Below are 57,552 nucleotides of genomic sequence, written 5' to 3'. Positions count from 1 at the left end.
AGAACAATCAGATCCCCGTATACAAGCTTTATTAGAGGTTTTTGTTAAGGTGGATAAACAAATCCGTATGATTGCACCTGAAGCCCTGATTCCTGCTCATGGAGATGCTCATGCCGGGAACCTGCTGCCAAGCCCTGAAGGCTGGCTCTGGACCGATTTTGAGGATGTATCATTAATGCCGGTCTGCTGGGATCTGGCTTCATTTGTTGGCAACCTTGTCTTATTCAACGGTATTCAAGAGCCAACCTATAAGTACATGCTGAATAATGCGGAGATTATTGCCGATAAAAAAGCATTTGAGCTTGCGCTTAGCGCACGAACACTCATGTCTACCTTATCCAATCTCGATTTAGCACTCGCAGGCCATGGAAATTTGGCATTCGCAACTCGGCAATTGGAGCTTGCCGGACCGTTTCTATATCATCTTAATCCGAACAGATGAAAACAGGGCTGCCCTTACCGGTCATATCGACCTTCAAGAGCAGCCCCGTTATGGATTAATTATTGCCGTTCAGAAACGTCTTATTCGGTAAATAGTGCAGGGCGCGGACGAAACGAATCGTTTTGGTCTTAGCCCGCATGACGATCGAATGCGTCTCGGCTCTTTGGTCCGGGAAATACTGCACGCCGCCCAAAAACTCGCCTGGCGTAACGCCCGTTGCCGCGAAATAAACGTCGCCCGTTCCGATCATATCCTCCATCGTAAGCACCCGGTACGGATCCTCGATTCCCATCTGAACGCAGCGGTTATATTCGTTGCTGTCAGCCGGCATCAAGCGCGCCTGCAATTCTCCGCCCATACATTTCAGCGCTGCCGCTGCTATTACACCCTCCGGCGCTCCGCCCGAGCCTACATATAAGTCGATCCCCGCTTCCGGGAACGCTGGCGCCATCGCACCGGCTACATCGCCATCTGATAAAAACTTGATGCGGACGCCAACCTTGCGCAGCACCTTAACGATCGATTCATGACGCGTCCGGTCCAAAATCATAACCGTTAAATCCGATACCTTCTTATTCAATGCGTTCGCCGCTTTGGTAAGCGTCACATCCATCGGGTCTGTAATGCTTAGCTTGCCAACTAGCGCGGGACCGAAGGCCAGCTTCTCCATATACATATCCGGCGCATGCAGCAGCTGCCCTTTGCCTGCGACTGCGAGTACGGACATCGCGTTATTTAATCCTTTCGCCACGATTTCCGTTCCTTCAAGCGGATCAACCGCAACGTCAACTTCCGGACCGTTGAGGCTGCCTACTTCCTCTCCGATATAGAGCATTGGCGCTTCATCCATTTCCCCTTCGCCAATAACGACTGTCCCGCGAATCGATACGGAATCAAACATCGCGCGCATCGCCGACGTTGCTGCGCCGTCAGCGCTATTCTTATCGCCTCTCCCCATCCAAGGCGCGGATGCGAGTGCCGCTAATTCCGTTACACGTACTAGTTCTAATGCCAATTCTCTCTCCATAATCCAGTCTCCCTCTGATCTCTTATTACGGAATAGATAATTAGCGTGCATGTTGAGATCATTTCCGTTATTTAATATGTATCATATATTCATTTATGTCGCAATATATATTTTAAAATCTTCATAAAATCATCATTATTTCAACACTTCATTTATTCATGCCAACCGTATCCGCTTAATACAGCAGCAAAAGAGCGTGCCCACACAGGAAACTACCTGTAAAGACACGCTCTGATGGCGATTTTTATAAACAAGATAAAATACGCTCATACCTAACTTCCGCTGATGCTATGGCGTCACTGCGGAATATTGATAGACGCCATCTGCAAGAATAGACGCAATCCGGGCTTTACGCTCCAAATAAACCAAATGCGCAAGAGTCTCCGACATCGCGAATCTCATTTGATGGGCATTGCCGTTCAAACGGCTGCCGAATAGAGCCTCACACATGCCATAGGCGGTGCGGGGTTCTTCAGCGAGCATCGCAGCCATTTTGTCGAGCCTATGTTCGTGATGCTGCTGCAGCTCCGCAATCCGGCCTTGAAAATCGGTAAAAGGATCGCGATGTCCGGGAAAAGCAAGCTTGACCTCGTATTGACTCAGCTCATGCAAGCTGATTAGAAAGGCTTCCAGAGGATTGCCCTCCTCACCCGGCACGAAGCTAACATTCGGCGAAATATCAGGAAGCACCTGATCGCCGCATATCATCCACTGCCTCTCTTTCTGATAGAAGCAGAGCTGGCCGTTCGCGTGACCGGGCGCATCGATTAAGAGCCAGCTTAGCCCGCCGAGCATCATATGGCTGCCTGCCTCGAAGTAAGTTACATCCGGCTGCGGCGATACCATGCTCACAAACGTTTCAAGATTTTCCGCAATAGCTGCCCTTAACGTTGCCGGCATTCCATGCTCCGCGTAGAGAGATTGCAGCTGCTGAGAAAATACGCTGCCTTCCCCCCACAAACTTACGGCATAGGCATGGGCCCCGCGGGTCATAAACACTGGCGCCCCGCTTTTTTCCTGCACATAACCTGCCAGCCCGTAATGGTCGGGATGCTGATGCGTCAGAACGATCCGCGTTATATCCTTCCATAGCAAGCCATGCTGCTGCAGAACAGCAGCCCACACGTTGATTGCTTCATCCGTTCGCAGGCCGGGATCAATGAGCGTATAGCCCTGCTGCTCGGGAATCAAATAACTGTTCACCCATTTCAGTGAAAAAGGTACAGGCACCTTTACCTGCAGCCAGCCCTCCTGCCAAGATGCCGAATGAACGGCTGCTTCCTCTGCATTTTGCTTGTTCATTGTCATCTCGCCTTTCCTGCCATGATCATACGGGGGGAGAGTGCCGGATCATATTTCGAGCCGTCATAATTACCGTAAAGCTGATCCAAAGCCAGCCCGCAAGCTGCCAGGTGACGATCAAACCAATCCAGCTTGTACAGCCTTACCCGTTCCAGATACTGCCTTGGTTCCTCCTGTGTCTGCGGATCGGAAACCGTAATCTTCTTCTGCACCCAGCCATCCTTAATCGACCGGACCTCTTGAATAAGCAAGCCCGTTCCCTCATCCATGCGTTCCGATCTTGGCACTAAGTTTTGCTCCACATAATCGGGATTAAGAAAATCGATGAGAAACGAACCGCCCTCGCGCAGCACTCTTCGAATTTGGCGCAGCACGTTAACATTATCCTCTTCATTCGAGAAATAACCGAAGGAGGTAAATAAATTGACCGTCGCATCGAAGGAGCCTCCCTCGAACGGCAGCTCGCGCATATCGCCCTGCACCCAGTTCACGAGTAAGTCCTCATCATGACGATGCGCTTCTTCGAGCAAAATATCCGATAAATCAATGCCTGTTACCTTATAGCCAAAGCTGGCCAGCGCTATGGCATGCCTTCCCATTCCACATCCGATATCCAGCACCTGAGCGTCTTTAGGCAGCTTCAGCCACGCGATCATTTTGCAAACCTCTTTATTTGCGTTATCCCAATTGCGATGTTTATAGACTAGCATATAGTCTGAGCCGAAGCTCTGTTCGTACCATGGTTTCATTGTATTGCTCTCCTTCATTATAAGCCAGCGCGCAGCAAATCGTTATGATTGCTTAATTGTACTTGAATTCCTTCATCCTCGCAAAACAGTTTCAACCAGGCATGATTTTTGGTTTTTGGTGCAAACTATGGAAGCTTATCCAGTTATACCGCTAAACATTAGCAGCTGAACGAGGGGGAACCGGCATGAATGAACGTATTCGCTTATTGTTTGCCGAAGCGGTCGATATCAAATTATCAACGTTGCAAAATAGCGAAATGACGATTGAAATCGCCTTTATTGCCCCATTATGCGAAGTAAATAAAATAAACGATTTCATCATCGTCCCATTCTCTAAAGCGGAAAATTCTTTTCAAAATCAATTGGACACAAATCCTGATTACAAGATAATCGAGGATGTCGCCAAATGGCAGGAACTGCTGCTGCGCGGCAACGTGCTGATCGAAGCCGATGAAATCATTTACTCGTTCAACGTTTCCCGTATCATCAGCATTGAAAATCCGCAAACGCAGGTTGAAAGCGCCATTCAAGGCCCGCAGCTCGCGCTTAGCGAAGACGTATTCATATCACTCAATCTGATCCGCAGCATGTATCCGTCTCCGGATCTGTCTGTTGAGGAGCATTCGATCGGTTCATTGTCCAAAACGCCTGTTTTCGCCTTATTCGATCAACGCCGGGTCGATCCGACTGTGCTGGATAACGTTCGTACGAAATTAACGACTATTAATGTAGAAATGCTGCATGCTGCAGGCGAGCTGGAGAAGCTGCTGATCGGCAGACGTAAGCATTTGTTTCCTACTGTCCTCATTACGGAGCGTCCCGACCGTATAACCAAAGCGCTTTCCAGAGGAAAAATTATTATTCTCTTAAAAGGGAATATGTTCGCTATTATTTTGCCTGCGATCTTTTTCGATTTCATGCATGCGGTGGAGGATGATTATGATGCTTATTGGATGACCCGATTCCTCATATTCCTGAGGTACGCATCCATTATTTTGACGATCACCCTGCCTGCACTTTATATCTCGGTCGTCTCCTACAATCCGGAGCTGTTCCGCGTGCAGCTTGCCTTCTCGATTGCGGGCAGCCGCTCCGCCGTCCCCTATCCGTCGTTCGTCGAAGTGTTTATAATGCTCTTCATGATCGAGACGCTTATTGAAGCCAGCATACGCTTGCCGCGCTACATCGGATCTACGGCCACGACCGTCGGAGGGCTTATCCTTGGACAAGCCGCGCAGCAGGCAGGACTCGTCAGCAGCATCATGATCATCGTTACCTCAGTCGTTGCGATCTCGAATTTCGTTATTCCTGTTAATACGCTTTCATTCGCCGTCCGCTTTTTGAAGTATCCGCTTATCGGCATCTCCATATTTTTTGGCATCACCGGCGTTGCTGTAGGCATGTTCATTTATATCACCTATCTATGCAACCTTAGAAGCTTCGGGAAACCGTATATGCGCATTTTCGGAAAATTACGGCCGTTAGAAGGCGATGTCGGGCAGGTGAACACCGAGTGAACCGCTATTTCTTTTACAACTTCATACTCGTCAGCTTCATCAATTTGATGCTGTATGTACCGCATATATTAATTCAATTTCGGTATAGCGGAGCTGTTTCTTCCATGCTGCTTGGTATTGTAATAGGCTCGATACTCGTCTATATGTATTCGAGCGCATTGGCCCGCTATCCGGAGAAAGGGTTGCCTGAAATATTAAAGCTGCATTGTCCGAAGTGGCTCGTATCGATCTCGATGGTATTTTTTGCGGCAATGTGGTGGTTTGCAACGACGATTGTAGTCGTCGCCGGCGCCATACTCATCAACCGTTTTTTCAATCCCGACGCGAACGTGACACTGCTGCTCGCAATGCTTGTCCTAGCTTGCGGTTATGCGGCCACACGTTCTACACTCTCCGTAATGTTCATCGTCGAGATCGGTCTGATCGTCAATGCGCCGATCATTATGTTTGTCATGTTCAAAGCGGTGCGAAGCCCGCAGTTGAACTGGGATGCGATTCGCGTCGTTGCTAATTACGTAACCAAGATGCCAACCTTGACTTCAGTTGCGGCTGCGACCTTTATTTTTACCGGGTATATCAATCTATCGATCTTTAACCGGCTCCTCCCGCCGAATTTCCGCTTTAAATTCCGTTGGATATACCCGCTCTTCGGCATCATGATTTTGTTTATTACTTTTTTTGTGCCGATCGGCTTTCACGGAACGGAAGGCGTTAACCAATACATCTACATTTGGAGCCTTACCGCCGACTCGATGCTCATGCAATACGGGTTTATTGAACGCATCCTATTTCTTTTTCTCATCGTTTATTTGAATTTAACGCTCGTCTACACAATGTCAGGCTGGCACCAAGCGATGGAATTAATCAAAAGCTGCTTCCGGAACAGCAAGCCGGAAATCGACAGCCCCAAAACATTGATATCCAACTACGTTATCGTTGGTATTTTCGCATCGCTCACCATCCTTTATCACATGCTTACGAACGAGAAGATCAACATGTACATTACATCCTTTTGGCTCGTTTTCCGAATGTTCGTTGAAATTTTGACCGTCATTTGGGTATTCGTGCTAAGTCGAAGGAGGTCTACAGCTGCTTGAGGCTAACAAACAGAATCCTGCTGGCGATCATCGTCCTTGGCATGCTCAGCAGCTGCGGCTTTAAAGACATCGACAAACGCTTCTTCGTCGTCGCGCTCGGGCTCGACATGTCCGACAACGAAAAAAAACCATATCGCATCACGCTTCAGCTGGCTGTACCGTCACCGAAAATCGAGCCTGGCGCATCCAAGACGCAAATCGAAACGATTGAAGCCGAAAGCATTTCAGAAGGCGTTCGCATGCTAAAGGCTTATGTCGACAAGGAGCTCGATTTCGGGCATTGCAAAGTGTTTATCATCGGCGAGAAGCTGGCGCGCAAGGACTATCGGGATCTTCTTCAATGGATGATGAGACGAAGAGATATTCAAAGCGTAGCCGATATCGCGATTGGCAAGCCGGATGCCGAGAGCCTGCTTAAGGTAAGGCCGGTCTCGGAGCGTTATCCGGGCAACACGCTGTTTCTCAGCTTTGGCGCAGACGGCACGGAATCCTCTTATACCTACGTCGAATCTTTGTCGGACTTTTCCCGGCGCGCTACGGAGGAGGGGCTTGATCCTCTCATGCCCGTTATCGTCAAGGATAACAAGCAAAGCTTTATTATCAATCGTACGGCGCTGCTGAATAAGAAGAAGGTTAAGCTCGTTCTATCGCCGCCTGAATCACAGCTGTATAACCAGCTTGCCATGGATTTCACCAAGTCCTCCATGCATGGCATGTTTGAAGGAATTAATCTTGTCGTCGCCCTCACTGAAATTCATTCTAAATATCATATTGGCAAGCAGAATGGTGAAGAGACGATTACGATGGATATCAAAATGAAGGTCGTATTCGAGGAAGCGCCAAAGGGACTCTATGAGAGGGATTGGGCGTCAATCGAGCGGCAGCTGAACAAAATATATGCCAAATCCTGCGTTGCCCTTCTGCGAAAAATCCAAAAGGCGGGTGTAGATCCGGTTGGGTTTGGACTGCGGTACCGCGCGACTCATCCCGGGTCGGGCGCTTGGAAGCAATGGGAGTCCATTTATCCAACGGTCAAATTCGTCGTCCGCGCGAATATCAAAATTGAAGGCACCGGGCTTATCAAATAAAAGCCGCGCAGGTCTCCTCCCGCTGCAAAATAAGGGGTGCCCCAGCAGACTTATCGTTTGCTGAAGCACCCCTGTTTGCGTTGCTTATACTTATTTGCGCAGCAGCCTGTTCGTTTGACGGAGCTCGTTAATCGTACCCGCACCTATACCAAACATCGCTGTACGCAGTTCAAATTCGATACGTTCGAATTGCTGCAGCAGTTGCTCCTGCGAAACCTGATTGCTGCCGCTCGCCGCTTGCGGCAGCAGCACCCGTCCAAAGCCCGCCATATTCGCTCCCAGCGCGATGGCTTTCGCTGCGTCAACGCCGGTACGCAATCCTCCGCTTGCAATAATATTCGCATCCGGAAGCCGCTCGCGAATCTCCACAACGCTTTCAGCTGTCGGTATTCCCCAATCTGCGAACGACTCGGCTGCCTGCCTCCGCAGCTCGTCATTCGAGCGGAATTTCTCGACCTGGCTCCAAGAAGTGCCTCCCGCTCCCGCTGCATCAATAAACGATACGCCGGCCCCGGCAAGCGCCGCGGCCGTATCTGCATCGATTCCCCAGCCGACCTCCTTGACACCGACTGGTACTTCCAATGACTTACAAACCCGTTCAATCGATGAGAGCAGATTGCTGAAATCCGTATCCCCCTCTGGCTGGAATACCTCCTGCATGCTGTTGAGATGCAGGACGAGCGCATCCGCTTCGGCAATGTCTACCGCTCTGCGGCAGGACTCCGCTCCAAAACCATAATTAAGCTGTACCGCGCCTATGTTAGCAATAACAGGCACAGTAGGCGCATCCTTGCGGATGGAGAACGAAGCCGCAAGCTGCTCATTTTCAATTGCGGCGCGCATGGAGCCTAAGCCGATCGCCCAGCCTCTTGCTTCCGCCACCACGGCCAAACGGCGATTAATGGCGCCCGCTTCATCCGTTCCACCCGTCATGGAGCTGACGAGCAGCGGGGCACCGAGCTTTTTGCCAAACCAGTCTGTATCCAGACTCACCTCGCGGAAGGATAGCTCGGGCAGCGCATTATGTTTAAAACGATACCGCTCCAAACCTGTTTCTATACCAACGCTGTTTACTTGCTCCTGCAAGCAAATGCGAATATGCTCCCCTTTACGTTTCGCGGTTGCCGCTTGCTGATCTACCATCATGCTTGTTCCTCCCGAGCGTACACGGCTTACGCCTGTTATAGCGGCGCAGCTCACGTTTCGCTTCTCTAATAATTACCTACTAGCATAGCATAATTTTCTGATTCCCGCTTCCAGCTCCATCACTTTGACACACGATGTTAACTGATTGAACTTTTATGCTAATGATGCTGATACATTAAGCCGGTTATCATTTTTATGATTTTTATGATTTTTAAAATCATTAATTTGATCTTTACAATCATTTTATATTGTTAATCCGTCGAAACTCATATAGAATATAAGTAACGAATCCGTCGAGGAGGCACATAAATGGAAATGATAATATTTGATACACAGCAGGAATTGGACGCTTACGCAGCGGAGCTATTCATAAACATCGTAAACGAGAAGCCAAACGCGGTGCTCGGCCTGGCAACGGGATCGACACCTATCGGAATTTATGACAAAATAGTAGAGTCTTACAAGGAGAACAAAGTAAGCTTCAAGGAAGTAACGACGTTCAACCTGGACGAGTACGTCGGGTTAAAGCCTGAAAACGACCAAAGCTACGCTTATTATATGAACAAGCATTTATTTTCACACATCGATATCCCATCGGAGAAAACGCATTTGCCGAACGGCATGGCACAGGACATCGAAGAGGAATCCGCCCGTTACGACGCTATGCTTGATGCTCAGCCTGTTGATGTCCAGCTGCTTGGACTCGGCCATAACGGTCATATCGGATTTAACGAGCCTGATATCAATCTGTCTGGCGGTACGCATGCCGTGAAGCTGAAGGCGGAAACTCTTGAAGCGAACGCCCGCTTCTTCGATTCAATGGATGAGGTGCCCAAATATGCGATCACGATGGGCGTAGGCTCGATTTTGAAAGCGAACACGATCGTTTTGGCCGTCCGCGGGGCGGACAAAGCAAACATTGTAAAGGAAGCTTTGACGGGGCCGATCACAACCAGCGTACCGGCTTCATTGCTGCAAACACATGCACGCGTAATCGTTCTGCTCGATCGCGAGGCAGGAAGGATGTTGGGTTAAATGACTGAAAGCTCTGCTAACTGGCTCATTCATCATGTGAATATCGTGCTGGAGGACCGAGTCGTTACCGGAAGTGTCATCGTTCATAAGGGTGAAATAACACAGATTATTGCTGAAGATGGCGAGGATGCAGCAAGCGCTGCGAAAGAACAATATTACTCCGTAGATGGGCGGGGAGGCTGGCTGCTGCCCGGCTTTATCGACGTTCACGTGCATGGCGGCTTTGGCGCTGATTTTATGGATGCAAGCAGCGGCAGCTTCGATACCATTACTAAATTTCACGCCTCACAAGGCACAACAGCAATGCTCGCTACGACGATGACCGCTTCGAAAGATGGCATAGAAGCCGTACTGTGCGCAGTATCGGATTACCGAAAAGCCGCAATGCCTTATGCTGCTCTGTTAGGCGTCCATTTAGAAGGCCCCTTCATTAGCGAGAAATGGCCCGGCGCACAAAACCCTGCCCACATCATGGCCCCGCAGCTTGAATGGATCAAGAAATGGTATGCCGACTGGCCCGGTCTCATTCGTCAGCTTACGCTGGCTCCGGAAAAGGCAGGCGCGATCGAAACGATCGTTTGGCTCGCCGAGCAAGGCATCATTACGGCATGCGGGCATACCGATGCCGTCTATGATGAAATAATAGCCGCGGCAAATGCCGGCCTAACGCAGGCTGTCCATTCGTACAATGCTATGCGCGGTCTGCATCACCGCGAGCCGGGAACGCTCGGCGCCGTTCTAACCGATGACCGCATCGCTGCTGAACTGATCGCCGACGGCATCCATGTGCATCCGGCGGCGATCAAGCTGCTGCTGGCCGCGAAGCCTGCAGGCAAAGTTATCCTGATAACGGATGCAATGGCAGCAGCCGGCATGCCGGACGGCGAATACAGCCTAGGCGGTTTAGCCGTTATCGTGAAGGGTGGCGAAGCGCGTCTGCAGGGAGGCAATGCCCTTGCAGGCAGCTGCTTGACGATGATTGGCGCAGTCCGCTATATGCTGGAGCATACGAATTTGACGATTACCGAGGTCAGCCGCTTAGCGAGCGGCAACGCAGCGAAGCAGCTCGGTATGAGTGACCGCACCGGCTCCATTGCAATCGGCAAGCAAGCCGACCTGGTCTTGACCGATGCGAAGCTGAACGTTCAACAGACCTGGGTGCAGGGCCGCTCTGTTTACGAGCATACGCTAGGCTAGATAGACATGTGTAAACGACTCATATTTGCAAAAAAAGACGGTATCCTTATGAAAGGATACCGTTTTTTTCGCAAATAAGCAGATCAGTTTGATACTTTGAACGTTCACATTTCATCGCGAAACGGCTTCATCTTTATAATAAGAAGGCGAAGCCGTACCTGACTAATGAGTGCTAGCCCGTCACGTGCACGGAAATGCCATGCTGCTTCACTTCAGCCGCAAGCTCCGCTGTCAGCGGAACATCCGTAATGACGCCGCGCAGCTCGGTTAAGGACGCAATGGAGAAGAGCGAAGTGCGATCTGTCTTCGTATGATCGAATACGGCATACGCTGCTTGCGAGCGCTTAATGAGCGCTTTGGCGATTTGCGCCTCCTGCTCCGAGTAGGTCGTAATGCCGCCGGCGGCAGAAATGCCGTCGACGCCGATGAACATTTTACCGATATTCAAATGGGCGACCATGCCCTCGCCAAGAGGTCCGCAAAGCTCGAAGCTGTTGTGGCGCATAATGCCTCCGGTCACGACGACCTGAATGTCGCTGCCCGCCAGTTCCATCGCGATATTGACCGCATTGGTCACTACCGTTATGCCTTTACGGGACTTCAGCATCTTCGCGATCAGGAAGTTGGTCGTGCCGCCGGAAAGTCCAATGACATCGCCTTCGATGATTAAAGAGGCAGCTAGCCCGGCGATACGCTCCTTCTCCAGAATCGACAAGCCTTCCTTCTCGGCGAAAGGCAGATCCCGAACGGCGTTCATCCCATCGTACATCGCGCCGCCGATCGTCCGAATGACCGGATATTCAGCTTCCATCTGCTCCAGGTCACGACGTGCCGTCGCTTCAGAGCAGCCGAAGCGCTCGACCATTTCCGGAATCGTCACACGTCCCTGCTGCTTCAGCAGCTGCAGTACCGCCTCCCGGCGACGCTGTCCCTTGGACCCGCTCACATCAGCCATTGTCAGCGCTCCACCCATGCTTTGGCAGACAACCTCTGCTCGACGGCGCTCCACTCCGGCAATGCTTCCCAATCGCCGCGCATTTGCACGACTAGCGATCCGTTAATGCTGGCAAGACGCACCGCTTCCACCGGAGAATATCCTTTCATTATTCCTGCCAAAAAGCCGGCGCAGAAGCCGTCACCTGCTCCTACTGTATCCACAACCTGCTCAGCCGGATAAAACGGCAAGCTTTCCTCTTGGCCTTTGTTCAATACGACCGTCGTATCGCCTCTGCCCTTAATAATAGTGACAGCCTTCAGCTTCGTAAGCTGCTCTTTGACATGCTCATAATTATCCGTATCATACAATAGCTTAAGCTCATCCCAGCCCGGCAAAAAATAATCCGCATCCGCAGCAAGCGGCAGCAGCGTCTCGCGCGCTTCTTCAATCGACCACAGCTTAAGCCGCAGGTTCGGATCGAAGCTGACGAGCACGCCCGCTTCCTTCGCGATATCGACAGCCCGGCGAAGCGTTTTGCGGCAATTCTCGCTGAGTGCAGCGGTGATACCGGTTACATGAAGCAGCTTTGCACCGCGTATGTAATTCTCGTCAAGCTGTTCAGGCTGCATCCGGCTGGCTGCCGAATGCTTTCTGAAATAATGGACGGCCATTCTGCCCGCTACATGCTCGCGAAACATCATACCCGTCGGCGCCTCCGTGCTAAGCTGAACGCGCGACACATCCACGCCTTCGCCGCGCAGCGTTTTCAAAATAATTTTGCCAAACGGATCGTCGCCCAGCGCCCCAAACCAGCCTACGGATGAACCGAGACGCGCAAGTCCTATTGCGACATTGCTCTCCGCCCCGCCGAAACCTTGTTCAAGCGTGGCAGCGCGTTCGATCGACTTTTGCCCCTCCGGCATAAATAGAGCCATTGATTCTCCAAACGTTACAATTTGCGGTGATGCTCCATGCACGTTGCAATCCCCCTACAGCGTTATATAATCTGCATTTGAATACTTTGCTTAAAATGAAAATTTCATGAAGTAAATGATCGCGATATACAGCACCAGCACGATGATGCTCATTACACGTGCTTTGTTAATATGTGCGGTTGCGCTCTTGCCTTCTTGAATGGATGCGACTACAAGCTTAAGCGGCTTGGAAATAATTCCGCCCAGTGCAGCTATACCAAGGAAAAGCACGATAATAATAACCATCCATGCTACGCTGTAGTCATTCTGAGACATTAAATAACCACCCGTTAGAAGCTGAAGAACCAGAAAGTACTGCGCAACCCGATTTGCCGAAAGCAAACCGTCAGCCAAACCGCCTTGTCCAACGCCTGCCAGCTTGGATGCTCTCCCTACCATGATAGGCAGCACGACATAGAATCCCATGCCTACTGCACCCAGCACGTGCAATAACAACATTACATTAAACATTATTACTCCTCCTGTTTTGGTAAAGCGTACTCAACGACCCGCTATTGCCAAAATTGTATATAACAAATAGTTTATCAGAAACGAGATTTTTTTCAAATGACTACGCTCCCAATCCGGCGGTTTGCAGGCATTTTCACGGAATTCATTCCGAATCGTTCCCGAAATTTTCACACCTTGGCATTTATCGCGCCCTAATCCCTGCAACTGGGCTGCTTTAAGCCTTAAAACCGTGCTTGCTCATAACGCCGTGAATAGCGAAGTAGGTGACTTCCTCCGGCAAAGCGTCTTTTATCGGCCGCAACTTTTCATTCCCAAGCTCGCCGATCGCTTGTACGATCAACTGCTCGTATTCCGCAGGTATGATACGGCTCCAATCAACCTCCTCGCCCTCATCGGCGCAGCGAATGATATGCCCCTCAACCGTCACCCTGCTTAATCCGCGATCTTTCGCAATCTCATCCGGCTCTTGACCGGCTTGGAACAGCGCAAGTGTGGTCAAATGGCTCGGCTGCTCGTCGCTAGCCGCTCTCTTGCTGGATGCCGGGGCCTCCTTAGGCGCTGCCGAAAAGCTACCTGTCGCTTGGCCTTCTCCTCCGAACGAATGAATGATGGAGAGCAGTTCGTCTCCGTACTTATCCGCTTTCGCCGATCCGATTCCCTTCACGCCCAGCAGCTGATCTGCCGTTTGCGGCCGAACATTTGCAATTTCTCGAAGCGTCGCGTCAAAAAACAGCATAAACGGCGGCACGCCTTCCACAGCAGCTTTTTCTTTGCGCCATTGTTTAAGCGCTTCGAATAAAGGCGAAGCAGTCGCATTATCGGAAGAAGCCGTTTGCCGGACAGTCGCTCGAACTCTTTGCATGATCGATTCACGGCCTTCCAGCACCGGAAGCGCATTTGCCGTTAAAGAGACGACCGGATATTGCCCTTCGCTAAGCTTTAAGTAGCCTTCCGATACGAGCCAATAAAGCCAATCCGCAATCTCCTTCTCGGGCAAATGACGCATAAGACCGTAGGTGGACAAGCGGTCCAGCCCGAATTCTAGCAGACGTTTGTCGCGTGAGCCCTTCAGCACCTTGGCAGCCATCGTGACGCCGAAGCGCCCTTTCATCCGGCCTACGCAGGAGAGCGCCATCTTCGCTTCCTCCGTCCGGTTAACAGGCTCGCTCTTATCGAGGCAGCTGCTGCATTTGCCGCAAGCCTCTACGCCGGTCTCGCCGAAATAATCGACGATAAACTGCTGCAAGCAGCGCTGTGTCCGGCTATAATTCATCATCGTATGAAGCTTGGAGAGCTGAATCGATTTACGATCCGTATCTCCGGTGCCCTGCTCGATCAGGAAACGCTGAACCTGCATATCGGCTGGCTCGAACAAAAGGATGCATTCGCTTTCCTCTCCGTCCCGGCCCGCGCGGCCTGCCTCTTGGTAATACGATTCTATGTCGCCGGTCATTTGCCAGTGGAGCACATAACGGACGTTCGGCTTATCGATGCCCATGCCAAAAGCATTCGTCGCGACCATGACGCGTATATCGTCAAAACGGAATTTTTCCTGCGTTTCCGCACGCTCGGCGTCGGACAAGCCTCCGTGATATTTGCCTGCTTGAATGCCTCTGCGCGCAAGCTGCTCATATACGTTCTCGACTTCTTTCCGTGTTGCAGCATAAATAATGCCTGACTGCTCCTTGCGCCCCGTTACAAAGCTCTCAAGAAACTTCTTCTTGTCCACGCCAGTAACGACGGAGAGCGATAGATTGGGTCTGGCAAAGCCTGTCACGAATACGCTCGGATCACGAAGCTTAAGCATATCTGCAATATCGGCCGCTACCTCGTTCGTTGCCGTAGCCGTAAACGCGGCCACAAGCGGCCGATCCTTCATCCGCGCTATCCACCCGGCAAGCTGGCGATAGCTCGGGCGGAAGTCATGACCCCACTGGGATACGCAATGGGCTTCGTCAATCGCAATGAGCGGGATGGACAGCTGCTCGGATAAGGACTGAAACATTGGCGCATCGAGTCGTTCGGGCGCAACGTACAACAGCTTATACTCGCCCATCATCGCATTTCGCATCACATCGCGATACTCCGCCGCTCCTAGCGAGCTGTTAAGAAACGCGGCTGACACCCCTACCCGGCGCAAAGCGTCGACCTGATCCTTCATGAGCGATATAAGCGGCGAAATAACAAGTGAAGTGCCCGGCAGCAGCATCGATGGGATTTGATAACATATCGATTTTCCGCCGCCGGTCGGCAAAATAGCCAGCGTGTCGCGTCCTTGCAAAATGCCCGAAATGATACCTTCCTGCCCCTTGCGGAAAGTGTCATAGCCGTATACCCGTTTCAAAGCTTGTCTTGCTTGTTCGATCAACGATCATCCCTCCTGCACTTAAAAGTTCCTGCTGTAAAAATAAACAGGAGGACCCTGGCAGCATTCTGTCAGGGTCCTCCCAAACGCATTCATTTATATAAACTGCGTCATAGCAATAGTTTGCTTATTAGCCTGTTACAACTTGAATAACGTTGCGAACGGATTGAGCGGATTTATCTAGCGCAGCTTTCTCATCAGCAGTCAAATCAAGCTCAAGCACTTTCTCAATGCCGTCGCCGCCAATGATGGTTGGTACGCCCATGAACAGGTTGTCATAGCCATATTCGCCTTCAAGCAAAGCGATAACCGGAATAATCCGTTTTTTGTCTTTCAGGATTGCTTCAGTCATTTGCACAAGTGAAGCTGCAGGCGCATAGTACGCGCTGCCGTTTCCAAGCAGGTTAACGATTTCGCCGCCGCCAACGCGAGCGCGTTGTACGATTGCTTCAATGCGTTCTGCCGGGATAAGCTTTTCGATCGGAATGCCGCCAACGTTCGAGTAACGAACGAGTGGAACCATGTCGTCGCCGTGTCCACCAAGCACGAAGCCGCGAACATCTTCAACGGATACGTTAAGCTCTTGTGCAATAAATGTGCAGTAGCGAGCTGTATCAAGTACGCCGGATTGGCCGATTACGCGGTTTTTAGGGAAACCAAGCGTTTGGAATGCAGCGTAAGTCATTGCATCAACCGGGTTGCTTAGGATAATGACATAAGCGTTAGGGCTTGTTGCTTTGATGTTTTCACAAACGGATTTCACGATGCCGGCGTTAGTGCTGACAAGATCGTCACGGCTCATGCCCGGCTTACGAGCGATACCGGCAGTAATTATAACGACATCTGATTCTTTCGTGTCGTCATAGTTCGAAGTACCGATAATGTTTGCATCTACACCAAGTACAGGAGTCGCCTCGAGCATATCGAGCGCTTTACCTTTAGTTGGGTTTTCAAGCGGTGCGATATCAACAAGAACAACATCGCCCAATTCTTTTTGTGCAAGCATAAGAGCTGTAGTCGCGCCAGTAAAGCCCGCTCCTACGACAGTAATCTTTTTACGTTTAATCGCCATCTTGTGTAAAACCTCCCGTAACATTGCTTATTTTGAAGGGGAGACCCCTTTGACCCCCATTTTTTCTGCTGCATTAAACCTCTAAGTGCGATTCGAACCCTCCTAAATCCTCCCTTCCAAGGGAGGACCCCAAGGCGCTGCGCCCTCTGGACACCCGCGAATTGGAAGAACGAAGGAGTACGTCAGGCGCGCCTGTGCGGCTTTGGAGCATGGATCGCTTTCGTCCCTGCGGGACACGCTTGCAGTTGGTTCGTGCATAGGAATTTGTCCCTGCGGGACGCGATTCCTCAAATACTCAAGGCAGAGGAATTTGTCCCTGCGGGACGCGATTCCATGGGGATCAAACGGTTTCCTTGTTTTACGAAAAGATTATGATTGGACTACATATTTTTGATGATTTCGTCTGCGAACGCGGAGCACTTAACTTCAGTTGCGCCTTCCATCAAGCGAGCGAAGTCATAAGTAACTGTTTTGTTGTTGATCGATGTTTCCATACCTTTATAGATAAGGTCAGCCGCTTCTTGCCAGCCTAGGTGCTCAAGGAGCATTACGCCGGAAAGGATTACGGAGCCTGGGTTTACTACGTCAAGGTCAGCGTATTTAGGAGCTGTACCGTGAGTTGCTTCGAAGATTGCATGTCCAGTCAAGTAGTTGATGTTCGCGCCTGGAGCGATACCGATACCGCCGACTTGTGCAGCTAGAGCGTCGGACAAGTAGTCGCCGTTCAGGTTCAAGGTTGCGATAACATCAAAATCAGTAGGACGAGTAAGTACTTGTTGCAAAGCGATATCCGCAATTGCGTCTTTAACGATCAGCTTGCCTGCAGCTTCAGCTTCTTTTTGCGCTTTGTTTGCAGCATCTGTGCCTTCTGCTTCTTTAATGCGGTCGTATTGACCCCATGTGAAAGTCTCGTTAGCGAATTCTTGTTCAGCAACCTCGTAGCCCCAGTTTTTGAACGCGCCTTCTGTGTATTTCATGATGTTGCCTTTGTGTACAAGGGTAACGGATTTTTTGCCGTGCTTGATTGCATATTCAATCGCTGCGCGAACAAGACGTTGCGAGCCTTCTTTCGATACTGGCTTAATGCCGATACCGGAAGTTTCAGGGAAGCGGATTTTGTTAGCTCCCATTTCTTTTTGCAGAAACTCGATTACTTTTTTCACTTCTGCAGAGCCTTCTTGGTACTCGATACCTGCATAGATATCCTCAGTGTTCTCACGGAAGATAACCATGTCAACAAGCTCAGGACGTTTAACCGGGGATGGTACGCCTGTAAAGTAACGAACAGGACGCAAGCAAGTGTAAAGATCAAGCTCTTGGCGAAGTGCAACGTTCAAAGAACGAATACCGCCGCCGATTGGAGTTGTCAAAGGTCCTTTAATCGCTACGATATACTCACGGATTGCAGTAAGTGTATCAGCAGGCAACCACTCGCCGAATTCGTTGAATGCTTTTTCGCCGGCAAATACTTCGTACCAAGCGATTTTTTTCTCGCCGTTAAAAGCTTTCTCTACCGCTGCATCAAGCACGCGTTTCGAAGCTTTCCAAATGTCGCGGCCTGTGCCGTCGCCTTCGATAAAAGGAATAATCGGGTTGTTAGGTACCTGTAGTACGCCATTGTCAATCGTGATTTGCTCGCCTTCTGTTGGAAGCGCGAATTTTTCGAACTGTGCCATGAATAAAATCCTCCTTAGAATAGAACCTGCCTATGTGCAAGTATAAATGATTGTAGCTTAATTAGCGATTAATGATTAGCGCTGCTCGATCGGAATGTACTTCGCATTAACCGGTCCAACATAATCGGCACGCGGACGAATCAGGCGGTTATCCTGATATTGCTCAAGGATATGCGCGCTCCAACCCGATACACGGCTGATTGCAAAAATAGGTGTAAACAGGTCGCGCGGAATCTCAAGCGTCGTGTAAACGGAAGCGGAGTAGAAGTCAACATTTGGCTTCAAGCCCTTTTGTCCCGTTACCAGCTCTTCGATTTTAACAGACATTTCGTAAAGCTCCATGTTGCCTGTCAGCTTGCCGAGCTCGCGGGACATTTTTTGCAAATGCTTCGCGCGTGGATCGCCGTTTTTGTAAACACGGTGACCGAAGCCCATAATTTTGTGTTTGTTCGCAAGCGCGTTGTTAATAAAGCTTTCAACGTTAGCTGCCGAACCGATTTCTTCCAGCATCACCATAACGGCTTCGTTCGCACCGCCGTGAAGAGGACCCTTCAAAGCTCCGATCGCGGATGTTACGCCTGAATAAATGTCCGAAAGCGTAGCAACCGTCACGCGTGCAGCAAATGTCGAAGCGTTCAATTCGTGGTCAGCATGAAGCACGAGCGCTTGATCAAGTGCCTTAACTGCCACTTCAGCAGGCTCGTTACCTGTGAGCATATATAAGAAATTATAAGCGATTGATACTCCTTGCTTTGGAGCTACCGGCTCTTTGCCTTGACGAATGCGTGCGAAAGCAGCAATAATCGTTGGCAGCTGTGCTTGCAATTTAATTGCTTTAAGTTGATTTGCCTCTGGAGTCATTTCGTTAGCGGAGCTGTCATACAAGGCTAAGCTGGAAACAGCTGTACGAAGAGCAGCCATCGAGTTTGTGTTTTTTGGGTATAGCTTAATTTGATCAAGCACGCCCTCCGGAACTGCTGCATATTGATCCAGTTGCTTCTGCAGTCCGTCTAGCTCGGAACGATTAGGTAGTTTACCGTACCATAGCAGGTAGGCGACCTCTTCAAAACTTGCATTTTCCGCGAGATCGTCAATATCAATACCACGGTATGTCAGTACGCCATCAATAATTGAGCTGATGGACGAAGCTGCGGCGACAATTCCTTCCAGACCTTTAGTTGCTGTCATCGTTCTCTCTCCTTTAACTTAGGTATCGTTCGTTTACATAAATAAGTATTCGTTCATTGTACCATCGCCTTTAATCATAAATGATTTTGGCAGTGAAGTGAACAAATAAAGACATAAAAATGCTTTATCGGCGTCATTAATATTTTTTTCGCTTATTATTTCACCACATCTTGTCATATGCTCCAGCCTGCATTTTTCCCTATTCGCTCCATTTTTAGCCGCGGCATAAACTATTTTAACAGAAGTGAATATAATGGTAAAATGTCAAAAAGAGAACTTTCAGAGCAAAACTTGCTGCATTGGAGGCGCTACATGACAGAACAACGCATCGGTATTATAGACATTGGCTCCAACTCGGTCCGGCTCGTCGTATACGAGCGGACAGCAAATGGCGCACATCGTGTGGCGGATAGCAGCAAACGGCCTGCCAGATTAAGTGAACGCATTGACGAGGACGGCTGTATCTCTGGGACAGCAATCGATGAGCTAATCGACACGCTGACGCATTTCACTATGATCTGCACGCATAATCATACCAGCCATATTCGGGCAGTTGCTACGGCTGCCGTTCGAAATGCTAATAATCGTTCCGAAATACTGGGTCGGATCAAAGCGGAAACGGGCTTGACCATCGAATTGCTCTCCGGCGAGGACGAGGCTTCCTACGGCTTTCTCGGCATGATCAACTCGCTCACGATTCGGGACGGCTTTCTTATAGATATCGGCGGAGGAAGCACAGAGCTGTCTTTATTCCGCAATCGCGCGCTCGTCCGTTCCGTGTCCTTTCCGTTTGGATGCGTTAATCTCAACAAACGGTTCACTGCGAAGGGCATGCTGCAGGACGATGCTCTGAGGTCGCTTGAGACCTATGTAACAGAAGCTGTTCGGAACGAACCGTGGATCGGAGAAACGCCAGGCATGCCGCTTGTCGGAGTAGGCGGCACCGTGCGTGCACTTGGCAAAATGCATCAAGCGGCATTTAAATACCCCTTCCCGCAAACGCATAACTATCCGATAACGGGTGAGCAGGCCGATATGCTGTTTCATCAAATGCGCAAGCTGCCGCTGGACAAAAGGCGTAAGCTGCCGGGATTGTCCAAAGACCGCGCCGATGTCGTCGTACCAGGCGTAGCTATACTACGCGTATTGTTTAGGGCGACCAAGGCCGCTTATTACCGCATCTGCGGCGCGGGCCTGCGAGATGGCTTGTTCCATGCGACACGATTTCCGAATCATCCGAAGCAGGTCGATGTGCTGAAGTACAGCCTCACGAATTTGAGCGCTCTTCATCCGGAAGCGCCGAAGCAGCATGTGCTGCAGGTCAACCGGATATCGCTTGAACTCTATGATGTGCTGAACTATTTACAGCCATTGCCGCCGCAAACGAGAGTGCTTCTTGATGCGGCGTCGCAGCTGTTTCGAATCGGTGCCTCCATCGATTATTACGAATATGCAAGACACTCCTTCTACCTCATCATCAACTCCCATCTGAACGGGCTTACTCATCGGGAGATGATTATGACGGCAGCTATTGCTTCTTACAAAAGCAAAGGCCGTGCTCGTCAGCATATTTCCGAATATAAGGAGCTGCTTAACGAGTCCGATCTGGATGTCATTTATAAGCTTGGCGCGCTGCTGCAGCTGTCGACTGCGCTGGATCGAACGGAAACACAGGCCATCGCTCAGCTAAATGTTCAATTATCCGGCAATCAACTGCTGCTGCGGCCAATCAAACCGCGCGGTACGCTCGCTGTCGAGCGCCGCGAGGTTGAGGAGCTTGGCTCCGAATTCAAGAAGCTGTGGGGAGTAACGCCTAGTCTGGACTATACAGCTACCCACGTCCCTTCCACGACGATATAACCTTCGCCTCGAATTGACTGCGGAACGGCTGCTTATTTTCACTGGAAATGTGTTCATAAGTGCCGTTCGCCTGCAGCTCGCGGGCCTTCACATTATCATTAATATTAAGATGAAGCATCTTAATCAGAATTTGTCTGAGCGTCGTATCGAATACCGGACAAATGAGCTCGATTCGTCTTGTCAGGTTACGGGTCATCCAATCCGCGCTCGATAAGTAAACTTCCTCTTCCCCTCCGTTATAAAAGTACATAATTCTCGCATGCTCGAGGAACCGGTCAACGATGCTGATGACCTGAATATTCTCGCTGCGCCCCGGCACTCCCGGCCGCAAGCAGCATACTCCGCGGACGATAAGCACGATTTTCACGCCGGCCTGAGAGGCCTCGTACAGCTTGTCGATCATTTCTTGATTCGATAATGAGTTCATTTTGGCAATAATGCGCGCCGGCTTTCCGGCGATTGCATTTAATTTCTCCCGATCAATGAGCCGATACAGCTTTTCCTTCAAATCCGTTGGCGCAACGCCGAAAGCCTTCCAATCGTACGGGGAGGAATAGCCGGTTACTTCGTTAAATAGAGCCGAGGCATCACCGCCGATAATCGGGTGTGAAGTAAATAGTCCGATATCCGTATACAAGGTAGCTGTATTGTCATTGTAATTGCCGGTTCCAACATGCACATAGCGACGAAGCGTGCCCTGCTCGCGTCGAACGACGAGCAAAATTTTGGCATGCGTCTTTAAACCGACCAGGCCGTAAACGACATGACAGCCCGCCTTCTCCAACTGGCGCGCCCATGCGATGTTTCGCTCCTCGTCAAACCTCGCCTTTAGCTCTACAACGACCGTTACCTGCTTACCCGCTTCACCAGCCTTGGAAAGCGCTTGAACGAGCGCAGATTGGCCGCTGACGCGGTAAAGCGTCATTTTGATAGCGAGCACGTCAGGATCATAAGCTGCCTGCATGACAAAATCATTTACGGCTTCAAACGACTCGTATGGATGATACATCAATACGTCGCGCTGACGGATAACCTCAAACATGTCGTCTGATTCATCGAATTCCCTCGGATAGACAGGCTCAAGCTTCTCATAGCGCAAATTTTCATTTCCCGGTACAGCACCCGCGAATTTCATCAGAAAGCTAAGATCGAGCGGACCGTCGATTTCAAACAAATTATCTTCGATCTCCAGCTCTTCTGTGAGCATTTCGAGCGCATAAGGATGTATTCCCTTAGCAACCTCAAGCCTAACGGGAATCCCCCACCGGCGACGCCGCAGCTCCTTCTCGATTTCCTCGAGCAGATCCTCCGCATCCTCCTCGTTCAACGTAATGTCCGCATCCCGCGTCAAACGGAACGGGTTCACCGAGAACGGTATGTAACCGTTAAACAACGTGTCAATAAACTGTTCTATCAAATCCTCAAGAAGTACAAATTCCGTCTTCTTGCTGTTAATTCTTCCAGGAACAGGAACGAATCTCGGCAGGATAGAGGGTACCTGTACAATCGCAAACAGCGGCTCTTCCTCTGCGGAATCCCCCTCTTCTCTTAGAAGCACCGCCAAATACAGCTCCTTCGTATGAACGAGCGGAAACGGTCTGCTCTGATCGACTGCCATCGGCGTCAGTACTGGAAATACTATCTCATGAAAATAATCGAAGACGGCCTTGGTCTGCGATACATTGAGCTCTTCGATCGAGCGAATAAATATTCCTTCACGGCTTAATCCGCGAAATACTTCTCTGTATGTACGGTACTGATCATGTACCATTTGTGTTGCACGCTTAATAAGCCTTTTCCAAAGCCCAGGTGGCGTGTAGCCGGTAAAATCGGTTTTTGATAAGCCGGCTCTCATCTGCATTTGGATGCCTGCAACTCGTACGCTCATGAATTCATCCAGATTGCTTGAAACAATCGCTAAAAACTTAGCTCTCTCGAGTAAAGGATTGCTTAAATCCTGAGCCTCTTGAAGAACTCTTCGGTTGAATTCGATCCAACTTAAGTCACGGTTTACATAGTTGGACAAAAGTTTGGTCATTTCTCACGCCTCCTGAGTCAATTACGATATATGTCTATTTTATTATGAAGGAAGACTATTATTGCCATGTTAACCTTTTGTAAAGGTCACGTAAATATTAAAACCTTCCTATTTTAAAATTACCGTTTCGCATTCTTTTTTCAATCCATTGCAGCATGATTTGCCTATAATAGATACGCGAAGCCGGAATGAGCAGCGTTATGCCCAATATATCGGAAATAAATCCAGGCATGAGCAGCAAAATACCCCCAGCTAGCACACAAAGACCGTCTAACAGCGTTTGACCGGGAATTTGCCCCGCTTGCATTTGCCGCTGAGCCTCTCCCCAAACTCTGCGTCCTTCCGCCCTTGCCAAATAAGCGCCTGCCAACCCCATAAGAATAAGTATAAAAAAGGTATTCCAACCGCCAATCCAGCTGCCAACCTGAAAGATCCCCCAGAGCTCTACAATTGGAACGACAATAAAAACAGCCAACAGCCATTTATACATTATCCGACATCTCCTTCAGCGTTTGCACAGCAAACCTCTCCGTAAGCTTCGTTTGCGCAGCAAACTTATTTTGTGCGAAGCAGTTCATAAAGCTCTGGCATCACTTTGTTTATGCGAGCCGGCTGCCACTGCTTATTTACCCATACATGCTTGGTCCCGCCTTCGACTAACAGCTCCCCTGGAAGCTGTTCGCCTGCCGCAATCTCTGAAGCATGGAAATCTGAAAGTGCTACCCTTCTGACCTGCGACTCAAAGGAAACGCGTACCGGCGAGAATTCCGCTACCCGCGTACATACAAGAACGGTATCGTCATAACGCGCAGGGAGCACATAACGGCATTGCAAGTCCACGACAGGCAGCAGCAAGCCGAAGTCTTCGATTGTTTTATAGTCGTAGCCTGCATTTCTTATCCATTCCGTACGTCCAATTTCAAACCAAGTTACATAATTTCCGTGAAAGACAACAGCCATTTGATCAGTTTCCTGATAACGTACGCGAAGCGGATGCATAAACCAACTGGAAGCTGATTGCATGAATGTTCCTCCCCAACCTTTTTACAATTAGCTTACATATAACATGTAAGATTAGCAAAAAGCGACGGTGAGATCACCATCGCTTTAGCTTTCGTAACTATATAATTATTTTTAAAGTGACTGTCTCATTTACAGTACTTTCGATTGACCGTGATAAATCACGCCAGTCTCGCCGTAAATGGTCACTTCCATGCCATCTTCAAGAATATCTGTCGCATTTGCAATGCCGAGAATAACCGGGATCCCAAGGTTCAGGCCTACTACTGCAGCATGGCTCGTAATTCCGCCTTGCTCCGTAATAACCGCACCAGCTTTCTCAAACGCAGGCATATAATCTTTATCTGTAGAGATCGTAACCAAAATGGAGCCCTCAGTCGTTTTCGCGATTGCTTCCTGCGGGGTACGCGCTACAACGATTTTACCGATAGCCGTTTGGCTGCCGATGCCTTGTCCTTGTGCCAAAAGCTCACCAATGTGGTGAATTTTGATAAGGTTTGTCGTGCCGGCGCGGCCAACTGGAACGCCCGCAGTAATAACGACTGTGTCGCCCAAGCTCAGGAAGCCTGTGCTCATGCCGCCTTTTACAGCATTTTCAAACATTGCGTCCGTCGTATCCGCATCTGGACCCATCACAGCGAATACGCCCCAAATGAGAGAAAGACGACGCAATACCTTCTCATCTGTCGTTACCGCGATAATAGGAGCCTTAGGCTTGTACTTCGAAACCATGCGGGCTGTAAAGCCGCTTTTCGTCGATGTAATGATCGCTTTCGCACCCAAATCGAGCGCGGAGTTAGCAACAGCTTGGCTGATTGCTTCCGTAACCGATGTTTGCTGTGCATTAGCTTGCTTTGTAAACATTTCACGGTATTCCAAAGCCGCTTCAGCGCGCTCAGCGATACGAGCCATCGTTTGTACCGATTCAGTCGGGTATCTGCCTGCAGCTGTTTCGCCGGAAAGCATAATTGCATCTGTACCGTCAAAAATCGCATTCGCTACGTCGCTCGCTTCTGCGCGGGTCGGACGCGGGTTGCGCTGCATGGAATCCAACATTTGAGTAGCCGTAATAACGGGCTTACCTACGCGGTTACCTTTTTTAATCATGTTCTTTTGCACAAGCGGAACTTCTTCGGCTGGAATTTCAACGCCGAGATCGCCACGTGCAACCATCAAGCCGTCAGAAACCTCAAGAATCTCATCGAGATTGTCTACGCCTTCTTGGTTTTCGATTTTGGAAATGATTTGGATATGGCCGGCATTGTGACGTTCAAGAAGCTCGCGGATCTCAAGCACGTCGCTCGCTTTGCGCACGAAAGAAGCTGCAATGAAATCTACGCCCTGCTCGATACCGAATACGATATCATTCGCATCCTTCTCAGTAATACCAGGCAATGAGATTTTCACTCCAGGTACGTTAACGCCTTTTTTGCTTTTAATCGGGCCGCTGTTCACGATACGGCATACGATTTCAGTTCCTTTAACCTCTTCAACCGTCAATCCAATCAAGCCGTCATCGATCAAAATAGTTGAACCGGCCGTTACATCTTTTGGAAGATTATTGTACGTAATCGGAACGCGATTGCGGTCGCCCAAAATTTCTTCCGTAGTAAGCGTAATTGTCTCGCCTTGATTCAATTCGATTGGCTCTTCCTTCAGCTTGCCAAGACGAATTTCAGGTCCCTTCGTATCAAGTAAAACCGCTACCGAAGTTCCGAGCTCAGCATTTGCTTGGCGGATATTTTTGATGCGGTTACCATGCTCTTCGAAATCTCCGTGAGAGAAGTTAAGACGGGCAACGTTCATGCCTGCTTTAATTAATTTCTTTGTGTTTTCCAACGATTCGCTGGATGGACCGATCGTACAAACGATTTTAGTTTTACGCATGTTATAGTTCCTCCGTATATTGCCTGATATTCTATTCTATACTGACATGACACCCCGCTGCTTGTACAGCGGAATAATCAATTTTACATAACATTTACTGAACCGTCGGCGTAGCTTCCGGCGACAGCACGCGGGATTGAACCGCCCCGTTTGCCGCTTCGCTAATATTGGCTACTTTAGCTGGCGCTCCCTGCACTTCGAGCGGCCGCTCTGCAATTTTGAACTGGCCGACCTTACGGAATTTATTATAGCGGTCCTCGATAAGCTGCTCTGCGCTCATTTGCATAAGCTCCTGCAAATGATGCCATAACTTATCTTTAATTTGCTCCGCTTGGAAAGCTAGATCCTTATGAGCTCCCCCTTGCGGTTCCGCTACGATATCCTCGATAACGCCAAACTCAAGCAAGTCCTTTGCCGTTATTTTCATCGCTTCAGCGGCTTGGTCCGCTCTGGAAGCATCCTTCCACAGAATGGATGCTGCGCCGTTTGGAGATATCGCGGAATAAATCGCGTTTTCCAGCATAAGTACACGGTTGCCCACGCCTAAAGCTAACGCGCCGCCGCTGCCGCCCTCACCTATAACGATACAGATGATAGGCACACCGAAGCCGGACATTTCCCGCAGGTTGCGCGCAATCGCTTCCGATTGTCCTCGCTCCTCGGCGGTTTTGCCCGGGTATGCACCCTTCGTATCGATAAAGGTAATGATCGGACGCTTAAACTTGTTGGCTTGCTCCATGAAGCGAAGCGCCTTGCGGAAGCCCTCAGGGTGAGGACTGCCGAAAAACCGGGCGATATTCTCGCGCGTATCCTTACCGCGCTGGTGTCCGATTACAGTAACCGGAACACCGTTAAGCTTCGCCAGACCTCCCACAATAGCGAGATCGTCCGCAAACAGACGATCTCCGTGCAGCTCCATGAAATCGGTAAATACCGTTTGAATATAATCAAGCGATGTCGGACGCTGATGATGGCGCGCCATATGCATTTTTTGAGCCGGCGTCAATTCGCTGTACATCTCTTCTTCCAGCTGCTTGCACTTTGACTCTAAACCTAAAATTTCTTCTGAGAAGTCAATGCCCTTTTCCACGCTTAAGCTCTTAAGCTCGGTAATCTTCTGGCGCAAATCGTTCAGCGGTTTTTCAAAAGGCAACTCACCCGCCATAGGATGTTTCCTCCCTTACGCAATGCATATCAAGCAGCTTTGCTAACGTAGGCTTCATGTCTTTGCGGTGTACGACTTTATCCAATTGGCCATGCTGCAAATTAAACTCGGCCGTCTGGAAATCATCAGGCAGCTTCTGACGGATCGTTTGTTCGATGACAATCCGTCCGGCAAAGCCGATCAATGCGCCAGGCTCGGCCAAATTGTAATCGCCCAGGCTCGCGAAGCTCGCCGAGACTCCACCCGTAGTAGGATCGGTAAAAATCGAAATAAACAAACCACCGGCTCCCTGAAATTTCGAGAGCGCTGCGCTCGTTTTGGCCATCTGCATCAAGCTCAAAATGCTTTCCTGCATACGTGCTCCGCCCGATGTAGAGAAAATAAGCAGCGGCAGCTGCTTCGCATGAGCCGCTTCGATCGCTCTAGTAATCTTCTCACCAACGACAGAACCCATACTGCCGGTAAAAAAATCAAAACTCATAACCGCTACGACAACCGGAAAACCGTCGATCGTGCCTTCACCGGTTATAACAGCTTCCCGCAGGCTTGACTTGCTCTTCTGCTGCTCAAGCTTGCTGGCATAACCAGGGAAGGATAGAGGATCGACGGATTCCATATCCGCATCGTATTCTAACAAATACCCTTCATCAAGGGTCAATGCAATACGCTCCCATGCGCTTAACCGATTATGATGGCCGCAGGAAGAGCATACTTTCAAATTCTTTTCCAATTCTTTGCTGTACTGAATGGTGCCGCATTTGGAGCACTTATTCATCAAGCCCTCTGGCACTTCCCTCTTGCGGGGTTCAGAAGGTATCGTCGCATATTTCTTCTTCGTAAATAAGTCCTTTATTTGCACGTGTGACACCTCTCAAGGCGCAATAGTATAGAGCAGTCCATCATAATGGACGCATAATGGAGTTGAATACTTCTTGAACTTCCTCCAACTCGCCAGACGGTACTAGTATCTCGTATTGCTGTTTGGACAGATTGACAGAGCGGATTTTCACCAAAAACCCTTCCTCCGTTAGCCGCTTCTTGATGTTATCTGCGATTTTTGCTGTTGGTGCGATATAAATGACCGTCCACATCATGGTACCTCCTGAAAACTTTGCAGCCGCAAAGTTCACTTACTAAGCATAGCTATCCCGGTAACAGGCCATATGATCTCATAATGATACCATAGTCATGGGGAATCCGGCAAATCATATCGGATCGCTTTCGGGTCCTGATGCGCAATTCTTGCCGACGCGGCGGCGGCCAATCCAGCAACCAAGTCATCCAGAAACACATGAATGCGTTCGCCCTTCAAGTTCAATTGACGAATAATACCGGGTTTTACTTTATCCAAATATCCGAAGCTAGTCAATCCAATCATTCCGTAAACATTCGTTATGCCGAGCGCCAGCGTCTCATCGACGCCGTAGAGCGACTCATCTGTTTCCATAATGGACTGCAAGGGCTCCGGCAGCAGTCTCCGCTCCGCTAATTCATCAAGGGCAATGCCCGTATACATGACATACTGCACCTCACGCTTACCGAGCACCGCTCTTACGCTTTCCTCACATTGTTCCATCGTCAAATCGCCGTTATAGGGACGCTGCAGCGTATAAACGATCTCCGTTATGTCGTCGACTGATACTCCTCGTTTTAAGAGCCATTTCTCGATTCCTGTCATAGGACCCATCCCTCCCGTAACTGCTTGTACGTTTATCTTGGAAACATTAGCGTGAGCAGATGACATTGTCCTAAGGCGAAGCCCGTTTTCCGCGGGCTCCATTGCCATCGTCACTTGTATCTCTAAACATATGCGCGAACAAGCCTTGACGTGCATGCGAAATACAATTGTTTACGAGATTTTACGGAAGGGAAGGAACGACACCGCATTTAATCGCTTATTTCAAGCATAAGAGCGGCATTTTTCTATGATTTTTTTGCAGAATCTCACTATATCAAGCATGATAAAACCTATTAATACCGCTATCTCTGATCACACCGTTTGCATGATTGCAAGCTAAGAAAGAAGAAGATCCGTCCGATCCATTCATTATTTCACAACGATTGTGCCTGCTCCCAGCAGCTGCTCGACGGATGCAATGAGCTGTGGCGAAGGCTTTACCCGATAACTGCCGCTAAGCGCAATCGACTTTTGGCCCTGCGCATAAAATAACACGGTATCGAGCTGACCGGCGTGCCCTGCCAGAAGCCCTTTGAGCCGCTCAAGTATAGCAGGCTCTTCATTCTGTGACATGATTTTGATATACACCCGCTGCGGCTTTCGTTCAGCTGAGGAAGACCGCCCATGTTCATGCACGAGGCGCGCCTCAGCGCTTGCTGAAGCATTTTCAGTAGGATCCTTGAGCGTAGTTCCGGATATATTCGGCCGCTGAACTTGAACGGCTTGACCTTGTGCATTTGGCGCGCGGCCCTGTGAAGACGCTCCGCCTGTACCAGCGCTGCCGCCCGTGCTGCGCGCCGCGCGAGCTTGCGCCTGCTTCTGCAGACGTCTCACCTGCCCCGCAAGATCCATATCCGCATGGTCAATCGGCACACAATCCTCCACGATCAGCTTATAATCATCATCCTGCTGTTGAACAGTAGCCTGAATGATCGCTAAGCCGCCCTTCTCAAGCTTGCTTCCGATACGCTTCCAAATGGTTGGGAACACGACGGCCTCCACGCGCATAATGCGGTCCTCCAGCTCCAGAAAGCCCATCGCGAGACCTTTCTTGTTCGTGAATGGTTTAAGCGATACGATCATGACTCCGATAATTGCGATTGCGCCGTCCTTCGCATCGCTTAGTTCGACCAACCGGTCGAGGCCCAGCGGGGCAAGCTGCTGCTCGGCTGCATCGAGCGGATGGCCCGATAAATAAAGCCCAAGCAGCTCCCTTTCAAAATCCAGCTGCTGCCCGGTCGTATAGGGGCGAATTTCCGGAAGCTCAACATCCCAGTTCTGAACCTCGTCAAGGCCGAACATTTCGATTTGCAGCTCCTCCCGCTCCTTTCGCCATTTGACCGCAGCCTCGACCGTCTCCTCGAGCGCGCCGAGCAGCTGAGCGCGATGCCCAGGCAAACAATCCAATGCTCCCGCTTGAATGAGCGACTCGAGCACCCGCTTGTTCACGACGCGCAAATCCACGCGCCTGCACAGATCCAGAAGACTTTCAAAGGGCCGCTCGCCGCGCTCCTTCTGCAGCGCTTCGATTGCCTGCGTACCGACGTTCTTGATCGCCGCAAGCCCGAAGCGAACGGCATTCTCTACTGGCGTAAAGGATACGCTGCTTTCATTCACGTCAGGCGGCAGCACGGCAATGCCCATGCGGCGGCATTCATCAACGTATTCGGCCGTTTTCCGCTGGTTGCCGGTCACCGAGGCCAGCATCGAGGCCATAAACGGAACCGGATAATTCGCCTTAAGCCATGCTGTCTGGAATGCAAGCACGCCGTATGCTGCCGCATGCGCCCGGGGGAAGCCATAATCGGCAAATCGGACAATCATATCATATACATGATTTGCATCAAGCTCCGAATAACCCTGCGCAAGGCTGCCCTTCACAAAATGCGCCCTCTCCTCATCGAGCACCTCGCGCTTCTTCTTCGAGACGGCGCGGCGCAGCAAGTCCGCTTCGCCAAGCGAAAAGCCCGCCATCAAGGAGGCGATTTGCATAATTTGCTCCTGATAGACGATAATGCCGTACGTATCTGACAGAATGGGCTCAAGCGAGGGATGCGGGTACTCGACTGTAACAACCCCATGCTTGCCTTGAATATATTTTGGAATAAACTCCATAGGGCCCGGCCGATACAAAGCCAGCACCGAGACGATATCCTCGAACTCAGTCGGCTTCATGTCCTTTAGAACACGCCGAACGCCAGCGGACTCAAGCTGGAATATACCGGTCGTATCGCCGCGGCTTAACATCGCGTATGTCGCAGGATCAGCGTCGCTGATCGTGTGGAAGTCAATAACTTTGCCGTACTGCTCCTTCACAGCGCTCAGCGTTCGTTCTACTATCGAAAGCGTTCGCAAACCGAGAAAATCCATTTTGAGAAGACCGATTGCTTCTAAATGCTCCATCGAATATTGCGTGAGCGGAATTCGCTCGCTGCCGACCTGAATAGGCGTATAGTGGGTAAGAGGCTCTTGTGAGATAACGACTCCTGCGGCATGGGTGGAAGCATGCCTTGGCATTCCTTCCACGTTTAAGGCCATCTTCAGCATTTCCGCCGTCTTCGGCTGACGCCCGCTCGCTTCACGCAGCTCGCTGCTGACGCGGAGCGCTTCCGCAAGCGTAATGCCAAGCTGATTCGGAATGAGCTTCGCCGCGCGGTCCACCTCTTGAAACGGTACGTTCATAGCCCGCCCTACATCCCGCACGGCAGCTTTAGCCGCCATCGTCCCGAACGTAATAATTTGCGCGACATGCTCATCTCCATATTTGGCAGCAACGTAAGCGATTACCTCATCGCGGCGCTCGTCATTGAAGTCGATATCGATATCGGGCATCGAGATCCGCTCCGGGTTAAGAAACCGCTCGAACAAAAGCTTATATTTGAGCGGATCAACATCCGTTATCCGAAGCGTGTATGCGACCAGGCTGCCCGCTGACGAGCCCCTGCCGGGACCTGTGCGTATACCCCGTTCATGCGCAAAGCGGACAAAATCCCACACAATCAAAAAGTAGTCGCTGAATCCCATTTTGTCGATGACGGAGAGCTCATACTCCAGCCGCTGCTCCGCCTTCTGCCGGTAACCGGGATCGGCCGCCCATTCAGGCAGTCCGGCATATCTGGCGGTCAAGCCGTCACGGCAAAGCGTCATTAAATAATCGGATGAGCTCATTCCCGCAGGCACAGGCCTGAATACAGGCAGAGCGGCGCGGCCAAATGTCAGCTCCAATTCGCATTTATCCGCGATTTCTACCGTATGCGCCAGCGCTTCAGGAACATGCCTATACAATAGCGCCATCTCGTCAGCGCTTTTCATGTACATCTGATCCGTCAGCATGCGCAGCCGGTCGGTATCATCAACCGTTTTGCCCGTTCCGATGCACAGCAGCACATCCTGTACAGCAGCGTCCTCCGCCCGCAGGTAATGTACGTCATTTGTCGCCGCCAGCTTAATCCCCGTCCCGCGGGCGAGCTTAATCATTTCGGCAGCTACTTTCTTCTGATCCAGCAGACCGTGATCCTGCAGTTCCAAATAAAAGTCATCTCCGAAAATATCTTTGTATCGCAAAGCGCTGGCGCGCGCTTCATCCGTCCGGTCATGCAATAAATGCTGGGATATTTCGCCGCCCAAGCAGGAGCTTAAGCAAATCAGCCCTTCCGAAAGCTCCCTCAGCACCTCCAAATCAACGCGGGGCTTGTAGTGGAAGCCTTCCAAATGGCCGATGGAGCAAAGCTTCATCAGATTCCGGTAGCCCGTTTCATTCTTTGCAAGCACGATCAAATGATAGATCGGGTTCTCCTTGCGCGTCCCTTTCTCAAAACGTGACCCGGCCGTCATGTAAAGCTCGCAGCCGATGATCGGTTTAATACCGTGAGCGCGGCATGCCTTATAGAAGGGGATTGCCCCGTACATGACTCCATGATCGGTCAGCGCAAGCGCCTTCATGCCAAGCTCCGCGGCTCTCGCGGTAAGGTCGCGGATTCTCGCGGCACCGTCAAGTAAGCTATATTCGCTGTGAACGTGCAAATGCACGAAAGTTTGTTCGTTATGACCGCTCATTGCATCCGTTCCTTTCCGCGTCGTCCAAATAAGTTAACTCTATTTTATCATAATAGCGGTGGACACGCCCATAGAATGGTAGCAGAGCTTAAATGCCGGCGAAGCTGGCTTTACAGCGCATCAACATTGGGCTTTTGCTTGCGAAATCATTTTGCTTCACTATTCGTTTAAGAGGGAAGGGATACCCATGAGCTACTTTTTGTCCAAAGCGGGACTTGATTTCTTCATTGCGTTCGGCGTCGTTATTGGGGGCTCGATGCTGGCCGGAATCGGGTCGGTGTTCTTGCTGCTGCCGCCTGCGACTACTATGCTAGATACGGCCGCAAGGCTAAAAATATGGGCGATCGTGGCGGCGATCGGCGGATCGATTGATCCCGTGCGCGTCATCGAAAGCAACATTATGGAAGGCCATCTATCGCCTGCCGCGCAGCAAATTTGTTTTATCATTGTCGCTTTTCTTGGCGCGCATGTAGGCACGGAGCTGGTCCGGCTCATCTGCAAGGGAGCAGCATAAGCGATGCGCGTACCGGCGTTTGACCGTTTTGTGAGAGGACTGCAATTCGTTGGGGTATTCATACTCGGGATGATTATCGGAGCCATTATATATAATTCGCTTTATTTGGCGGAATTTCAGGCGCTGATCATTTTGAAGAGCGAGCTTGAGGAGAAGCTGGAGCAATATGAGCAGGATATACAAGGTTTAAAGCAATTCAAAAACCAGCATACCGTCATAAAAAGCGTCCTGCCCCGCATCGAGAAGGAAGCCGGCCAAAATACCGGAAGGCCGGAACTCGACCATGTGACGGAAGCCGAGCTAATCAAGCGAATCAAGGAAGATCTCAAGAGCTTTCTCGGCCAAAGCATTTACGAGATCGATTCCGACGCCAAATTCGCCCGCAAGCTCCTTGAAAAAAAAGTGTATATGGATGTGTATAACAAAGACTATACCATTGAGGTAAAGACGATCCTCGTGGTCGATAACGTCCTGCACGTATGGATTAAGGTCCGCGACTATACCAAGCCGCCTTCCTAAGCACGCTGCTCCGTTCCGTGGTACAATAGAGGCTGTCTATTTCCGAAAGCAAGCTGAACAACATCACTTAAAGGAGCTACATATTCATGGATCAATTCTTGCAATGGCTGTTCATGCCGGGCATCTTAATTTCACTCGTGTTTTCAGCCATATTCAGCTTTAAATCACGCCGTTCCGCCGATGCGAGAACACGGGCCGTCTTCTCGGCCAGAATGAATATCAGCATGGGTATCATGCTGCTGTTCATCGCTCTCGTTCAGCTGTTTTTGTCAGGCGGGTCTACGCTTCGCATCGTCATCGGCGCCATCTTCTTATTGCTCGGAGTATTTAATCTATTTGCCGGTCTGCGCAATCTCAGCCTGTACAGATCGCGAAAAAGCTGATTCAGCCATCAATAAGGATCAATCATTTGGGCCGTCAGCATCGCTTTGGCGGCCAATCCCTGCGTGTCCCTAACCTCGATTTCCAGCTTCGTAAACTTGCGGCTCATCTCCAGCGCGCGCGGAATGATCGTAATTTCACTGTCGATTTGTACGGGCCTTACAAAATAGGTCGTCATGCTCTCCAGCAAGTAATCGCGCTTAGCTGTCTCTCTGATCATTCTGCGCGCTGCCTGCGTCATTAAAGTGGCAAGCAGTCCCTCCGATACCATCCCGAGCGCTCCCGACATCTGCGGCGTAATCGTTCCCTTGTAAGCAATGCCCAGCTCGTCCTGGCCCACCGTGTTTGCGTTTGCCGTAGCGATGAAGCTAGTCCACATCAAATCCTCGAAGGTCTCTCCCGATTCCGGCTGCTTGCCGGCAAATCGCATCGCATCAAGCACTTTCTGCCTCGTTACGACACCCAGCAGCTTGCGGTGCCTGTCAACGATAGGCAGCAGATCAATGCCTTCCGCAGCCATCGTATGCGCGGCCGACGTAACCGTAATGTTCGGGGCTGCCGTAATGGGATGCTTGGTCATCACTCTATCGACAGAACTGTCCTCAGGCGCTCCGACCGCATCTTTGGCCGTCATCATGCCAACCACCCTGCTTCTCTCGTCAATAACAGGAAAGCGAGAGTAGCCGGTTTCGCGAGACAGCTTATGAAAGTCTTCTATTGTATGTCCGATTCTAAGCGCGTCTGCAGGCCGGCTGAATGTAACGATATCTTCTATCAGCATGATCTTCCGTTTAATAAGGCGATCGTACATGGCACGGTTGATCATAGAGGCAACCGTAAACGTATCATGACGGGATGAAATGATAGGAAGGATGCGTTCGTCAGCAAGCTTGATCACTTCCGCGCTCGGCTCGAAGCCGCCGGTAATAAGTACGCCGGCCCCCTCCTCCAGCGCACACCTGTGCGCGCCGATCCGGTTACCTACGATCAGCAGGCTGCCCTCGTCAATGTACCTGAGCATCGCATCAAGCTCCATGGCGCCAATGACGAACTTATGAAGCGTTTTATCAAGGCCGGCCGCGCCACCGAACAGCCTCCCCTCGACGATCTCGGCAACCTCGCCGAAGGTAAGCTGGTCCAGCGCCTCCCGGCGTTTGCGGTCGATCCGTACCGTTCCGATACGCTCCTTCGTACTGACAAGCCCTGAGCTTTCCGCTTCCTTAAATGCTTTATAAGCTGTGCCTTCGCTTACGCCAAGCGCCTTGGCAATCGCGCGCACCGATATTTTCGTTCCAATCTTCAGGCTTTGGATATAATTCAAAATCTGTTCATGCTTCGTGCTGGTTTCGTTACCCGGTCCGATTGGAGCCACTCTTGTATCCTCCGTCCAACTTGCAGTCTTTACTCCCTATTATAAGAGATTGCAAGCGGCAAGTCATGCTCGTGCCGATTCATGCGGCCTTTAGAGCTGCCACTGCAGCAGTACCTGCTCAACCTTTAGCATACTGTCTATCAATTGCCCCTGCACGCCCTTCAGCCTCCATTTCTTGAATAGCTGCTGAATCGTTTGCACGTTGATTGCATTCTCCGCACCGGACATAATAAAAGCCTGCCAATCGTATGAAATCGGAAGCGGATACCGCAGCGACTGAATGAGGAATTGCTTCACTTCAATCGTTTGAGCCGGAACTTCTTCATAAACGCTGGAAAACAAAAATGAACTGTGCTCGCTGTGCGGCCTGGAAATAACATCCGATTTTAGATCAAGCTCATATTCAACGATTTGGGTATGCGGATTAACGCGGCAGCTGAACGAACCGCGGGCCGTTACTGCTTTATCGACGCGATGAGATAAACGGTAAGTAAATTGAACCAGGAAAGGAACATTGTTATAATATGCGCGCACTTTTCTGAAAAACTCGAATTCGTCAACCACTTTGCCATTCTCCTCGCGTCCACGTTTTTCCCTTTTATATCCTACCATCTTTAGTCTAATTGGTAAATTGATCCTTTACAGGTAATCTTAATATTAGAATGATACTTTTTTACACAATTATAGTAAAAAGACCACCTATTAGTCAATGACTATAATCACTATTTTAAATATGCTCTATAGAATGTTGTTGATAGACTAGTAAAGTTTTATCGTTAGGCTGAGGTGACAATATGAGCGAGATTGCAGGGCTTGTAGGAGAAAACATTCGTCTGCTGCGCAAAAAAAGAGGGCTAAGCCAAGAGCAGCTTGCTTTTCGTGCCGAAATAAATGCTTCCTATATGGGACAGGTTGAACGCGGAGAAAAAAATCCGACGATAGACGTGCTCAGCAAAATCGCGCTTGCGCTGCAAACGCCGCTCGAGAAGATTGTAAACGTCGTATCTAGTCCGGACTCTGCGGATGAGCCAAACGATGAAGGATATGCCACTAAAATTGTCCATCAATTGAACGGTTTAAGCTTGAAGGAGCAGGAAGCCGTTTATAAATTCGTCAAGCAGCTTGTTCATTTCAAGGAACTCCAATAAGCAGGACAAACCAGATTGGGTTGTAAATACAAAATAGGGACAGTCTCTCAGGTCATTAGACCTTTTGAGACTGTCCCTTTTCGATGCTGGTATTAAGCTCTTGCCTGCTATCCCCGGGCTCTTCTCGAAGCAGCCTTCTGAACCAGCTTCTGCTCCCACAGCAGCGCCTTCGCCCTCTTAATGCGGGCCAGCTCTTTGCGCTTCGCGTCATTCATGACAAGTGCATTGACATGAGCCGTTATGATGATTAACGCAAATAAAATCCAGACTAGTCCAAATACACTCATCAAGCTCCACGGCGCACTCAGCTCCAGACGCGGAAGCGCATATGCAAGCATCGCTAGCGCTATAAGCAAATACAAAATATGACGGCCTTTTCCGGAAAACATGCCATTCAGCTCCTCCACAGGGTCGTAAGCGGCTCACTGCCTTGTCCGCATTACCATTCTATGAAGGAGGGACAGGGTATATGTCTCTAGTTAGTCAACGATGGACTTCAGCACATCGGACATAATGCGGTTAACGTCCTCGAATACGACTGCAAAACGGCGCTCCGCTTCGAGCAGCTTGCCGATCAACGGATTGAGCGTAATGACTTCATACAGCTTGTTCATTTTCTCCATGTCCTCCGCAGACGGCTCTTCGCCAGCCATCATTTTTTGCTGCAGAAAATTTTGGCGTTCGCGAAAATCATCCAGCATTCCCTTCGCTTCAGGATCTGCATCAGCAGCCTGCTTCGCAGCCTTCATCAGCTTCGCTTCCTCGCTCTCCTTGAGCGCCTTCGCTAATTCATAAGCTTTGTCATAAACATTCATTCGTCTCTCTCCCATTCGTTTGAGCTGATTTGTTTTTATATATATACAATCATACCCCTTAATTGAAACAAGAGCCAAGTACCTTATGGAAAAGCTAATGAAAACTACACAAGTATCAAATGATTCCGATTCACAAAGGGATAGATGTCCTCATATGATGAAGTAATTCGTGTAAAAAACCTAGTTGCTAACCTCTTATCGTCATCCTCCTGCTTGGAAGGAGATTTATGATGCTCAAATCGAAAGTAGCCTTACAGGTGATTAGCACCGGCATGATTCCGGAAGACACGCTCATGCTTGGCGAAACATATGTAAAGCAGTGGAAAATCCCTCAAGGCCAACACATCCTCTTAAAATTCGGTTCCTTTCGGCAGCACGTAAAGGTTATTCCTGTCGCAAAGTACGATGGGATGAGGATGAGCCAAAGCTTAGCAAGACAGATGGGCTTAATTAGCGGATCGTCACTTCGCATACAATACAAAGCCGGCATTTCCACACTTGTTCTGGGACCGTTAATCGGAGTGCTGGTCAGCCGCGATTATCCGAATACACCGGATAAGCCCTTCGGACCCATTACCTTGTTTTGCAAGGAGCTCGTAGAAGCCAGTACGGCGCAAGGGGTTTACGTTTATTTCTTCACCCCTAACCAAATCGGCAGCCAGCTTGACACCACCATTGACGGCTGGGTTTTTTCAGACGGATGGCAGCAGATCAGAATGCCCATACCTGACGTCGTCAATAACCGTTTAACTTCAAGAAAATTGGAGAGCAGACCCAGCGTACAACATTTTATGAAAGATGTAAAACAGCAGCACAAGACGAACGTTTTCAACGAAAAGTTTCTCGATAAGGTCGAGGTTTTCGATGCGCTAAAAAAAGATGAATCGTTAGGGCGCTATTTGCCTGAATCGCATTTGCTGCTTAACTATAACACGATGAAATCGATGTGCTCCCGTTATAGCAGCGTTTTTCTAAAACCGGTTCGCGGCAGTTTAGGGAAAGGAATCATTCGCATTTCGCGTCTCGAAACGAACCAATACCAAGCGATGCACACGACCGCAGCAGGTGCCCGCAAACAGCAGCATACGAGCTTAGTCAAGCTATACTCGTCCATTTCCTCGAAGATGAAAACCGTTCGATACCAAATTCAACAGGGACTGCAGCTAATCGAAATCCAGAAACGGCCGGTCGACTTTCGCGCACTCGTCCAAAAAAACTTGACCGGTAAGTGGACCATTACGTCCATTGTCGCCCGAACAGCCAGTAACGATCATTTCGTATCCAACCTTGCACGCGGCGGCACGTTAAGCACGGCTTTGGAAGCCGTATCGAAATCGAATCTGCAGTCCGGAATAAGCAGACATGAAGCCGTAAACCGGCTGCAGCAGGCAGCACTCCATATCGCCCGCGGCGTAGACGCGCAAATTCCGGCTCACTTCGGTGAGCTAGGCATTGATTTGGCGCTCGATACGAACGGCCGAGTATGGCTTCTGGAGGTCAATTCAAAGCCATCCAAAAACGATAACACGCCGTTGAACGATAACAAAATTCGTCCATCCGTCCGTATGATGATTCAATATTCCCGATTTTTATCGGGCTTTTAAAGGAGGCTCCCATGCAGGCTCGAATTGTCAATCTCGGTATCGTCGTCGCCTCGCTCAGCCGTCAAGCCTTGAATAGCGCAACCGAGCCGAGATTACCGGAGCCCTCCTTCTACCGCGCGCTCACAATCGCCGGCAGGCCGCTTGGAATTGACGTCTATGTATTTGCGGCGGAAGGCCTTCAGCCTCCATCCGAACAGCTCTTCGGCTACCGCTTTGAACAAAACCGGTGGGTAAGACAGGAAGTTCCGCTGCCTGATGTCATCTATGATCGCTGCTTTTTCACCAAAGCTGATCAGCGAATAAGCTGCCGCAGCATGCTTGCGGCTTTGAATTACAAGAAACCGCATGTGATGCTGAACGGAACCCTCCCGGCTAAACAGGGCGTCTATGATGCGCTTAAGGATGACATCCTGCTGGCAAAGCATTTGCCCGTTACTTTGCCCTATCAATCCGCAAATCAGGTCATACTTCTAGCGGATCGGTATTTTGACGGTATCGTCCTTAAACCATCCGCAGGTATGCAAGGCAGAGGTATCGTGCACGTAAAGCGCTGCCCGCTCGAGCAAACAACGAAGGTGAAGGGCAGAAGCCGTCAGAATCGTACTTTTTCTATTACTTTTACGGACAATCACGCGGCGGAGCAATGGATCGGCCGCTTTATTCACCGCTCAACCTATTTAATCCAACCTTATCTGGAGCTTAGCGGCGAGGACGGCAAGCCATTTGACGTAAGAGCACTCATGCAGAAGGAGCATACAGGAAAGTGGTCGCTCACCGGAGTCGCGTCTCGTACGGGTCAAGCGGGCTCGCTCACGTCCAACCTGCACGGCGGCGGAGACGCCAGCCCGGCTGCTCAGCTGATTACTGCCAAATTTGGCGCACACAGAGCAGAACGTTTGCTAGAGCAGATCCATACAATAAGCAAGCAAACAGTTGAACGACTTGAATGCAAATTCGGCAGATTTGCCGAACTTGGATTAGACTTTGGCATCGATTCGGACGGCAAACTATGGCTAATCGAAGCAAACTCGAAGCCAGGCCGTTCTTCCTTTCGTATCATAAGCGATCAGGAAGCCGAGCGGCTGTCAATCGAAAGACCGCTTTTATATGCACGCTTGTTGTCTAGACGCTTGTTCCCGTACTTTGTAGCCAATGAGTCCATTAACGGCCGTCACCGTTATTTAAGTTTCGACGACGAATTACGGCCTTTCAACGTTCAGGAGGTTCATCGATGAGTTTGACAACTTGTAACGTACATTTCTCACAGCAGTCTAATAAAGTCGTATATTTGTCCAGTCCTCTACTAAAGCAGCTGAAGCTTTCAGGCAAAAAGTCGGTTTTCCTCAAGCTGGGTAACGAAGTGATTAATGCGGAAATCAAGCAGCTGAACCGGCCGGGCAATCACTTGTATTTGTCAGCAGGAATCCGTCAATCGATCAAAGTGCCGAAATCCGGGAACGTATATGTGCTCAACTCCGGCGATAACGAAGTTCAGCTTGGACCGCTTGTCGGCATATTAAGTGATAATGGCATTCGTTCAGAAAGTAATCCTTTTGGCGGCCGGACCAACTTCATTAAACAGATTATCCGTACCGGAGAGCATAAAGCTTACCTGTTCGGTTTCACTCCGAATGATATCAATTGGCAGCAGGAGACAATCAACGGCTATTTTCTTGATCAGCAAGGCAGCTGGTACCGCAAAATCGTACCGCTGCCGGACGTCGTTTACAACCGTCTTCCGAACCGCAAGACGGAAACCTCCGCATCCATCAATGCGCTGCGCGAACGATTCGTACGACGCAAAATCCCTATTTTCAACTGGAGCTTCTTCAATAAGGCCGATGTCTATAAACTGCTGGACAATGATCCTGAAGCGCTGAATCATTTGCCCGAATCCGTCTCAGGACCATCCATGGAAAAAATAAAGGAGATGCTCGAAAAGCATCAGTTTCTTTACTTTAAACCAACTGCAGGCAGCCTTGGAATAGGGATATACAGATTAACCTATCATCCAAAGCGCGGTTATTTCGCTCGATACCGCAAAGGCAGGCAAAATGTGCTGCTGCGATTCGGAAGCTTCAACGGCTTGATGCGAATGCTGCAAGCGAGACACGGCGTCAGCTTAAGTCAATATGTTGTCCAACAAGGTATTCGACTTGTAGAAATCGACAACTGTCCGCTCGATTTCCGTTTTCATATGCATAAGAACGGCAAAAACGAATGGGTCCCTGCCGGCATCGGCGCGAAGAAGGCTGGCCGCGGCAGCGTTACGACACATGTGAAAAGCGGCGGATCGCTTATGACGCCGGAGCAAGCACTTGTAAAAACGTTTGGCGATGAATCGGCCGCCGTTCTTGAGAAAGCGAAGCAAACCGCCATTAAGCTTTCTGAAGCAATTGAACGAAATTATCCGCACCGGCTCGGCGAGCTGGGACTTGATCTCGGCATCGACAAATATGGGGAAATTTGGATGTTTGAAGCAAACGCCAAGCCAGGCCGGTCGATCTTCAAGCATCCGGCACTCCGCTCGGAGGGCCGGGCATCGGTGTCTTATATTTTTGAGCATTGCATGTACCTTAGCCGTTTCCAAGGCCAGGGAGGTAATGGCTAATGAACACCATGCTTCCAGATGAATCGGACTTGAGAAAGATACGCTCTGGCAGGACGGTACTGGCTATTTTGACAATCGAGGATGATACTCATCTCTTCCGGGGCAATCGCAGCAACTTTGCCGATTTGATTCGAACCGGCCAATCCATGGGGTTTATCGTCTACGTCTTGACGGCAAAAAACCTGCTGTTAACGAGGAGCAGCTTAAAAGGGTTCATTTATGATTCGGATACCGACAGCTGGCATCAGCGGCTTATGCCGTTCCCCGACATCATCTATAACCGTATTCCGTTAAGGGAAGATGAAGAGCTGCCCTTCGTTAAGCAAAAGATCGAAGCATGCCATAATCACCCGCATGTAAAACTGTTTAATCCCTTCTTCTTCAACAAATGGGATCTCTTCGAATGGCTGCGCCTGTCCAAATCGACCAAACCGTACATTCCGACGACCCGCAGGCTAGTATCGGTAACAGGCCTCGGCCGAATGATGCGCAAGCATTCATACCTATATTTGAAGCCAGAGAGCGGGAAAGCGGGCAAAGGCATTATGACTATTAATGTTGATGCCGAGACGCCGCAGCCCTATCGGTTAAAAATACAAGAAAATAAAAAAAGCGCCACCTATCATTGTTCGTCCATCAATAAGCTGTGGAGCCGCATTCAAAAGCAAAGTGGAGGGGAGGCCTATATTGCCCAGCAGGGCATTAATCTGGCCTCCTTCAACGAACGAAGTTTCGACCTTCGCGCTCTCGTCCAAAAAAACCAGCGCGGTCAATGGGACATTACCGGCATCGGCGCACGAATAGCCGGTGCTTCGAGTATTACAACCCATGTTCCAAGAGGCGGAATGATCGAGGATCCGGAGAAGCTGCTCGCTAATTCATTCAATCAGGAGCAGGCGCGTAAACTGCTGATAAAAGCAAAAAACACGGCTGTGCTCATAGCCAAACAAATAGAACGCGCTTCTGGACAGATGCTTGGTGAAATGTCCATGGATCTGGGTATAGACAGTCTGGGAAATATGTGGTTTTTTGAGGCGAATTCAAAGCCTATGAAATTCGACGAGCCTCATATCCGCAAAAAATCTTTGGAACGCATTTTTCATTACGGTGCTTATTTAGCTAAAGTAAAAGCAGAAAAAGCGGGAGGCGCGTAACGTGGAGCTAGAGCTGCTTACACCAGAGGCATGGTTATCGGAACAAAAACGACTTATCGGCTTTGCCATCCGTTTCGGGGATAAGCGGCTTGCAGTCTCTACCATTCATGTGCTTCGCAAGCTGGATCCCTCTTTACTTAAAGAAGGCCATAACTCGCCAATCGGTGCAGTTGCTGTGATAGCTAAACATAGCAGCCGCATCGTCGGCTTTGGCTTTGCCCAAGATGGCGGCGAGGGATCCTGTATGGTCGTCGTTCATCCTGAAGCAAGAAGCCTCGGCATCGGCAGCAAGATTTTGCAGGCGATGCTCGAGCGCCTGGGCAAGCTTAGCTGTAATGTGGCTGCTGACAACACGGCCAGCATGGCGCTATGCTTCCGGCTTGGCATGACTGCCGTTTCCATGCATAGAGGTCCGACAGGCAAACCAACGCTCCGTTTTGAAAAGGACAACAAGCAAGACAAAGCCCGGCCTAGTCATCCTGACTGTGTATCTCAATGAAGCCGGCTTACCGGAGGAGCGCTCTATCTTTGTAATTTTGATTGAAATCTGAAGTGAGAAAACGCGGATTAGTATACGCGGATGATTAAAATGTAATGCTGCGAAGCTTGCACCTGCCGGGAAGCAGCGCTGACGCGCCGCCTAACCTTACAGGTGTTTTTTGTCTCGCTTTGCATTGCTGCTTTATTGCTCCAGCAGGCGGGTAAGCTCACGGAAATCGGTGATCAGCACATCTGCTCCGTCAAGCTCTGCGGCACGCCCGTATGTCGCATAAGCGCAGCCGATCGTTTGCAGACCGTTGCCCTTACCCGCTTCTACATCCGATGAACGGTCGCCTACCATCCAGGCAGACTGAATGCCGTGATCCTCGAGCAGTCGCGCTACTAAATCAACCTTGGTTGATGTCGCATATTCGCCCGCGCTGTACAAACCGTCGAACAGCCCGTCAATCCCTCTGAAACGAGCAACGCCCTTCACGTAGTCCTCCAGCCCGTTGCTAGCTACGAACAGCTTCACTCCGCGCTCCTTCAGCTCGCGCAGCGTTTGCTCAACATAAGGGTAAAGCTCCCCTTCTCCGCTAACTAATCCCTCCAGCTCGTATTGGAGCAGCAATTCATCGGCACGCTTCCGCGCAGCCTCCGTGCTGTCTGGCATAACATGGCGCCAGATGTCTTCCAGCACCATCCCCAAGCAGCTGAGCAAACGCTCCACTGGCGGCGTTTCATGCTCGTAAAGCCTCTCCTCCCGAAGCGTCTCGAATACGCGGTGATGAACTGGCACCAGCAGCGTATCCGTTTCAAACAGCGTTCCATCCATATCAAATATTACAGCCTCCGGCTTGCTGAGCTTACGCTCGCCCATGATTAATCCCCCCCTTAAAGTCTGTTCTTATCATACTGGAATACGGGAAAGCACCGCAAGCTGGAAGACAGGCTTTCTGCGGATAAACGAATCTCTCTGAACATTCGCATATGGACGGTCAGCCCTCCGGCGGCGGATACAGCTTGGACTTACGGTACGGAGCAAATGCCGCAAGCAGACAAGCAGCAGCCTGCGTATGCTGATAGCAACGAAAGGAGTTGATTCCAGATGGGAAATGATCATTTAGTCATTACGCTGCTTGGCAGCGGCGGAGGGGTAGGCAAAGCCGTCCTCGCACTTTTTGAGCAGGTGCTGCAAGATGCTAAGGCTCCGCTGCACAAATCTCTAACGGACTGTACCATTCACTGCATTGACGCAAAACCGCTTCAACAAGATACCTTCACACCGTATTGTCCGCAGCTGGCCCGTCATCTTGTGCTTCATCAATTCGATTTGCAGGATACGGCCAGATTCAAGCGCCATTTGGCAAATACGGCTACCGCTCTCGTCATCGATGCTTCTTGGGCGGATACGTTGGCCATGCTTGATTGCTGCAATGAGCTTGCTGTCGCTTACGTGAATACTGCACTGGAAAGCGAGGAGGTAGACCGGCTTAATGAGCTGGAGGGGTTCACGCTAATCGAACGATATTCAAGATTCATTGCAGGCAGAAACAGCTTCACCAACCTGAAAGCCATCGTAGGGTCAGGCATGAACCCCGGGGTCGTACAGTGGTTTGCGCTCTCCCTTATGCAAGAGCAGCCGGACAAGCTCCCGCTCGCCTGCTATATTGTAGAAACGGATAGCAGCTTTTATGCCGACCGGTCACTTATGCAGCCGAAAACGGTATACAGCACCTGGTCGCCCGAATGTTTTTTGGATGAAGCGATTTTAAATTATCCGATGTACGTCAGTCACCATCAGGCTTTATTTCTGTATGAGGCCGTATATGCGCAGACATTCATTATCCGGCTAGGGGAACTCAGCTTCGAGGGCTGCCTTATGCCGCATGAGGAGGTGCTCTCCCTAGGCAAACGCTTTCCATTTGAGTCCGGCTTCATTTATAAGGTCAATGAGGTGACGACTGCGATTTTGCAAAACCACCTGGATGATGCGGATGAGCTGTGGGATTGGAATCATAAGCTTCTTGATCCCCGCGACGCGGAGCTTGAAGGCTCCGACCTGGTTGGCGTTCTTCTTGTGTACGACGATCACGAGCGCTATTTATACAATGTGATGGAAAACAAACAGATTTACGCGGCATATGGAACGAACGCTACTTATTTTCAAGTTGCGTGCGGCCTTTACGGCGGTATTTGCTCCTTGCTGCTGGGCGAGGTGCCAAACGGCGTTCATTGGGTAGACGAGCTTTCGGATGCGGGGATTAAAGCATATGGGGATTATATAGCCTACTTTATGAAGCCCCTCGTCCGGGGCACGAATGCCGGCTCCGACGGCTTGCTGCTGCAGCGGTTGCGTAAATAGAGAGGCCATGCACGGCTTGCTGGAGCAAGCCATTTCTCCCAGGCGGGGCTATCCGGCGGACCAAATGATCCGCCGTGCAGCCTCTTATTTTCGACTAAACAAAGAAGCAGGCAGCATCGCTATTCGCCCGAGCGTATAAGGCCCGAGATAGGCACCGCTTGCCAAAAAGAGCGGATTTTCAAATATGCGATGCACCTCTGTCATAAATACGGTGTTATTGGCAAGTGTTCCCACAACTGCATCTGCTGCTATTACAAAAAACAAAAAAGCTGCGGCGGCCGCGATACCGTCAAAAATACGGCTGGCCATACCGCTCATTCTGCTAATTAATCCGATTAGGGCTGCTCCGAATGCCAGCGCTGCGCCAATCATAATCATCATGCACCTTCACCTCTAGTGACAGGTTCGGTTATTTTTTAGATGCTTAAACCTCTATCCATTCAGGCGGACGATGTATATATTGAAAATTAGAAGCGGATATGTCACACTGTGTGTTGGGTATACGGACTAATTGCCCCCCTGCAGGAAAGGACGTGACGGTTCACGTATGACAAAATGGCTGCTTCGCTCCATGACAGAATTAAGCTCGCGCAAATGGATATCCAGCATAACCGGAAAATTCGCGCAATCGGCTGCCAGCCGCCCTTTTATTTCCCGTTTCGCTGCGGCATACAACATAAAAATAGCGGAGGCCGAGAAGCCTCTGACCGAATATAAAACGTTAAACGAGTTTTTCACCCGACGGTTAAAGCCCGGGCTTCGGGAAGTGCACGCAGGTGTAGACGCACTCGTCAGCCCCGTTGATGCCCTCATTACCGGCGCCGGACCGATAAGCAGCGGCACCATTGTCAATGTGAAGGGACAGGACTACACGATCGACGAACTCCTGAACCGTTCTCCGCGAACGGCTAATTATATGCACGGTTATTACATCGTCCTATATTTAAGTCCAACCGATTACCACCGCATCCACACGCCTGTCAGCGGGCGCATTGTGGAACGCGAGCATGTTGCGGGCCGGGTTTATCCGGTAAACGACTTCGGCCTCCGCCATATGCGCAGAGTTCTCAGCCGCAACGAGCGCCTCATTACCTATATGCAGCATCATGCAGGGGAAACGGCGGTCGTCAAGGTTGGCGCAATGAATGTGAGCAGCATTCAATACGTGCAGCCGCTTAAGGACGAAATGTCAAAAGGCGAGGAACTTGCCTATTTCGAGTTCGGCTCCACGGTAGTACTTCTGCTGGAGGACGGCAGCTTTAACCCCCGCGATAACGGCTTGCTTGGCATGAAGGTGCGAATGGGCGACCGTCTTGGATCGCTGATCAGCCGCTAAAGCGGGCGGACACAAGCTCATCACAAAATAACCCGAATCCCTTCATTGCTGAGGGATTCGGGTTATTTTGCGAGTACGCCTATCTTATCTCCGACGGGCTGCGGCCCGTATATTGCTTAAATTGCCGGCTGAAGAAAAAAATATCGCGGTAGCCGAGCGCATCCGCCACCTCTGTTACGTTCATGCCCGCATGCATTAGCAAATGCTGCGCCCGCTCAATTCTCGTGCGAATCATGTAGGTTTGTACCGACATCCCGATCAGATCTTTGAATTTCATCGAAAAATAACGGGGCGACAACTGCGCCCGCATCGCCAAATCCTCTACACGATGCGCGATGCTCGGGTTTTGCCGAACAAAGTTAGCCACCTCGTGAATGGCCTCCGTCAGCTGATTGCTGGCTTTCTTCTCGACCGGCAGCTGCTTGTCCTCCCTTAGCAAATGAATCATCAGCTGCTTAAGCACGAGCTGCGCTTCCTCCTCTGCCGCATAAGTCTGCACAAGAAACAGCCTTACGTAACGCGAAAGCATATATTCGAAGTCGACGGTATCATTCAGTTGCCTATACCGGTTCGGCACCGTATCCAATGCTTCGTTTACCGCAAAATGAATGTAGGATAATACGAGCGGACGCTGCGGGTTATGAGTGGCGCTAGTGTAATCGCCTGGACGAAACAGAAAGCAGCTTCCCGGTCCGACCTCATAAGGAGTACCGTTGACTTCAACCTCCCCTTCGCCGCTCCATACGTAAAATAAATCAAAATTGGCCATCGGCTTCTCGCGTCTCGCCCATCTCCAGCCCGGCTCGCATACGATTTTGGCAAACGCGGGTAACAGGATGAACGAATCAGGCGAAATGTGCAGCATAAGGCAACCTCCTGTGTAAATCTATGCCGTCATCATACAACAGCGGTAAACTTTTGTGCAAGCCGCCCTAAAGTTACGAAAAAATTTGATTTGAGAATGGTTTGGAGCTTAAAAAAAATGTTATAATAGCACCCGACAAGCGTAAACGGCTAACGCCTGATAATACAAATTTCAAATGAATGATTTCGGAAGGATGGAATAAAGTCCATGAACCCACTTGCTCAGCAGTTAAACGAGACGTTGAAATCGGAGAGTCCGAACGTCTATGCGATGTTGTCAACCTTAGGCAAAGCGATTTATTTCCCGAAGGAGGGCATACTTAGTCAGTCCGCCGAAGCGAAAACAAAAGCAACTAAATTTAACGCAACTATCGGTATTGCAACAGAAGGCGGACAGCCGATGCATCTCAAGGTCATCCAAGAGACGCTCTCTGCTTACAATCCTAAAGATATATATGAATACGCACCTCCTGCCGGTAAGCCGGAGCTTCGCGCAGCATGGCGCACGAAGATGATCAAAGATAACCCTTCCCTTGAGTTAAAGAGCTTCGGCAATCCGGTCGTTACGAATGCATTGACGCACGGCCTTAGCATTGTAGCCGACTTGTTCGCGGATGCAGGCGATGCTGTGATCATTCCAAATAAGAACTGGGAGAACTACGAGCTAACATTCGGTATCCGCCGCGGTGCCGAAATGGTAGAATACCCTCTCTACAACGATCAAACCCGCTTTAACAGCGCTGGTTTGCGCGAAGCTTTGCTTGCACAGAAGGATAAAGGAAAAGCGATTGTCGTTCTTAACTTCCCGAACAATCCGACAGGCTACACGCCAGGACCGCAGGAGGGCGATGAAATTATCGCTGCGATTCGCGATGCGGCGGAAGAAGGAGTCAATGTTGTAGTTGTAACCGACGACGCTTATTTCGGTTTGTTTTTCGAAGATTCCTTGCACGAGTCCCTGTTCTCTAAGCTTGCCGACCTTCACCCGCGCGTTCTTGCTGTAAAGGTAGACGGCGCAACGAAAGAAGAATACGTATGGGGCTTCCGCGTAGGCTTCATCACTTATGCTTCAACCTCATCAGCCGTCTTAAATGCGCTAGAGCAAAAAACGCTCGGTATCATTCGCGCTACCATTTCCAGCGGTCCGCATCCTTCGCAAACATTCGTATTGCGCGCTTTGACATCGCCTGAATTCGAAGGCCAAAAAGCGGAGAAATACGATATTATGAAGCGCCGCGCTAATCGCGTCAAATCATTGCTCGACAGCGGCCGATACGGCGATGTGTGGGAATATTACCCATTCAACTCCGGCTACTTTATGTGTCTGAAGCTGAGCAATGTAACGGCTGAGGCGGTACGCTCTCATTTGCTGAACCAATACGGCATCGGCACGATCGCTTTAGGCGAAACCGACCTTCGCGTCGCCTTCTCCTGCATCGAGGAAGACAACCTCGAAGAGCTGTTCGATACGATCTTCAAAGCTGTGAATGAATTGATCGCCCAAAAAGCATAACAGGCTGACTGCCGCGTTCCGGCAGCACTAGCATCAAAACATCAATAGCCCCCTAAGAGAAGCATGTCTTTAAGACAACCGCCGCTCCAAGGGGGTTATTTTTATATTCAGTCTTCATCCTCATCCATGATGATCTTCTTGCGAAGGCGTGCCGGCCGAATGGCGATGTACACGAGTGCCAAAGCTGCCGCTGCAAGCTCAGGAAGAACCACGCCCGAAAAGGCTAGCGGCAAAGCAGCAAATAACCACAGCAGCGCCGTGCACAACAGCATAGCCAACCGGTCTACCTTTAAATATTGCCAGGCCCGCTGCTTTTCAGGCATGGGATATACATGCTTCCAGACCGAGTGGCGATGGATATGCCGCAGGCCCCCTAATTGGACAGCGATTAATCCCATGAAAATGCCAAATACGAGAATACAGCCATAACCGGACAGCAATAGTGCATCTGCAAGCCAATATATGATCAGGCAGCCGAGCAAGAGCAGCCGGATAATAATGCCGCCCATCTCCGTTCTTAGCAGCGAAGCCGTGTACAGATACACAAATGTATTGCGGTTCGAGTAGGAGACCGTGCGAAGCACCCACGACAAATAAGGTCTTTTGGCGATGCTGGATGGAAGGGTCGGCACGTCGATGAATAGGCCAAAAAAAACGTAATAGCGCTTGCGCGTTCTTGCTTCTTCGTCAATCAGCCGCTCCCAAGGAAAACGGTGCCTGGCAGGAAGCCGGTAAAGCAAACCATATAAAACGCCGATGAGTAATGTAAATGCTGCAGCCTGCCAAACCGGACAATTAAGCCACACCGCGAGCGATAATGCTGTAGCTGTCCAGCGCAGCAGCCGCATTAGCCGTCTCATGCCGGGCCATGTCATCTGCCGCTCTTTCCACGCGCCCCATACATTGCCTGCCTTCAGAGCCGCTGCGGCGACAGCAAGCGCCCAGCCTCCGCTGAAGGCTGGACCTTGATTATAGATCGGCAGATAAAGAAGCAGCACAATTGCGGCGAGCAAAGTACAAGCAATCGTCGTATAACGAAACGAGAGGCGCAAATAACCGCTCATCTCCGCTTCGTGCGGCATCAAAAATACGGTATCGCCTGCGGCAAGCCAGGTTCGGAGCGGACTCCAGCAAAGAACCAGCGTCAATGCTATAACGCCGACAGTTGCAAAGGGAAAGCTGGCAGGCATATGGCGAATCAAGTTTATATAGCCAATAGCGGAAGAAATAATGATCAAGGACATAAAAGCCGGAAATCCGCTTTGCCCCATATAGCGAAAGTAAGGCATCGTTTCCTCGCGGAACGCCTTTGCCCGCCGATGCCACAACTTCTCGAGCGATTGATCCGGGGTCATGAGACATGGCCTCCAGTAACGAGCTTGTAGAAGGCATCCTCCAAGGAACCGCCGCGCATGTCCATCCCGGCTGCTTGCCTGACGTCCTCTAGCGTGCCTAAAGCGACAACTTTTCCATGATGCATGACGATAAACCGGTCGCAATAGGTTTCGACCGTGGACAAAATATGAGAGCTCATAAGAATGGCCGCCCCCTTACGCTTCACCTCAACCAGCCGCTCGAGCAAGGAGCGAATGCCGAGCGGGTCAAGCCCCAGAAACGGCTCATCGATAATGTACAGCGGCGGTTCTGCGAGCAGCGCATTCATAATCATAACCTTCTGCTTCATTCCTTTGGATAAGTGCGAGGCAAAAGCCTTTCGCTTCGGCATCATCTGAAACTGCTTCAGCAGCTCGTCTTCCCTTGTTTCATATTGGTTGTCTTGTACGCTGTAAGCCATCCCGGTTAAACGCAGATGCTCCTCCACCGTTAACTCATCGAACAGCACCGGCGTCTCCGGTACATATGCAAAAGCGCTGCGATAACGCTCCGTTTCTTCCTCCAGCGCAACGCCGTCGACCTTTACTTCCCCAGCCTGCGGCTTCATCAGTCCCAATATATGCTTGATTGTCGTACTCTTACCCGCGCCATTCAAACCGATAAGACCTACCATTTCGCCGGGCCTTACTTCAAAGGAGACATTATGCAGCACGGGTCTTCTCGGGCTATAGCCTCCGGTTAATTCATTCACCTGCAGTATAGGCTCCATCCTATCACCTTCAACATCCAATTTAGTTCTAGCTAGTAAACAGCATACCGAAAAATCCGCTTAAGATCAAAAAAAAAGCATCACCGCCAGGGGTGATGCTTCTTTCCTGTTTTTTATTTAATTTCAATCGATTTTGCCGTTCCGTTTTCGCCCTTGACCTGTACAAGTTGACCAGCCTTCAGCAGCGATGCATCCCCGGTAATCGCAACGTTTGCATCAACGTTATAAATATTAACAACTGTCTGCGAGTTATCGATACGCGAGATCGAAATCGTTGCAAGCTCCGCTTGCGAGTTGAAAGTAAGCGTATTAATGACGCCCTGCTCCGAGAAGGAAATGACAGCAGGAGCTGACTTCGTAACCTCAATGAAGACGATTTTGTTGAGGTATGTACGTACAAGCACCTCATCACCCGCACGCAGAGCGCTTAAAGGCGATTTCTTATCATCACGGAAAATGAATACGTTCGGATCAATCGTTAACGCAGCCTCCGTGTTATCCGCTTTTACCAACGTCAGCTTGTTATCCGCAGGTGCTGCTTTCAGCTTGCCTGTAATCGCTTGTGCATCCTGATCCGGCATTTCCGTATCGGTACGGTCTAGAAGCGCTGCGAGTTCTGCACGGGAAACCGGTTGGTTCGGACGGAACGTTTTGCCATGCTTATCATTATAACCCGTAATAATACCTTTCTTCAGAGCAAGCGCAACATAACCGACAGATCCTGCCGGGATCTCCTTCGCATCCTTAAAGTCCAGCTTCTCATTATTGAGAGCTTTAGCCTCGTCTTCCAATTTAAGCGCTTTAATAAGAAGTATCGTAGACCACAATCTTGTTGCTTTCACTTCCGGCTTCACTTCTGTTTCCGTTTCGGCGAACAGATCATTTTCCAATGCCACAGCTACGTAACCGACAGCCCATGGATATTTGCTTTCGATTTTTTTAGCGTCTTTGAACTGAAGGTCGGTGTTCATTTCTTCCGCCGATTCCGCTTGCTCACGAAGACCCATCAATCTAACCGCAGCAGTTAATGTCTCAATGCGGCTGATTTTTTGATGCGGTTTAAACGTTCCATCCTCATAGCCGGTAAATACACCCTTCGACGCCAGTCGCATAATGTATTCCATCGCCCATTTCAGGTCATCCTCATCCTCGAATTGCCACGTTATTTTATACTTATCATGAGCTTTATCGTCCTTATCCTCATGACGTCCTTTATCATCATCACGATCGCCTTCATACCCTTTACCACCATCTGCAAAAGCTGACGTCGCTCCTCCTGCAAGCATTAGCAGCGCAAGCGAAGAAACTGCTGTCTTTTTCCACATTGCTTGTTTCATTAAGAAAGCCACACTCCTTTTTCGATTGCGGGTTTTGCCGCATTATTGACCTACGCCCATACGTTTCGGGAGAGTCAGCTCGATTTAGGAGGGTGGCTATTAAAATAAATGTAGTTTATTGTTCCTTCTTGGCCTCGCGTTTAGCTTTCAACCATTTTGGAGCGCCCTTGTTTTTACCTTCTCGCTTGCGCTCCACCTTCTTAGGAGCAGGCTTTGGAGCGGGCTTTGAAGCAGGCTTTGCCTCTGGTCTCGGATCAGCCGACGCAATGCGCGCTTTATCCGCTTCCGGCTTCGCTTCCGCCGCTGGCCGCGGAGCATCTTTACGTTCGACCGGCCGCTTCGCCCGCGCTTCTTCCGAACGCTCCGTGAGCTTGGCCTCATGACGAGCCGCAAATGGACGTGACGCTTCCCTTAGCTCCTCCTCCGTAAGCAGCTTGCCTCTAAACATCGTTCGTTCCGTCAAATCAATGCCGAGCTGCTTCCGGAATTTCTCCATAATGAACAGCTCCTGCGGAGTCACGATCGATACGACCGTACCTGCCCGTCCCATCCGTCCGGTGCGGCCTGCTCTATGCACATAATGATCCGCGTCTGCCGCCGGATCAAGATGAATAACGAGCGTCAGTCCCTCGATATCGAGACCGCGAGCCGCAACGTCTGTCGCAAGCAGCAGCTGGCAGCGTCCATCGCGAAAGCGGGCTAACGTAGCTGCCCGGCGCTGCTTGTCCGCATCGCCATACAGAGCCTCGACGGTAAAGCCTTCATAGCTGAGCTTCGATTCCCAGTTCGATATGTTGTCGGTATCATTCAGGAAAAGCAGCGCAGATGCCGGGTTCAGCAGGCGGACAAGGCGCCTCGCCGTATCCGTCTTGTCCCGTTTATCGCTAACAATATAAAAGTTGTCGATCGTTTGCGATACGCGGTGCTCCGGCGTAATTTGGATGCGCTCCGGATTTTTCATCCACCGTCCTTCGAAACGAGCCATTTGATCGGGATACGTCGCGGAGAAGAACGCGATTTGCCGGCCTCGGCCCATACTATGCAAAATAATCTCGACTTCTTTCGTCGAGCCGAGCTGAAACACCTGATCCGCTTCATCAATAACGACGTTGTTGACGTCATTCAGCTTGAGCTTGCGCAGCTTCAGCAGCTCATGAATACGTCCCGGCGTTCCGATAACGAGCTGCGGCCGCAGCTTCAGCTTCTCGACCTGACGCTTCAGCGCCGCTCCTCCAATCAATTGCTGAACGCGTATGTTCAGCGGTTCCGAGTACGTTTCCGCAACGCGTACGATTTGCATCGCGAGCTCCTGCGTCGGAGCCAAAATAACCGCTTGTATCGCATTCGAATACGAATTCAACTTCTGAAGCAGCGGCAATAAATATGCGAGCGTCTTGCCGGTGCCCGTTTGCGACCTTGCTGACACGTCGCTGCCTCCAAGCAGAATCGGAATCGTCTCGGCCTGTACATCCGTTGGCTCTACAATTCCGTTAGCGGCGAGCTTATCCGCCAGCAGTTCATTAATACCAATCTCATTCCAAGTGTACTTACTCATTCTTTAATCCTCTCTCATTCCAACCTTTATTTTCGATTCAATAAGCCGCCGAACAGCCGGTCGACTGTTCGAGGCAGCAATTGATAAAGCTTTATACCCATAGAAGCTGTTTTCGGCAGGTCAAGCTCAGCCTTTCTCCGCTCGATCAATCGAATAATCCGTTTGACGACATATTCTGGCTTCATCATAAACCAACTGACATTTTTCACGTAAGAGCCTGAAGGATCAGCTTGCGAGAAAAAAGGAGTATCGATCGGACCCGGATTAACCGCAGACACCTGAATTCCCTGCCCGCTTAGCTCCATCCGAAGCGAATTGGTAAAACCGAGCACGGCATGCTTCGTAGCGGTGTAGCTGGTTGATTTCGCGGTGCCTATTTTCCCTGCCAAGGAAGCGATGTTAACGATATGCCCGCTTCCCTGCTTCACCATATGAGGAATGACAGCCTTCGTGCAGCGTACGACCCCCATGTAGTTCGTGTCCATCATTTGCTCAAAGTTTTCCACAGGCATGCTCATAAAATACTCGAATTGGCCGTAACCGGCATTATTCAACAATATATCTATTTTTCCGTATTTCGCAATGACAGCCTCCACCGTTTGCTTTACTTGTTCGTTATCCGTCACATCCATCTGATAGAACGAGCTTTTTCCCTTTATTGCAGCGGAAATCTCCTTCAGCTTCTCGATGCTGCGCCCGGTCAGCACAGGGATCGCCCCCCGTTCAGCCAGCCTTATTGCCGTTAACGCTCCGATTCCGCTTGATGCTCCGGAGATGAAAACCACTTTGCCATTTAACATCCAACATCACCCATTTACAAGTTTACTTGATTGGTATTACAGACGCAAAAAAAGCTCCCTAAGGAGCCATTTCTGTGCTAAGATGCGATTAAAACTTGGATGTCGAGTTCTCCGATGCCTTCCATAATGAGCGGGACTGTCAACGCCTTTTGTGTGGAAAAGCCTGCTGATTGAGCAGACTGGATAACCTTCGGAGGTGTAATATCTACCCTAACCCCTTGGTTAAACAGCATCGTACTGGCATTTCCGCTAATCATGTTGCCAAGCTCAGAAATAGCGCTCTTTACGATTTCGTCGATTTCAGAAATAACGTATCCGCCCATCATCGCAGAAACCATTTTCATAGCTACCTCTTCACTAAGCCCGAATACAATGTCACCGTTCATCTGTCCGTTGAGCCCTATTTGAATCCAGATGTAGTTCTCTACAAATTTAATATCTTTGAGACCCAGATTTCCTGTCTCAGGACGAATTTGTACGACTTGCTCAATTACGATTTTTGCAGATTCAAGAAACGGATTTATGTATTCAGCCTTCATTATGAAGATACGCTCCTTTTTGACAAAATTCGCGCTTTGTCTAATTTATTTTTTATTATACTTAATTCCCTAGGACAAGTATACTATTAAATAAATATATATACCAAAAGAACTAAATTCCCTTAACGAAAACTGTAGAATTATGTATATGCATGGAGGTGTCTCTTCAATGCCTAATGTGTGGGCTCATTTCATATTCGGACAGCTAGTGCTTGAAAAGCTTGGGGAAACGGGACTTATTCAATCCGGCGAACAAAAAAATATTTTTAATATGGGCTGCCAAGGGCCTGACTTTTTATTCTATCATCGCTTTTTCCCATGGCAGCGAAGTGTGGCTTTAAACCGTTTAGGCACCGAAATGCATAACCGAAATTGCGGTCCTGTGCTCGTAGAAATGCTGGATTGCGTTAATGGCCGGTCGGCATGCCCCAAACGTCCTGATCCCTCTATCCTATATACGCTTGGTTTTATCTTGCATCATATCCTTGACCGGAACCTGCATCCATACGTTTTTAGCAAGTCAGGATTTCGCAAATGGGACCATCAGCGATTTGAAATTATGATGGATACGATCATTGCAAGCGAACTGTGGGGAGTCGAAACGTGGAAGACCGCCGTTTGGAAGCATATTGATACGAAGGGCGCTTTTCCCCCCACGGTTGTAGACGCATTCGAATCGATTGCGGCAGCCTATTACCCGGAGCTGGCTCCGCTTATTCGCCGTGAGGATTGGAATCAAGCAAACCGCGATTTTGCGGCTGCGCAGCGTTTGTTCCATGATCCGGCAGGGATACGCCGAAAGCTTACCTTCGGACAAATTGAGCCCTTTGTGTACAAGCGGGAAGCGCTGCCTTTTGATGTATTAAACCTGGCCGGGCAGCCTTGGCTTGACCCGGTAGACGGCAGCACCTATCATCATGAAAGCGTATGGACATTATGGGAGCAAGCCATAACCGACGCCACCCAAGTCATTAGCGCTGTTCTCACCTGGTTACGGGCTCATGAGGGTCCCCAGTATACGAAGGAGGATCGCATTCTTGTAAGGCAGCTGCGGGAAGAAGCTATCTCCTTCATAGGCAACCGTTCCTATGAAACCGGTCTCGATTGCGACTCCGGTGATGCGATACGCTTTGCGGAAACGGTATGGGCCGACCAGCCCGGTATAACGAGGGTTCCTTAGACACCACACAATATAATTCATTAAAAGAAATGCTCCTTAATTAGTATGCTTACTAATGAGAAGCATTTTTTTTCATTTCCTAGCGATATGAAGTTTGACGCTTCGACTTGTCTATTATTTTATTATTTGTAAATTTTCATAATATATAGATGACAAGGAGAGTTGTCCCCTCATGCAAACCCATTTTCTTTTTATGAGAAAATAGGTCAGCTCTTAGTTATAAGCAGTGACATTTTCCATTTTTTTTCATAAAGTATTGCATGTCCAATAAAGGGAATGAGGGGTGGAAATTGACATCTATAAAAAACGGAAACATTGTCGTAAATGGTAGCGAAATTCAAGTGTATGACGATTCACAAATCCAAACCCTGCTT

The 57,552-nt window shown here is 49.9% G+C and carries 55 protein-coding genes (2 of these 55 only partly in view); 21 read left to right on the top strand and 34 right to left on the bottom strand.

All coding sequences use genetic code 11. The annotated features are described in order from the left end of the window. Nucleotides 1-442, top strand: partial view of an aminoglycoside phosphotransferase family protein gene (locus AC0YNZ_RS11510; RefSeq protein ID WP_475826732.1) — the final stretch only. It extends 452 nt beyond the left edge of the window; only the last 442 of its 894 coding nucleotides appear in the window; its start codon lies beyond the left edge, outside the window; its stop codon occupies nucleotides 440-442. Between the two features lie 55 nt (nucleotides 443-497). Here the strand turns inward: AC0YNZ_RS11510 and glpX are convergent, their stop codons facing one another. The 3 genes from glpX to AC0YNZ_RS11495 form a co-directional block, all read right to left on the bottom strand. Then, on the bottom strand, nucleotides 498-1,469 hold the full coding sequence (gene glpX, locus AC0YNZ_RS11505) for a class II fructose-bisphosphatase (RefSeq protein WP_475826731.1): 972 nt from the start codon (nucleotides 1,467-1,469) through the stop codon (nucleotides 498-500). A gap of 288 nt (nucleotides 1,470-1,757) precedes the next feature. Then, nucleotides 1,758-2,771, bottom strand: coding sequence for an MBL fold metallo-hydrolase (locus AC0YNZ_RS11500; protein ID WP_475826730.1), 1,014 nt, complete (start codon nucleotides 2,769-2,771; stop codon nucleotides 1,758-1,760). 2 nt (nucleotides 2,772-2,773) lie between these two features. Then, nucleotides 2,774-3,520 (bottom strand): class I SAM-dependent methyltransferase, encoded by a 747-nt coding sequence (locus AC0YNZ_RS11495; protein WP_475826729.1) that lies wholly within the window; start codon nucleotides 3,518-3,520, stop codon nucleotides 2,774-2,776. Between the two features lie 185 nt (nucleotides 3,521-3,705). Between AC0YNZ_RS11495 and AC0YNZ_RS11490 the strand changes: the two genes are divergently transcribed. From AC0YNZ_RS11490 to AC0YNZ_RS11480, 3 genes are read left to right on the top strand one after another with little or no spacing between them, the layout of a single operon-like run. Beyond that, nucleotides 3,706-5,037, top strand: a complete 1,332-nt coding sequence (locus AC0YNZ_RS11490) for a spore germination protein (RefSeq protein ID WP_475826728.1) — start codon at nucleotides 3,706-3,708, stop codon at nucleotides 5,035-5,037. Beyond that, the gene (locus tag AC0YNZ_RS11485) at nucleotides 5,034-6,134 is read left to right on the top strand and encodes a GerAB/ArcD/ProY family transporter (protein WP_475826727.1); all 1,101 of its coding nucleotides are present in this window, start codon (nucleotides 5,034-5,036) and stop codon (nucleotides 6,132-6,134) included. The genes AC0YNZ_RS11490 and AC0YNZ_RS11485 overlap by 4 nt, the downstream gene beginning before the upstream one ends. Further along, nucleotides 6,131-7,222, top strand: coding sequence for a Ger(x)C family spore germination protein (locus AC0YNZ_RS11480; RefSeq protein ID WP_475826726.1), 1,092 nt, complete (start codon nucleotides 6,131-6,133; stop codon nucleotides 7,220-7,222). The genes AC0YNZ_RS11485 and AC0YNZ_RS11480 overlap by 4 nt, the downstream gene beginning before the upstream one ends. Nucleotides 7,223-7,312: 90 nt before the next feature. Here AC0YNZ_RS11480 and fni read toward each other — a convergent pair whose 3' ends face one another. Further along, nucleotides 7,313-8,368: a type 2 isopentenyl-diphosphate Delta-isomerase gene (fni, locus tag AC0YNZ_RS11475; RefSeq protein WP_475826725.1), complete on the bottom strand. Its 1,056-nt coding sequence runs from the start codon at nucleotides 8,366-8,368 to the stop codon at nucleotides 7,313-7,315. 309 nt (nucleotides 8,369-8,677) lie between these two features. On the opposite strand from fni, the gene nagB reads away from it, so the two are divergent. Continuing rightward, entirely contained in the window at nucleotides 8,678-9,403 is a 726-nt protein-coding gene (gene nagB, locus AC0YNZ_RS11470) for a glucosamine-6-phosphate deaminase (RefSeq protein ID WP_475826724.1), read from the top strand. After that, a complete protein-coding gene (gene nagA, locus AC0YNZ_RS11465; protein WP_475826723.1) occupies nucleotides 9,404-10,600 on the top strand; it encodes an N-acetylglucosamine-6-phosphate deacetylase in 1,197 nt (398 codons plus the stop codon). A gap of 172 nt (nucleotides 10,601-10,772) precedes the next feature. Here the strand turns inward: nagA and AC0YNZ_RS11460 are convergent, their stop codons facing one another. The 7 genes from AC0YNZ_RS11460 to citZ all read right to left on the bottom strand — a co-directional run bounded on the left by AC0YNZ_RS11460 (nucleotide 10,773) and on the right by citZ (nucleotide 19,283). After that, nucleotides 10,773-11,555 carry a DeoR/GlpR family DNA-binding transcription regulator gene (locus AC0YNZ_RS11460; protein WP_475826722.1) on the bottom strand — a complete coding sequence of 261 codons (783 nt, stop codon included), beginning with the start codon at nucleotides 11,553-11,555 and terminating at the stop codon, nucleotides 10,773-10,775. A 2-nt stretch (nucleotides 11,556-11,557) separates the two neighbouring features. Beyond that, entirely contained in the window at nucleotides 11,558-12,514 is a 957-nt protein-coding gene (locus tag AC0YNZ_RS11455; RefSeq protein ID WP_475826721.1) for a sugar kinase, read from the bottom strand. A gap of 48 nt (nucleotides 12,515-12,562) precedes the next feature. Beyond that, nucleotides 12,563-12,982, bottom strand: coding sequence for a hypothetical protein (locus AC0YNZ_RS11450; protein ID WP_110772122.1), 420 nt, complete (start codon nucleotides 12,980-12,982; stop codon nucleotides 12,563-12,565). A 214-nt stretch (nucleotides 12,983-13,196) separates the two neighbouring features. Then, nucleotides 13,197-15,350, bottom strand: coding sequence for a DNA helicase RecQ (gene recQ / locus AC0YNZ_RS11445; RefSeq protein WP_475826720.1), 2,154 nt, complete (start codon nucleotides 15,348-15,350; stop codon nucleotides 13,197-13,199). A 127-nt stretch (nucleotides 15,351-15,477) separates the two neighbouring features. Continuing rightward, nucleotides 15,478-16,419, bottom strand: coding sequence for a malate dehydrogenase (gene mdh, locus AC0YNZ_RS11440; protein WP_475826719.1), 942 nt, complete (start codon nucleotides 16,417-16,419; stop codon nucleotides 15,478-15,480). 380 nt (nucleotides 16,420-16,799) lie between these two features. Further along, a complete protein-coding gene (icd, locus tag AC0YNZ_RS11435; protein ID WP_475826718.1) occupies nucleotides 16,800-18,095 on the bottom strand; it encodes an NADP-dependent isocitrate dehydrogenase in 1,296 nt (431 codons plus the stop codon). 75 nt (nucleotides 18,096-18,170) lie between these two features. Continuing rightward, a complete protein-coding gene (gene citZ / locus AC0YNZ_RS11430) occupies nucleotides 18,171-19,283 on the bottom strand; it encodes a citrate synthase (protein WP_475826717.1) in 1,113 nt (370 codons plus the stop codon). 312 nt (nucleotides 19,284-19,595) lie between these two features. On the opposite strand from citZ, the gene AC0YNZ_RS11425 reads away from it, so the two are divergent. Then, nucleotides 19,596-21,143 (top strand): Ppx/GppA phosphatase family protein, encoded by a 1,548-nt coding sequence (locus tag AC0YNZ_RS11425; protein WP_475826716.1) that lies wholly within the window; start codon nucleotides 19,596-19,598, stop codon nucleotides 21,141-21,143. On the opposite strand, the gene ppk1 is transcribed toward AC0YNZ_RS11425, so the two are convergent. The 9 genes from ppk1 to AC0YNZ_RS11380 form a co-directional block, all read right to left on the bottom strand. Further along, nucleotides 21,115-23,181: a polyphosphate kinase 1 gene (gene ppk1, locus AC0YNZ_RS11420; RefSeq protein WP_475826715.1), complete on the bottom strand. Its 2,067-nt coding sequence runs from the start codon at nucleotides 23,179-23,181 to the stop codon at nucleotides 21,115-21,117. The genes AC0YNZ_RS11425 and ppk1 overlap by 29 nt on opposite strands. A gap of 97 nt (nucleotides 23,182-23,278) precedes the next feature. Then, entirely contained in the window at nucleotides 23,279-23,671 is a 393-nt protein-coding gene (locus AC0YNZ_RS11415; RefSeq protein WP_475826714.1) for an FxsA family protein, read from the bottom strand. A gap of 65 nt (nucleotides 23,672-23,736) precedes the next feature. Then, nucleotides 23,737-24,204: an acyl-CoA thioesterase gene (locus AC0YNZ_RS11410; protein ID WP_475826713.1), complete on the bottom strand. Its 468-nt coding sequence runs from the start codon at nucleotides 24,202-24,204 to the stop codon at nucleotides 23,737-23,739. 129 nt (nucleotides 24,205-24,333) lie between these two features. After that, nucleotides 24,334-26,088 carry a pyruvate kinase gene (gene pyk / locus AC0YNZ_RS11405; protein WP_475826712.1) on the bottom strand — a complete coding sequence of 585 codons (1,755 nt, stop codon included), beginning with the start codon at nucleotides 26,086-26,088 and terminating at the stop codon, nucleotides 24,334-24,336. A gap of 94 nt (nucleotides 26,089-26,182) precedes the next feature. Further along, on the bottom strand, nucleotides 26,183-27,253 hold the full coding sequence (locus AC0YNZ_RS11400; protein ID WP_475826711.1) for an acetyl-CoA carboxylase carboxyltransferase subunit alpha: 1,071 nt from the start codon (nucleotides 27,251-27,253) through the stop codon (nucleotides 26,183-26,185). Then, nucleotides 27,243-28,112 (bottom strand): acetyl-CoA carboxylase, carboxyltransferase subunit beta, encoded by an 870-nt coding sequence (gene accD, locus AC0YNZ_RS11395; protein WP_110772133.1) that lies wholly within the window; start codon nucleotides 28,110-28,112, stop codon nucleotides 27,243-27,245. Before accD ends, AC0YNZ_RS11400 begins: the two co-directional genes overlap by 11 nt. A 40-nt stretch (nucleotides 28,113-28,152) precedes the next feature. After that, nucleotides 28,153-28,344, bottom strand: a complete 192-nt coding sequence (locus AC0YNZ_RS11390; RefSeq protein ID WP_053374720.1) for a hypothetical protein — start codon at nucleotides 28,342-28,344, stop codon at nucleotides 28,153-28,155. Between the two features lie 95 nt (nucleotides 28,345-28,439). Continuing rightward, nucleotides 28,440-28,931, bottom strand: a complete 492-nt coding sequence (locus AC0YNZ_RS11385) for a phosphatidylglycerophosphatase A family protein (RefSeq protein ID WP_110772134.1) — start codon at nucleotides 28,929-28,931, stop codon at nucleotides 28,440-28,442. 369 nt (nucleotides 28,932-29,300) lie between these two features. Then, a complete protein-coding gene (locus AC0YNZ_RS11380; protein ID WP_475826710.1) occupies nucleotides 29,301-32,987 on the bottom strand; it encodes a DNA polymerase III subunit alpha in 3,687 nt (1,228 codons plus the stop codon). A 187-nt stretch (nucleotides 32,988-33,174) separates the two neighbouring features. Here AC0YNZ_RS11380 and AC0YNZ_RS11375 point away from each other — a divergent pair, with 187 nt between their 5' ends. The 3 genes from AC0YNZ_RS11375 to AC0YNZ_RS11365 all read left to right on the top strand — a co-directional run bounded on the left by AC0YNZ_RS11375 (nucleotide 33,175) and on the right by AC0YNZ_RS11365 (nucleotide 34,403). Beyond that, a complete protein-coding gene (locus AC0YNZ_RS11375) occupies nucleotides 33,175-33,501 on the top strand; it encodes a YtrH family sporulation protein (RefSeq protein ID WP_110772136.1) in 327 nt (108 codons plus the stop codon). A gap of 3 nt (nucleotides 33,502-33,504) precedes the next feature. Next, nucleotides 33,505-34,020 carry a sporulation membrane protein YtrI gene (locus AC0YNZ_RS11370; RefSeq protein WP_475826709.1) on the top strand — a complete coding sequence of 172 codons (516 nt, stop codon included), beginning with the start codon at nucleotides 33,505-33,507 and terminating at the stop codon, nucleotides 34,018-34,020. Between the two features lie 86 nt (nucleotides 34,021-34,106). Next, nucleotides 34,107-34,403, top strand: a complete 297-nt coding sequence (locus AC0YNZ_RS11365) for a YtpI family protein (protein WP_475826708.1) — start codon at nucleotides 34,107-34,109, stop codon at nucleotides 34,401-34,403. An 8-nt stretch (nucleotides 34,404-34,411) separates the two neighbouring features. Here the strand turns inward: AC0YNZ_RS11365 and AC0YNZ_RS11360 are convergent, their stop codons facing one another. Beyond that, on the bottom strand, nucleotides 34,412-35,773 hold the full coding sequence (locus tag AC0YNZ_RS11360; RefSeq protein ID WP_475826707.1) for a DRTGG domain-containing protein: 1,362 nt from the start codon (nucleotides 35,771-35,773) through the stop codon (nucleotides 34,412-34,414). A 90-nt stretch (nucleotides 35,774-35,863) separates the two neighbouring features. After that, a complete protein-coding gene (locus AC0YNZ_RS11355; protein WP_475826706.1) occupies nucleotides 35,864-36,337 on the bottom strand; it encodes a hypothetical protein in 474 nt (157 codons plus the stop codon). Nucleotides 36,338-36,567: 230 nt separating this feature from the next. Here AC0YNZ_RS11355 and AC0YNZ_RS11350 point away from each other — a divergent pair, with 230 nt between their 5' ends. Then, nucleotides 36,568-36,921: a helix-turn-helix domain-containing protein gene (locus AC0YNZ_RS11350; protein WP_475826705.1), complete on the top strand. Its 354-nt coding sequence runs from the start codon at nucleotides 36,568-36,570 to the stop codon at nucleotides 36,919-36,921. Between the two features lie 107 nt (nucleotides 36,922-37,028). Here AC0YNZ_RS11350 and AC0YNZ_RS11345 read toward each other — a convergent pair whose 3' ends face one another. Both AC0YNZ_RS11345 and AC0YNZ_RS11340 read right to left on the bottom strand, forming a co-directional pair. Next, a complete protein-coding gene (locus AC0YNZ_RS11345; protein WP_475826704.1) occupies nucleotides 37,029-37,310 on the bottom strand; it encodes a hypothetical protein in 282 nt (93 codons plus the stop codon). A gap of 90 nt (nucleotides 37,311-37,400) precedes the next feature. Beyond that, nucleotides 37,401-37,736 carry a YlbF family regulator gene (locus tag AC0YNZ_RS11340; protein WP_056629230.1) on the bottom strand — a complete coding sequence of 112 codons (336 nt, stop codon included), beginning with the start codon at nucleotides 37,734-37,736 and terminating at the stop codon, nucleotides 37,401-37,403. Between the two features lie 230 nt (nucleotides 37,737-37,966). On the opposite strand from AC0YNZ_RS11340, the gene AC0YNZ_RS11335 reads away from it, so the two are divergent. From AC0YNZ_RS11335 to AC0YNZ_RS11315, 5 genes are read left to right on the top strand one after another with little or no spacing between them, the layout of a single operon-like run. Further along, complete coding sequence (locus tag AC0YNZ_RS11335; protein ID WP_475826801.1) at nucleotides 37,967-39,340, top strand: YheC/YheD family endospore coat-associated protein; 1,374 nt, start codon at nucleotides 37,967-37,969, stop codon at nucleotides 39,338-39,340. Nucleotides 39,341-39,351: 11 nt separating this feature from the next. Then, on the top strand, nucleotides 39,352-40,575 hold the full coding sequence (locus tag AC0YNZ_RS11330; RefSeq protein ID WP_475826703.1) for a YheC/YheD family endospore coat-associated protein: 1,224 nt from the start codon (nucleotides 39,352-39,354) through the stop codon (nucleotides 40,573-40,575). Beyond that, nucleotides 40,572-41,951, top strand: coding sequence for a YheC/YheD family endospore coat-associated protein (locus AC0YNZ_RS11325; protein WP_475826702.1), 1,380 nt, complete (start codon nucleotides 40,572-40,574; stop codon nucleotides 41,949-41,951). The genes AC0YNZ_RS11330 and AC0YNZ_RS11325 overlap by 4 nt, the downstream gene beginning before the upstream one ends. Continuing rightward, entirely contained in the window at nucleotides 41,951-43,105 is a 1,155-nt protein-coding gene (locus tag AC0YNZ_RS11320) for a YheC/YheD family endospore coat-associated protein (protein ID WP_475826701.1), read from the top strand. Before AC0YNZ_RS11325 ends, AC0YNZ_RS11320 begins: the two co-directional genes overlap by 1 nt. A gap of 1 nt (nucleotide 43,106) precedes the next feature. Further along, entirely contained in the window at nucleotides 43,107-43,604 is a 498-nt protein-coding gene (locus AC0YNZ_RS11315; protein WP_475826700.1) for a GNAT family N-acetyltransferase, read from the top strand. 183 nt (nucleotides 43,605-43,787) lie between these two features. Here AC0YNZ_RS11315 and AC0YNZ_RS11310 read toward each other — a convergent pair whose 3' ends face one another. Continuing rightward, nucleotides 43,788-44,465, bottom strand: a complete 678-nt coding sequence (locus tag AC0YNZ_RS11310) for an HAD family hydrolase (protein ID WP_475826699.1) — start codon at nucleotides 44,463-44,465, stop codon at nucleotides 43,788-43,790. 30 nt (nucleotides 44,466-44,495) lie between these two features. Beyond that, nucleotides 44,496-44,708 carry a hypothetical protein gene (locus AC0YNZ_RS11305; RefSeq protein WP_475826698.1) on the bottom strand — a complete coding sequence of 71 codons (213 nt, stop codon included), beginning with the start codon at nucleotides 44,706-44,708 and terminating at the stop codon, nucleotides 44,496-44,498. Here AC0YNZ_RS11305 and AC0YNZ_RS11300 point away from each other — a divergent pair. Next, nucleotides 44,694-45,950, top strand: a complete 1,257-nt coding sequence (locus AC0YNZ_RS11300) for a Rossmann-fold NAD(P)-binding domain-containing protein (RefSeq protein ID WP_475826697.1) — start codon at nucleotides 44,694-44,696, stop codon at nucleotides 45,948-45,950. The two genes, AC0YNZ_RS11305 and AC0YNZ_RS11300, sit on opposite strands and share 15 nt — an antisense overlap. Nucleotides 45,951-46,034: 84 nt before the next feature. Here the strand turns inward: AC0YNZ_RS11300 and AC0YNZ_RS11295 are convergent, their stop codons facing one another. Next, complete coding sequence (locus AC0YNZ_RS11295; protein WP_475826696.1) at nucleotides 46,035-46,331, bottom strand: transposase; 297 nt, start codon at nucleotides 46,329-46,331, stop codon at nucleotides 46,035-46,037. A 166-nt stretch (nucleotides 46,332-46,497) separates the two neighbouring features. Between AC0YNZ_RS11295 and asd the strand changes: the two genes are divergently transcribed. Further along, a complete protein-coding gene (asd, locus tag AC0YNZ_RS11290) occupies nucleotides 46,498-47,286 on the top strand; it encodes an archaetidylserine decarboxylase (RefSeq protein WP_475826695.1) in 789 nt (262 codons plus the stop codon). Between the two features lie 79 nt (nucleotides 47,287-47,365). On the opposite strand, the gene AC0YNZ_RS11285 is transcribed toward asd, so the two are convergent. After that, nucleotides 47,366-48,151 (bottom strand): helix-turn-helix domain-containing protein, encoded by a 786-nt coding sequence (locus tag AC0YNZ_RS11285; RefSeq protein ID WP_110772151.1) that lies wholly within the window; start codon nucleotides 48,149-48,151, stop codon nucleotides 47,366-47,368. Between the two features lie 207 nt (nucleotides 48,152-48,358). On the opposite strand from AC0YNZ_RS11285, the gene AC0YNZ_RS11280 reads away from it, so the two are divergent. Then, nucleotides 48,359-49,663: an aminotransferase class I/II-fold pyridoxal phosphate-dependent enzyme gene (locus AC0YNZ_RS11280; protein WP_475826694.1), complete on the top strand. Its 1,305-nt coding sequence runs from the start codon at nucleotides 48,359-48,361 to the stop codon at nucleotides 49,661-49,663. A 107-nt stretch (nucleotides 49,664-49,770) separates the two neighbouring features. Here the strand turns inward: AC0YNZ_RS11280 and AC0YNZ_RS11275 are convergent, their stop codons facing one another. The 6 genes from AC0YNZ_RS11275 to AC0YNZ_RS11250 form a co-directional block, all read right to left on the bottom strand. After that, a complete protein-coding gene (locus AC0YNZ_RS11275; RefSeq protein WP_475826693.1) occupies nucleotides 49,771-51,018 on the bottom strand; it encodes an ABC transporter permease in 1,248 nt (415 codons plus the stop codon). Continuing rightward, the gene (locus tag AC0YNZ_RS11270; RefSeq protein ID WP_475826692.1) at nucleotides 51,015-51,767 is read right to left on the bottom strand and encodes an ABC transporter ATP-binding protein; all 753 of its coding nucleotides are present in this window, start codon (nucleotides 51,765-51,767) and stop codon (nucleotides 51,015-51,017) included. The genes AC0YNZ_RS11275 and AC0YNZ_RS11270 overlap by 4 nt, the downstream gene beginning before the upstream one ends. 113 nt (nucleotides 51,768-51,880) lie before the next feature. Then, a complete protein-coding gene (locus AC0YNZ_RS11265) occupies nucleotides 51,881-53,104 on the bottom strand; it encodes an S-layer homology domain-containing protein (protein WP_475826691.1) in 1,224 nt (407 codons plus the stop codon). 115 nt (nucleotides 53,105-53,219) lie between these two features. Continuing rightward, nucleotides 53,220-54,659, bottom strand: a complete 1,440-nt coding sequence (locus AC0YNZ_RS11260) for a DEAD/DEAH box helicase (RefSeq protein WP_475826690.1) — start codon at nucleotides 54,657-54,659, stop codon at nucleotides 53,220-53,222. A gap of 26 nt (nucleotides 54,660-54,685) precedes the next feature. Next, a complete protein-coding gene (locus AC0YNZ_RS11255) occupies nucleotides 54,686-55,459 on the bottom strand; it encodes an SDR family NAD(P)-dependent oxidoreductase (protein WP_475826689.1) in 774 nt (257 codons plus the stop codon). 77 nt (nucleotides 55,460-55,536) lie between these two features. After that, the gene (locus AC0YNZ_RS11250) at nucleotides 55,537-55,998 is read right to left on the bottom strand and encodes a chemotaxis protein CheX (RefSeq protein WP_475826688.1); all 462 of its coding nucleotides are present in this window, start codon (nucleotides 55,996-55,998) and stop codon (nucleotides 55,537-55,539) included. A gap of 169 nt (nucleotides 55,999-56,167) precedes the next feature. Between AC0YNZ_RS11250 and AC0YNZ_RS11245 the strand changes: the two genes are divergently transcribed. Together AC0YNZ_RS11245 and AC0YNZ_RS11240 are read left to right on the top strand one after the other, a co-directional pair. Next, nucleotides 56,168-57,178, top strand: coding sequence for a zinc dependent phospholipase C family protein (locus AC0YNZ_RS11245; RefSeq protein WP_475826687.1), 1,011 nt, complete (start codon nucleotides 56,168-56,170; stop codon nucleotides 57,176-57,178). 290 nt (nucleotides 57,179-57,468) lie between these two features. Beyond that, nucleotides 57,469-57,552, top strand: partial view of a right-handed parallel beta-helix repeat-containing protein gene (locus AC0YNZ_RS11240; RefSeq protein ID WP_475826686.1) — the 5' end (the start) only. The gene runs 2,700 nt beyond the window's last position; 84 of the gene's 2,784 nt are visible here — the first part of the coding sequence; it begins with the start codon at nucleotides 57,469-57,471; the stop codon falls past the right edge of the window.

The sequence above is a fragment of the Paenibacillus sp. J2L1-98 genome, from assembly GCF_056269405.1.
The sequence above is the reverse complement of the archived record's forward strand: the minus strand, read 5'-3'. Positions and strand labels throughout refer to the sequence as shown.

Coding starts and splice junctions, on each gene's coding strand:
- pyk (WP_475826712.1), bottom strand. CDS start 26,088: ATGCGTAAAACTAAAATCGTTTGTACGATCGGTCCATCCAGCGAATCG.
- asd (WP_475826695.1), top strand. CDS start 46,498: ATGACAAAATGGCTGCTTCGCTCCATGACAGAATTAAGCTCGCGCAAA.
- AC0YNZ_RS11400 (WP_475826711.1), bottom strand. CDS start 27,253: ATGGCGGGTGAGTTGCCTTTTGAAAAACCGCTGAACGATTTGCGCCAG.
- AC0YNZ_RS11425 (WP_475826716.1), top strand. CDS start 19,596: ATGACAGAACAACGCATCGGTATTATAGACATTGGCTCCAACTCGGTC.
- icd (WP_475826718.1), bottom strand. CDS start 18,095: ATGGCACAGTTCGAAAAATTCGCGCTTCCAACAGAAGGCGAGCAAATC.
- AC0YNZ_RS11490 (WP_475826728.1), top strand. CDS start 3,706: ATGAATGAACGTATTCGCTTATTGTTTGCCGAAGCGGTCGATATCAAA.
- AC0YNZ_RS11285 (WP_110772151.1), bottom strand. CDS start 48,151: ATGCTGCACATTTCGCCTGATTCGTTCATCCTGTTACCCGCGTTTGCC.
- glpX (WP_475826731.1), bottom strand. CDS start 1,469: ATGGAGAGAGAATTGGCATTAGAACTAGTACGTGTAACGGAATTAGCG.
- AC0YNZ_RS11260 (WP_475826690.1), bottom strand. CDS start 54,659: ATGAGTAAGTACACTTGGAATGAGATTGGTATTAATGAACTGCTGGCG.
- mdh (WP_475826719.1), bottom strand. CDS start 16,419: ATGGCGATTAAACGTAAAAAGATTACTGTCGTAGGAGCGGGCTTTACT.
- AC0YNZ_RS11265 (WP_475826691.1), bottom strand. CDS start 53,104: ATGAAACAAGCAATGTGGAAAAAGACAGCAGTTTCTTCGCTTGCGCTG.
- AC0YNZ_RS11500 (WP_475826730.1), bottom strand. CDS start 2,771: ATGAACAAGCAAAATGCAGAGGAAGCAGCCGTTCATTCGGCATCTTGG.
- AC0YNZ_RS11340 (WP_056629230.1), bottom strand. CDS start 37,736: ATGAATGTTTATGACAAAGCTTATGAATTAGCGAAGGCGCTCAAGGAG.
- AC0YNZ_RS11450 (WP_110772122.1), bottom strand. CDS start 12,982: ATGTTTAATGTAATGTTGTTATTGCACGTGCTGGGTGCAGTAGGCATG.
- AC0YNZ_RS11320 (WP_475826701.1), top strand. CDS start 41,951: ATGAACACCATGCTTCCAGATGAATCGGACTTGAGAAAGATACGCTCT.
- AC0YNZ_RS11295 (WP_475826696.1), bottom strand. CDS start 46,331: ATGATGATTATGATTGGCGCAGCGCTGGCATTCGGAGCAGCCCTAATC.
- nagB (WP_475826724.1), top strand. CDS start 8,678: ATGGAAATGATAATATTTGATACACAGCAGGAATTGGACGCTTACGCA.
- AC0YNZ_RS11350 (WP_475826705.1), top strand. CDS start 36,568: ATGAGCGAGATTGCAGGGCTTGTAGGAGAAAACATTCGTCTGCTGCGC.
- AC0YNZ_RS11370 (WP_475826709.1), top strand. CDS start 33,505: ATGCGCGTACCGGCGTTTGACCGTTTTGTGAGAGGACTGCAATTCGTT.
- fni (WP_475826725.1), bottom strand. CDS start 8,368: ATGATGGTAGATCAGCAAGCGGCAACCGCGAAACGTAAAGGGGAGCAT.
- AC0YNZ_RS11495 (WP_475826729.1), bottom strand. CDS start 3,520: ATGAAACCATGGTACGAACAGAGCTTCGGCTCAGACTATATGCTAGTC.
- AC0YNZ_RS11335 (WP_475826801.1), top strand. CDS start 37,967: ATGCTCAAATCGAAAGTAGCCTTACAGGTGATTAGCACCGGCATGATT.
- AC0YNZ_RS11410 (WP_475826713.1), bottom strand. CDS start 24,204: ATGCAATCAGCTTCCAGTTGGTTTATGCATCCGCTTCGCGTACGTTAT.
- AC0YNZ_RS11280 (WP_475826694.1), top strand. CDS start 48,359: ATGAACCCACTTGCTCAGCAGTTAAACGAGACGTTGAAATCGGAGAGT.
- AC0YNZ_RS11385 (WP_110772134.1), bottom strand. CDS start 28,931: ATGACAGGAATCGAGAAATGGCTCTTAAAACGAGGAGTATCAGTCGAC.
- AC0YNZ_RS11375 (WP_110772136.1), top strand. CDS start 33,175: ATGAGCTACTTTTTGTCCAAAGCGGGACTTGATTTCTTCATTGCGTTC.
- ppk1 (WP_475826715.1), bottom strand. CDS start 23,181: ATGACCAAACTTTTGTCCAACTATGTAAACCGTGACTTAAGTTGGATC.
- AC0YNZ_RS11380 (WP_475826710.1), bottom strand. CDS start 32,987: ATGAGCGGTCATAACGAACAAACTTTCGTGCATTTGCACGTTCACAGC.
- AC0YNZ_RS11245 (WP_475826687.1), top strand. CDS start 56,168: ATGCCTAATGTGTGGGCTCATTTCATATTCGGACAGCTAGTGCTTGAA.
- AC0YNZ_RS11270 (WP_475826692.1), bottom strand. CDS start 51,767: ATGGAGCCTATACTGCAGGTGAATGAATTAACCGGAGGCTATAGCCCG.
- AC0YNZ_RS11300 (WP_475826697.1), top strand. CDS start 44,694: ATGGGAAATGATCATTTAGTCATTACGCTGCTTGGCAGCGGCGGAGGG.
- AC0YNZ_RS11275 (WP_475826693.1), bottom strand. CDS start 51,018: ATGACCCCGGATCAATCGCTCGAGAAGTTGTGGCATCGGCGGGCAAAG.
- AC0YNZ_RS11460 (WP_475826722.1), bottom strand. CDS start 11,555: ATGGCTGATGTGAGCGGGTCCAAGGGACAGCGTCGCCGGGAGGCGGTA.
- citZ (WP_475826717.1), bottom strand. CDS start 19,283: ATGACAGCAACTAAAGGTCTGGAAGGAATTGTCGCCGCAGCTTCGTCC.
- AC0YNZ_RS11390 (WP_053374720.1), bottom strand. CDS start 28,344: ATGTGGACGGTCATTTATATCGCACCAACAGCAAAAATCGCAGATAAC.
- nagA (WP_475826723.1), top strand. CDS start 9,404: ATGACTGAAAGCTCTGCTAACTGGCTCATTCATCATGTGAATATCGTG.
- AC0YNZ_RS11310 (WP_475826699.1), bottom strand. CDS start 44,465: ATGGGCGAGCGTAAGCTCAGCAAGCCGGAGGCTGTAATATTTGATATG.
- AC0YNZ_RS11330 (WP_475826703.1), top strand. CDS start 39,352: ATGCAGGCTCGAATTGTCAATCTCGGTATCGTCGTCGCCTCGCTCAGC.
- AC0YNZ_RS11345 (WP_475826704.1), bottom strand. CDS start 37,310: ATGTTTTCCGGAAAAGGCCGTCATATTTTGTATTTGCTTATAGCGCTA.
- AC0YNZ_RS11305 (WP_475826698.1), bottom strand. CDS start 44,708: ATGATCATTTCCCATCTGGAATCAACTCCTTTCGTTGCTATCAGCATA.
- AC0YNZ_RS11365 (WP_475826708.1), top strand. CDS start 34,107: ATGGATCAATTCTTGCAATGGCTGTTCATGCCGGGCATCTTAATTTCA.
- AC0YNZ_RS11415 (WP_475826714.1), bottom strand. CDS start 23,671: ATGTATAAATGGCTGTTGGCTGTTTTTATTGTCGTTCCAATTGTAGAG.
- AC0YNZ_RS11255 (WP_475826689.1), bottom strand. CDS start 55,459: ATGTTAAATGGCAAAGTGGTTTTCATCTCCGGAGCATCAAGCGGAATC.
- AC0YNZ_RS11325 (WP_475826702.1), top strand. CDS start 40,572: ATGAGTTTGACAACTTGTAACGTACATTTCTCACAGCAGTCTAATAAA.
- AC0YNZ_RS11250 (WP_475826688.1), bottom strand. CDS start 55,998: ATGAAGGCTGAATACATAAATCCGTTTCTTGAATCTGCAAAAATCGTA.